Below are 56433 nucleotides of genomic sequence, written 5' to 3'. Positions count from 1 at the left end.
CCGCTCCAGCGCCGACTGCACCAGCCGTTCCGACTGTGTATCCAGCGCGCTGGTTGCCTCGTCCAGAATCAGGATCGGCGAGTTCTTGAGGATGGCGCGCGCAATCGCCAGACGCTGGCGCTGGCCACCGGACAAACGGGTACCGTTTTCACCGATCATAGTGTCGAAGCCTTGTGGCATCGCCTCGATAAATTCGAGCGCATTGGCAGCACGCGCCGCCTCACGTACTTCGTCCAGACTGACTTCACCGATCCGGCCATAGGCGATATTGGCGGCCACGCTGTCGTTGAACAGCACCACGTCCTGGCTGACCAGCGCGATATTCGCGCGCAGACTGGCCAGCGAGATCTCGGTCAGCGGAATGCCGTCGAGCAGGATGCGTCCGCCATCCGGCTCATAAAAGCGCGGGATCAGGCTGGTCAGCGTGGTCTTGCCGCTGCCGCTGGAGCCGACCAGCGCCACCGTTTCGCCGGCACGCACACTCAGCTCGACGCCATCCAGCGCCAGGCGCTCGGCGCCGGGATAGGTAAAGGACACACGCTCAAACACCAGCTCCCCCTTGGGCGCCTGCAGCCGCACACGGCCATGGTCGGCCTCGCCTTGCTCATCAAGAAAGCTGAACACGCTTTCGGCGGCGGCCAGCCCCTTCTGCACGGTCTGGCTGATGCTGGTAATGCGTTTGATCGGCGCGAACAGCATCAGCATGGCGGTCAGGAAGGACATGAAATCCCCAGCCGAGAAATGGCCGGCCTGCGCCTGCACGCCGGCGTAGTAGAGGATGACCGCCAAAGCACAGGCAATGATCAGCTGGGTCACCCCAGTGCTGGCTGCACTGGTCGAGCGCTCCTTGACCAGGTTGTGGCGTATTGCTTCTGCCGCGCGGCCAAAACGCGTCGCTTCGTAAGCTTCACCACCGTAGATCTTGACCACGCGCTGGCAGTCTATGCTCTCGCTCAGCACCTGCGTCAACTGGGCCATATCCTGCTGGTTCTTGCGCGACAAACCACGCAGACGCCGGCTGACAAAGCGTACGCAGAAAGACACGGCCGGCATGACGGCCAGACAGATCAGCGTCAGCTTCCAGTCGGTATAGAGCAGCAGGCCCAGCAGGCCGATCACGGTAATCCCGTCCTTGACGGTTACCGTGATGACGTTGAAACCGGCCTCGCTGACCTGGGTCACGTCAAAGGCAACCCGCGACAGGATGCGGCCGGAGGGATGGTGGTCGTAATAGTTGACCGGCAGGCGCAACATGCGCGCGAACATTTCCTCGCGCAGACTTTGCACCAGATGGCCGGACAACCAGCTTGACGAGTATTCGTTGATAAAGCTGGCCACGCCGCGCACCAGAAAAAGCCCGACGATCGCCAGCGGCGTCCAGATAATGGCAGCCGGGTCACGGTCAACAAAGCCACCATCAATCAGCGGTTTCATCAGCCGGGCAAATAATGGCTCTGTCGCCGCGGCAATAGTCATGGTCAGCAGCGAGACGGCAAAGACCTTCCAGTGCGGGCGCAAATACCCCATCACGCGCCGGTACAACGCCAGGCTAGCGACTTCTTGGTTTGGAATCATATTCAATGTTTGTCTACTCGGACGAACTGGGTACGCGATGCGCGATCAGTCCGGTGATGTTGTGGAGCGATTTCCAGTGTTTGGCGCAACGACTGCACGGCATCCAGAACCTCCTGCACGCTTATCTTATCCATGCAATCGCTCTGCCCACTGCCGCCACAGCCAGCGAGCCCGCAGGGACGACAAGGCAACGTCGCACCGACAATCCGGTGTGGCGTCCTCCATGGTGCCCACACCTGCTCAAGCGATGGTCCAAACAGCGCGACAACAGGCACCTGACATGCCGAAGCCAGATGCACGGGGAGCGAATCGACCCCAATCAGCATCGCGGATTGTGCCACCAAAGCAGCCAGTTCCTTAAGCGAGAGCTGTCCACTCAGATCAACAACAGGGTGAGCCAACTGAGCCTTGATCCTAACCAGCATTTCCAGTTCGGCAGCAGCAGGAGAGCCCGATAGCACAACGCGTATACCTTGCACACTCAAAGTGTCAATCAGTCTGGCCATTTTCGACTCTGGCCAGCACTTGTAAACCCCGCGGGAACCGGGATGGACCAGTACGAAGTTGCCCGGCTGCAAGGCGTGCACTGACAAATGATTTTCTACACTCGCCTCCGCCCCGGCTCCCGAAACAATGGATAGCCGGGCATGCGCAGCGGAAGAGTCGACGGGTAATCCAAGGCAGCGCAGTGCGTCCAGATGCAGCTCCACCATATGCCGGTTACGCGCCAGTTGAAAACGATGCGTCATCGTTTTCCGGTATAAACGGCCTCGCCCGGGATTATCCGGCCCAACAGACCAGCGTGGAGACAGCAGTTTCACCAGCCAAGTCGCCCGGTTGCTGTCATTCAGAATCACCACCAAGTCGTAATGCCGCGCACGCAACGCCGACAAAAGACGCCACTCCTGGCGTAACTGAAACGACACGCCTTGCTTCTTCCAGTTACGGTCAATCGTAAACACTTGGTCGAGATCAGGATGCAGGGAAAGCATATCCCGTGTTTCGTGGTAGACCAGCGCGTCGATATTGATATGTGGCGCCATCTCTTTAAGCGTGGTCACCACAGGCGTCGACAGCAGAACATCCCCGTGAAACATCAGACGAACAACCAGGGCGCGCTGCACCCGGCCAAGATCGATGGCGTCTTTCAGCATAAGTAAAAAGCCGGATCAAACGTCCGGCTGAGCATTGAGTTGTTGCAACAGGTCGGCAATCTTATCAGGATCTTCACTTCTGAGCATGCGCGACACGATGGGGGCGATGGTGTCGAGGTGGGTTTCGCGTACCACCTGCTTCACCGCCAGCACGCTGGCCGGGTGCATGGAGAAGCGGCGCAGGCCCATGCCCAGCAGCAATCGGGTGAGTCTGGCATCGCCGGCCATTTCTCCGCAAACAGAGACCGGCACATTGCCGCGGGTGGCGGTCTTGATGGTGTGGCCGATCAGTTTCAACACAGCAGGGTGGATGGGGTCATACAGATGGCTGACCGAATCGTCGTTGCGGTCTATCGCCAGCGTGTACTGGATCAGGTCATTGGTACCGATGGAGACAAAGTCGACATATTTGAGGAAGCTGCCGACCACCAGCGCCGCCGACGGGATCTCGATCATGGCACCGACTTCGATTTCTTCGGCAAACGGGAAGCCGACTTCGCGCAGTTCTTGCCGTGCATAATCCAGCTGGGCCAGCGCCTGTTTGAGCTCGGAGAGCGAGTTGATCATGGGAAACAGGATGCGGATCTTGCCGTGCGCCGAGGCGCGCAGCAGGGCGCGAAGCTGTTCGCGGAACATCAGCGGCTCGGCCAGACACAGGCGGATGCCGGTCAGGCCCAGCGCGGGGTTATCGGCGCTGCTGCGTCCCAGCCACTTGGGGTTCTTGTCGGCACCCAGATCCATGGTGCGTATGGTCACCGGCGCGCCCTTGAGCGACTCGGCCACTTCGCGGTAGGCCAGATACTGCTCTTCTTCCGATGGCAGGGTGTCGCGCCCGAGAAACAGGAATTCGCTGCGGAACAGGCCGACGCCTACGGCACCGCTGCCGTGTACATCGTTTACATCGGAGGGCAATTCGATATTGGCCAACAGTTCGATCACGGTGCCGTCCTGGGTGGTGGCATGCGCCTTGCGCACCTTGGACAGCTTGCGTTTCTTGTCGCGCCAGGCACGCTGGCGGCGGCGATACTCGGCGAGCACGACAGGCTCGGGATTGATGATCACCACGCCTTGCAGGCCATCGACGATGATGACTTCTTCTTCGCAGATCAGCTCGCGCCCGTGATGCAGCGCAATCACCGAGGGCAAGTCCAGACCGCGCCCCAGGATGGCGGTATGGCTGGTGCTGCCGCCAACATCGGTAATAAAGGCCGCAACGTTGGACTCCTTGAAGTACACCATATCGGCCGGCGACAAGTCGTGCGCGACCAGAATGGTATCGTCGGCGAGAATATCGGGCGCCAGCAATTCACCCGCGTGGCCGCGCAGATTCTTGAAGATGCGCTCGGTCACTTGCAACACGTCGTGCTTGCGCTCGCGCAAATAGTCGTCGTCCATTGCATCGAACTGCTCGACCAGGCGGTCGCACTGCAGCTTGAGCGCCCACTCTGCATTGCAGTTCTGCTCGGCTATCAATTCCCGCGGTTCGTACGAGATGGTGATATCACCCAGCAGCATAATGTGCAGCGACAAAAAGGCACCCAGCTCGGCCGGGGCATTTTGCGGAATGCTGCCCCTGAGCATTTCCAGCTCTTTGCGCGTGGCACGGATTGCCTCGTCAAAACGCAACTGCTCGGCCGGCACCTCCTCGCAAGCGAGCAGCACATGCGGCACGTCGGTCATGCTCTGCGCCAGCAGGTGTGCGCGCCCGATGGCGATACCCCCGCCTACCGCGACGCCGTGCAGGATAATGCTCATGCCCCTTCTCTCCCCGATATTGGTTTTAACGCGTGCCTTGGTACGCCGAACTTACTCCGCTTCGTCGAAGCGGTTATTGATCAAACCCAATAATGCGGCCAGTGCATCCGTTTCGTCCTGGCCATTCACTTCCAGCTCGACGGTAGATCCTTTACCCGCCGCCAGCATCATCACCCCCATAATGCTTTTGCCGTTGACGCGGCGGCCATTGCGCGCAATCCATACCTCGCTCTTGAAACGGCCGGCAGTCTGGGTGAACTTGCTGGAAGCCCGCGCATGCAGACCCAATTTATTGATGATTTCGACTTCTTGTTTAAGCATCTTGCTCCCCGTTATCCATAAGCTGTACGCCCTCTTCTCCGCCACTCATGGCCTTGGCCACGACCATTTCCAGCGGGTTGTCCGCATAACACAGGGCACGCACCAGCATGGGCAGATTGGCACCGCTGACCACCGCGACCTTGCCGTGGAGCGCCAGCCGGCCGGCAATATTGGCCGGCGTGCCACCCAACATGTCCGACAACACCAGCACGCCGTTGCCGCTATCCAGCGATGCGATCAATGCCTGTGCCGATTGCTGCACCGCAGCCGGCTCGGCATCGCAGGCGACGGCCAGCGCACGGGCATTCGCCGGCACATGCCCCAGCACATGGCTGGCACACTCCAGCAGACTGTCGCCCAAGGTGTAATGGGTAATCAGCAAAATGCCGATCATGGTGGTGCTCCCTGTTATTTTACCCGTCGCAGATGACGGTAATTGTATCAGCCGCCCGCTGGCTTGCGGCGGTACCAAGCCAGACGATCCGACAAGCGCACCACCTCGCCGACAATAATCAGCGCCGGCGAGGCAATGCCGTGTGCCTGCGCCAGCGCAGGCAGATCGGCCAGCGTGCCGGTCAGCGTGCGCTGGCGCACGGTGGTGGCCTGCTCGACAATCGCCGCCGGCGTATCGGCCGCCTTGCCATGCAGGATAAAACCGTCGCATAGCCCCTGAATATGACTCAAGCCCATATACACCACGACCGTCTGCTGTGGCCGGGTCAGTGCCGGCCAGTCGAGGTTGAAGCTGCCGTCCTTCATATGGCCAGTCACAAACACCACCGACTGAGCGTAGTCGCGGTGCGTAAGCGGGATGCCGGCATAGGCAGCCGCACCCGACGCCGAGGTAATGCCCGGCACCACTTCAAACGGAATCCCTTCGGCGGCCAGCGTATCGATCTCCTCGCCGCCACGACCAAAAGTAAACGGGTCGCCGCCCTTCAGCCGCAATACACGACGCCCGGCCTTGGCCAGGCTGACCATCAGGCTGTTGATATCGTCCTGCGGCAAGGTGTGATCAGCGCGCGCCTTGCCCACATAGATACGCTCGGCATCACGGCGCACCAACTCCAATAGCTCGGGCGCGACCAGCTTGTCGTACAGCACCACATCGGCTTGCTGCATCAGGCGCAAAGCGCGGAAAGTCAGCAGGTCGGGGTTGCCCGGTCCTGCGCCCACCAGATAGACGCAACCGGCGTGCCAGCGCGCGTTGCTGGCCAGCAAAGCATCCATTTCGACATCGCCGCCATCGCTGCCCGCCATCACCGCCTCGGCCAGCGGCCCTTGCAGCACCGCCTCCCAGAAGGCACGGCGCTCGTCTACCTGGCTAAAGCGTGCCTTGACCCGCTCGCGCCAGTCACCGGCAAAGCGTGCCAGCGCGCCATACCCAGCCGGAATCAGGCTCTCCAGCCGCGCACGCATCAGCCGCGCCAGCACCGGCACCTTGCCACCGGTCGACACGGCAATCACCATGGGCGAGCGGTCAATAATGGCCGGTGTAATGAAGCTGGAGAGCTCCGGGTCATCCACCACATTCACCGGAATGCCGGCGGCCTTGGCCGCATCCGTCACCTGCTGGTTCACCTCGCGCGCATTCGTTGCGGCAATCACCAGTTGCGGGTGTCCCAGCATCTCCGGCCTAAAAGCCGCAGCAATATGCTCCACCTCGCCTGCGGCCACCCACGCGGCCAGCTCGGGCGTAAGCTCGGGCGCAATAATGCGCAAGCGCGCGCCGGCACTACGCAGCAAGCGCGCCTTGCGCAAGGCGACTTCTCCGCCACCGACCAGCAGACAGGCCTGATCCTGCAACTTCATGAAAATCGGAAAGTAATCCACAGCCCGGCTCCAACATATCAGGCCAATAGCATACCCTGAAACCGGGTATGGATGCCTCTTCTGTACCAGTACTTAATGCGCCGCCCCCCAGCTATCGCCGGCACCGACTTCGGCCAGCAACGGTACTTTCAGCGCCGCCACCCCGGCCATCAGCTCGGGCAGTTTGACCTTGACCAGATCCAGCTCGGCCATGGGCACTTCCAGCACCAGTTCGTCGTGCACCTGCATAATCAGCTTGCTGGCCAGTTTTTCGCGCTGCAACCAGCCCTGTACCGCAATCATCGCCAGTTTGATCAGATCCGCCGCTGTGCCCTGCATCGGGGCATTAATCGCCGCGCGCTCGGCGCCGGCACGGCGCATGGGGTTAGCACCGCGGATTTCCGGCAGATACAGGCGGCGGCCGAAGGCGGTTTCCACATAGCCCAGTTCACGCGCCGACTCGCGGGTGCGCGCCATATAGTCGGCCACGCCGGGGTAACGCATGAAATAACGGTCGATATACTGCTGCGCGGCGCTGCGCTCGATATCCAGCTGGGCAGCCAGGCCGAATGCGCTCATGCCGTAGATCAGGCCGAAGTTGATGGCCTTGGCTGCACGGCGCTGCTCGCTACTGACCTCCTCCAGGCTGACGCCGAACACTTCGGCGGCGGTGGCACGGTGAATATCTTCCCCTGCGGCAAAGGCGGCCAGCATGCCCGCGTCGTCCGACAGGTGGGCCATAATCCTCAGTTCGACTTGCGAGTAGTCGGCCGACACGATGCATGAGCCCGGCGGCGCGATAAAGGCCTCGCGCACACGGCGCCCTTCTTCGGTGCGCACCGGAATGTTCTGCAGATTAGGGTCCGAGCTGGACAAACGCCCGGTGACGGCGACAGCCTGTGAATAACTTGTATGCACACGCCCGGTCTGTGGATGAATCAGCAAGGGGAGCTTGTCGGTATAAGTTGACTTGAGCTTGGCCAGGCTGCGGTACGCAAGGATCAGCTTGGGCAGCGGGTAATCCAGCGCCAGCGCTTCCAGCACCGATTCATCGGTGGAATAGCCACCACTGGCGGTTTTTTTCACGCCCTTGGTCGGAATGCCCAGCTTGCCGAACAGGATTTCCTGCATCTGCTTGGGCGAATTGATATTAAAGCTCTGCCCGGCCAGATCATGGATCTTCGTTTCCAGCGTCAGCATCTCCAGCCCCAGACTATGGCTTTGCGCATGCAGGCGGTCACGGTCGATCAACACACCATGGCGTTCCATAATGAACAACACTTCAGCCACGGGCAGCTCGATATCGCGATAGACCGAGGCCAGCTTGCCTTGCAGCATGGGCTTGAACACCGCATTCAGGCGCAGGGTAATGTCGGCATCTTCGGCGGCGTAGCGGGTGGCGGTGTCCAGATCGACTTCGGCAAAGCCGATCTGCTTGGCGCCCTTGCCGCAGATGTCTTCGTAGGCGATGGTGGTTTCACCCAGATGGCGGCGGGCCAGATCATCCATATTGTGGCGCTGATGGCTCTCGACTACGTAGCTTGCCAGCATGGTGTCGTCAACCACGCCGGCAAGGGTAATGCCGTGGTTGGCAAATACATGGCGGTCGTACTTGAGGTTCTGCCCCACTTTTTTCCGGCCGGCATCTTCCAGCCACGGCTTGAGTCTGGCCAGGGTATCTTCCAGATCCAGCTGATCGGGCACACCGGGGTAATCATGCCGTAGCGGGATATACGCCGCTTCTGCGGCCTGTACCGACAGGCTAAGCCCCACAATGCGCGCCGCCATCGGCTCCAGGCTGGTGGTTTCGGTGTCGACCGACACCAGCTCGGCATGCTTTAGCTTATCCAGCCATACATCCAGCTGGGCGGGCGTGGTGATCATCTGGTAGTCGCGCTCCAAGGGCGCGGCCAGCGGCAAGGCTTGGGCCACCACCTCGCCAAGCGGGGCAGGAGAGTCAAACAGGTCATCGGTCGTATGCAGTGCCGGCGCAGGTTTGGCCACGGCAGGCGCCACAGCAACGCTGGCGGCACCGCCCTCCTCCATCAGCTCGCGGTAAAAGGTCCGGAAGCCGAATTGCTGGAACAATTCAGCCAGACGCGCCACATCGCGCCGGCCATGAACCAGGCTGTCCATGCCGTGCGCCATATGTCCGGCCAGGTCGACATCGCATTTGATGGTAATCAGCTCGCGACCCTTGGGCAGCCAATCCAGCACCGCGCGCAGGTTTTCGCCCACCTTGCCGCCTATCTTGTCGGCGTTGGCCATCACGCCCGCCAGCGTGTCGTATTCGGCCAGCCACTTGAGCGCGGTCTTGGGGCCGCATTTGTCCACGCCAGGCACGTTGTCGACCTTGTCGCCAATCAGCGTCAGATAATCGATGATGCGTTCAGGCGGAACGCCAAACTTGGCCAGTACCCCGGCCTCATCCAGCACCTCATTCGTCATGGTATTGACCAGCGTCACGGCGGGCGTCACCAGCTGCGCAATATCCTTGTCGCCGGTCGAGACAATGACCTTCATACCTGCCTTTTCGCCGGCATGGGCCAGGGTGCCGATCACGTCATCGGCCTCGACCCCGCCCACCACCAGCTTGGGCCAGCCCAGTGCCTCGACCACCGCATGCACCGCTTCGACCTGGCTTGCCAGGTCTTCCGGCATGGACGGACGCTGTGCCTTGTACTCGGGATACAGCTCGTCGCGGAAAGTCTTGCCTTTAGCATCGAATATGCAGGCGCTATAATCGGAAGCCACCTCCTTTTCCAGCCGGCGCAACATGTTCACCATGCCGTATACCGCACCCATGGGCTTGCCATCGGGCGAGCGCATATCCGGCATGGCATGGAAGGCGCGATAAAGATAAGAAGAGCCGTCAATCAGCAGCAGTGTTTTCATAAGAGGCTTTTAAGATGAGCTTGTCCGATAAGTTGCCGCCCAGCAGCGACCGCTACGAGATGATGCAACGCTTCCGTGCCCGCGAGGCCTGGCACGTGATGAAGATATTGTCGGAATTTGTTGAGTCGGCAGAAGAACTGCAGGGTATCACGCCTGCAGTCAGTATTTTCGGCAGCGCGCGTACCGCGCGCGACCAGCGTTATTATAAGCTGACCGAGGAAGTCGCCCGCCTGTTGTCGGACGCCGGCTTCTCGGTCATCTCCGGCGGCGGCCCCGGCATTATGGAGGCGGCCAATAAGGGGGCATTTTACGGGCGCAGCCCGTCGGTTGCGCTCAATATCGTACTGCCGCACGAGCAGACGCCCAACCCGTATCAGGACCTCAGCCTCAAATTCAATCATTTCTTCAGCCGCAAGGTGATGTTCGTCAAATACGCCATCGCCTACGTGGTGATGCCCGGCGGCTTTGGTACACTGGACGAAATGTTCGAGGCACTGACACTGGTGCAGACCGGCAAAAGCCGCAAGATTCCCATTATTTTATGCGGCAGCGAATTCTGGCAGGGCCTGCTCGACTGGATACGCGCCCAATTGGTCGACGGCGGCATGATAGCCGCAGCCGACCTTGATCTGGTGCAGCTGATCGATGAGCCTCAGGCCATTGTCGACACCATTTTCAAGTATTACGAAACCCGTGGCTTCGAGGCGCTGCCCGAAGAAAACGAACAACTGCTCAATCTTTGAGCACCAAGGAAACCACTATGCGCCACCTTTTGCTTGTCCTGACGCTTGCCAGCCCGCTGGTACTGGCCGACACCCCGCCGGCCGCTCCCGTTCCCCCGCCACCGGCCATCGCCGACGGCATGATTGAGGGCGCCGGCCCCGAGCCCGAGGTGCGCATTATCCAGAAAGGCGCGGACAAAATAGAGGAATACCGCATCAACGGCCTGCTCTATATGATCAAGGTGACGCCATCGATCGGCTTTCCCTACTATCTGGTCGACGATGATGGCACCGGCAACCTCAAGCAGATCGATCCGGCACGCCGCATCGTTATCCCGCAATGGGTCTTGATGCGATTCTAAGGACGAAGCATGTCGGTTTACACCTCGGTTACAAAACAGGCGCTGACAGACTGGCTCGCCGGCTATGCGCTGGGCGAGCTGGTCGATCTGAAAGGCATCGCTGCCGGTATCACCAATACCAATTATTTCGTCACCACCACACACGGCCGTTATGTGCTGACGCTGTTTGAAGCGCTGCAACTGCACGAACTGCCCTACTATCTGCAACTGATGAGCCATCTGTCGCGCCATGGCGTCGCCTGCCCGGCACCTGTCGCCGACAATACCGACCGGCTGGCCTCCATGCTGTGCGGCAAGCCGGCCTGCCTGGTCACCTGTCTGGATGGCGCCGATGTCAGCGAGCCCTCGGCGACGCAATGCCGGGCGCTGGGCGAGATGCTGGCCACCTTGCACCGTGCCGGCGACACCTTCACCCTCAAAATGAAAAACCCGCGCGGCCCGCGCTGGTGGAGCCAGGCGGCGCAGACGCTTTACGCCAGGCTGCCGGACAGTGACGCGGCCATGCTGCGCGCAGAGATCCAGCTGCAGGACAGCCACCGCTTCGATCATCTGCCCTCAGGCGTGATCCATGCCGACCTGTTCAAGGATAATGTGCTGATGAAGGGCGAGGCCATTGCCGGCTTTATCGACTTTTACTATGCCTGCAACGATGTACTGCTGTACGACGTGGCGATCGCACTGAATGACTGGGCGCGCAAGGCCGATGGCACGATAGACGATACGCTGGCGCGTGCGCTGCTGGATGGCTACCGCAAGGTGCGGCCGCTCACGGCGGAAGAAGAGCAAAACTGGCCAGTGATGCTGCGGGCCGGTGCCTTGCGCTTTTGGGTGTCGCGCCTCTTGGATCTGCACTTCCCGCCTGCAGGCGAGCTGACCTTTACCAAGGACCCGGCGGTATTTCGCCAGCTGATTGTGGACTACAGCAGGCGCACGGATTTCTGGCTGTAAAAATCAGCCTGTACTGAGCGATGGACAGACGCTCAGTACAGGCCATGGCACACTCGCTAAACCGCAGCAACAGGCCGTTCAAGCGGCGCCCAATCATGAGTCTCGCCCAGCCAGGCGAGCATGGCCACACCATCCATCGGGCGGGCAAACAGATAACCCTGTATCTGCCGGTAGCCTATCGCACGCAACTGCCGGCACTCCTCGACGGTTTCCACACCTTCGGCAATCAATGCCAGCCCCATGCCCTGTGCCATGTCGTACACGGTGCGCGCCAGCGTGTCATCCCCGGCGCCCAGCAACTGGACAAAACTGCGATCCAGCTTGAGCGTATCAAACGGCAGCGCGCATAGCCGCGCCATGGACGAGTAGCCGGTGCCGAAATCATCCAGATGCAAGCCTATGCCTAGGCCCACCAGTTCGGCCAGCGTCTGCCCGGCCAGGGGCAGTTCATCCAGCGTCGCACTTTCGGTAATTTCGATCGAAACGGAATCCACCGGCAAACCATGCCCGGCAATCAGCGCCTGCAATCGAGCGGCAAAATTCACTTCCAGCAGCTGCAACGCAGACAGATTGACCTGCAATTTGAGCGCAGGCTGCAAGAGACGGAACGCACAGAAGTCCACCAAGGCCCGGCGCAGCATCTGCTCCCACAGGGTACCGATCAAGCCGATTTCTTCGGCCAGCTGGATAAATGTCAGCGGTGGAATCATGTGGCCATTCAAGGACCAGCGCGCCAGCATTTCCAGCGACACCACCTGCCCTGTCACCGCATCCACCACCGGCTGGAACCACGGCCGGATCTCGTCGTTTGCCACCGCACTGCGCAACGCCTGTTCCTGCGACAAACGCTCATCGGCAGCGGCACTCATCTCCTGACGGTATACGCACAAGCCATCCCGCCCCTGCTGCTTGGCGGCATACATGGCAAGATACGCATGGCGCATCAGAGCCAGCACCTCCATGCCGGCTTGCCAGCTTGCCAGCCCTATTGACGCAGTGACCTTCAATTCGTGGCGGCCCACAATAAAGGGCTGACGCAAGACAGGAAGTAGCCGCTGCGTCACATGTGCGGACAAGGTGGCGGCATCATCAGCGATCAATGCGCAAAATTCGTCTCCGCCACTACGGAACAACATACCGCGACCATCCAGCACACGATGTAGAAGCTCCGCCAGCGCCTGCAACAGCTGGTCACCGACCAGGTGACCCAGGCTGTCGTTAATCCGCTTGAAGCCATCCAGATCAAGCAGCAGCAGGCTATAGACCTGTCCGTCGCTGCGTCTTGCCACTTCCGCCAGCGCCTGCTCCAGCGCCCAGCGGTTTCCCAGCCGGGTCAGCGGATCCGTCACGGCCTGTAGCTGCAGCGTCTCCCGCACCCTGGCCAGCTCATCCATTTGCCGGTTGTAAGCCTGCGCCAGATCATCCAGTTCGCAGTGCCCCTCAACCGGCCAGTAGTGGGTCTCGCTCCCCGCGCCGGCGCGGGCCAGGCGGGCAAACTGCTCGATACGATAAATCACCAGTTCGCGCAAAAAACGGCGCATCCACCAGCTGGCGGTAGCAATCAGCAAAACAATACTGCAAGCAAAAAAACCGCTCAGCCATAACAGCATGCGGTGATCCAGCTGCTTATCGATCTGCAGCGACCAGCCCGGCGCCTCGGCAAGCGAGCGGACAAGACGATAATCCACCCGCCCATCCCAGCCATAGCCAGCGCGCACCGCCTCAGGCCCCTGCCCGACCGCCACGTCCAGCCCGGCCTGTGCACCCAGCCGCGCCATATTGGCCCCGTCAAGATAACGCCCCATCACCATCATGCCGTTGCTGGGGGCGCTTTCATCCGTCGTACTGATGCCAGCCAGCGCCAGCTGCGCCGGGCGTGAACCGATAAAAGCCAGATGCTTGACGCTCTCCCCCGCCGCCAGTTTCTGGCTCTGGATACCCGGCGCAGACAAGGCACGCAGCAATGCCGGCGACAAGGGGCTATGGCTATCACCGGCAACGACGTACAACAACTCGCCATTACGACGAAAAATGGCGGTGAAATCGACACCCAGACCATGATAGCTATCGGAAAAACTGGTTTCGATAAAGCGGCGGTCGGGACGGTTGACATAACGGTAAGCATCATCCCAACTGGCATAGTCCTTCACCAATGCCTGCAGGCGTTCGCGTTCGGAGGCCAAGAGCAGGGTCGCCTTGTCGGCCTCGGCCTGCATCAGGGTCTTGTCGTTCAGATGCGTAAACAGAATGAGCAGACACAGGCTGGCAAGCAATAGCAGGCTAGCCAGTACCGTCATCAACAAGACAAAACGTCGCGTCAGCAGCGTCTGTAGACGGATAGAAGATGGTGGATCCGGTGGGGTTAGGGTTGGCACAAGCCACACTCCCATATTTATTTATATGGAATTTACACTGGACCGATAAAAACCACTACCGATTAATGAATTAAGCTGCCATCAGGAAAACCCACTCACAATCGTTGCAGGAAAGCCTGCAAATGCCGGGCCGCAATCCGCTCACGCTGTTGCACCTGCCACAGGCTGCGTACCAATCGCGGCAGCGGTGCCGATAACTCGACCAGACGGCCATCGGCCAGCCATTCATTCACCACTTCGCGCGACAGGCAGGAAATGCCCAGGCCCGCCGCCACGCTGCGCTTGATCGCCTCAGAGTCGCCCAGTTCCATCTCCAGATTCAGCCCGGGCAAATGGGGCAACAATAGGCGCTCGACCTCCTCGCGCGTGCCGGAACCGGCCTCGCGCAAAATCCACGCCGCTCCGGCCAGCTCGGCCGGCGTCAGGCTGCGCCCGGCCAGCGCATGGGCGGGGGATGCAAAAATCACCAGTTCATCCTCGCGCCAGGGCAGCACCAGCAGTTCCGGATGATGGCACGGCCCTTCGACAAAAGCGCAATCGACCTCAAAGCCAAGCACTGCCGCGATAATATCGCGGGTATTGGCGACCTTCATTTCCAGTTGCACGGCAGGGTAATCGCGCCGGAAAGCGGCCAGATGCGCCGGCATCAGATAGTTGGCAATGGTGGTACTGGCGCCCAGCTTGAGCCAGCCGGCATCGCTCAAAAACAGCGTCTCCACATCATGTGCGCTATCCAGCAAGGCACGGGCACGCGGCAACAGCACGCGCCCGTGCTCGTTCAGCACCAGACGCCGCCCCACCCGGTCAAACAGGCGCATGCCCAGACTGGCCTCCAGCTTGTCCAGCGCCTGACTGGCCGCCGACTGGGTCAAAGCCACCCCCGCCGCCGCACGCGTCACGCTGCCTTCTGTCGCGATGGCGGCAAACACTTCCATTTCACGCAGGGTAATGCGCATCTATCTCCCCTCCACCATGACCAAGGCTGAAACAATCAGTTTTACGAATTAATACCATTAATATTATCTGTTTTTCCTATAAGCAAATGGAAGGTATTGTTCGCTATCTTTAAAATTAGTCTATCTGCTGCTACATCCGCATGCAGATCAAGAAAAACAAGATGGCTACTCTTCCCCGTTTGACCTGCCAGACCAAGACCGTGCTCTTTGCCGTCGCCGCCCTGCTATGCCTGCTGACCAGCCCGGCCATCAGTCTGTTTGCCGGCCTGGTGTTTGCCCTGACGCTGGGCAACCCTCTGCCCGGCCTGACCAAGAAACTGTCCAAGCAATTGCTGCAGTACTCGGTCATTGGACTGGGTTTCGGCATGAATCTGCATGAGTCGCTGGCCTCCGGGCGCGAAGGCATGCTGTTTACCATCGTATCGGTCAGCCTGATCATGCTGCTGGGCTGGTTTATCGGCCGCCACCTCAAACTCTCCGACGGCACCGCCTACCTGATCGCCGCCGGCACCGCCATCTGCGGCGGCAGCGCCATTGCCGCCGTGTCGCCGCTGACCAAGTCCAGCGAAAGCGAAATCTCGGTGGCACTGGCGACCATCTTCGTACTCAACGCCATCGCGCTGTTTATCTTCCCACCGCTGGGCCACTACTTCGGTTTGACTGACCAGCAGTTCGGCATCTGGGCGGCGATGGCTATCCACGACACCAGCTCGGTGGTGGGTGCCGGTGCGGCCTATAGCGAGGAAGCGCTGAAGATCGCCACCACGGTCAAGCTGACCCGTGCGCTATGGATCATTCCACTGGCCTTTGTCACCACCCTGGTGTTCCGCGACAAAAGCGCCAAGATCCAGATTCCGTGGTTTATCTTCTTCTTTATCCTGGCGATGATTGCCAACACCTATCTGAGCATTCCGGCCGCGCTGACAAGCAGCGTAGTCTGGCTGTCGAAAAAAGCCCTGGTACTCACCCTGTTCCTGATCGGTGCCGCCTTGTCGCGTGATGTGCTGCGTACCGTCGGCATACGTCCGATGGCACTGGGGCTGATCTTGTGGGCCATCATCGGCACGGCCAGTCTGGCGGCGATTACGCTGTAGACAACGACTGCGGCATGGCTTCTATCCGGGCAGAAGCCGGTGAGCATACCCTGCCACCGGCTTCTATAGTCTTAACGACAAGACTCCCGCTCCGAGACGGAAAGAAGACACCACCATGCCACCACTCAAATCCTTAATTCCCGGCCTTGCGCTCTCATTACTGCTGGCCTTCGCGTCCATCTGGGCGGCCGAGCTGGCCATCATGCGCGAGTTCGGCTTTTCGGCGCTGACCATTGCCATCGTCGGCGGCATGATCATAGGCAATACCATCTACCCGCTGTTTGCCGCCCCCTGCCACGAAGGCATCAATTTTTCCAAAGCCAAGCTGCTGCGTCTGGGAATCATCCTGTTCGGCTTTCGCCTGACCTTTCAGGACATTGCCGGCGTCGGTCTGGCTGGCATCCTGATCGATGCGCTGGTACTCACTTCGACCTTCCTGCTGGCCTGGTATCTGGGACGCAAGGTGTTCGGTCTGGATGAGGAAAGCACCATACTGATCGGGGCAGGCAGTGCCATCTGCGGCGCGGCGGCTGTGCTGGCAACCGAGCCGGTACTGCGCGCCAAGGCCGACAAGGTGGCGGTGGCAGTGGCCACCGTGGTGGTATTCGGCACGCTGGCGATGTTTGTCTATCCGGCCGCCTGGCATGCGCTGGTCAAGGCCGGTTATCTGGCCAATAACGAGTTCGCCTACGGCGTGTTCAGCGGCGCGACCATTCACGAAGTGGCACAAGTGGTCGCCGCCGGCAAGGCGGTGAGCGAAGACGCCGCCACCAGTGCGGTGATCACCAAGATGATACGGGTGATGATGCTGGCGCCTTTTCTGCTGATTCTGTCGAGCTGGCTGGCAAAACGCCATCGCGGCAGCGGGCCGGGGCGCGGCAAGGTGCAGATTCCATGGTTCGCCGTGCTGTTTCTGGTAGTGGCCGGCTTTAACTCGCTGGATCTGCTCTCCCATCCGCTGGTGACCTGGATTGTGTCGTTCGACAATCTGATGCTGGCTGCCGCCATGGCCGCACTGGGGCTGACCACCCATATCTCGGCTATCCGCCAGGCCGGCGTCAAACCGCTGGCGCTGGCGGCACTGCTGTTTGTCTGGCTTATCGCCGGCGGCGCGCTGATCAGCTCGACCTTGCTGGCATGGCTCTGACCGATAAAAAACAGCCCCGGGAATACCGGGGCTGTTGTCATTGCTGCCGTCTACCTTCAGCACGGGCACTTGTTGACGTTGCCCGCGCCGGGAAAGCGCGCATCCAGACAGTAGCGATAAAAGTCCTCGCGACTCAATGGCGGCGCATCGGGGTGGCGGCTGCGCATATGCTCGAGGTAGTACTCGTAGTCATGCACCCCCACCATCAGGCGACAGGTCTGCACCACCTTCTTCGCCGCATCCCTGACCCCGGACAGCCAGCCTGACCCCAGGCTGTAGCGCTCGAAATCGTCACGGCTCATCACCACACCATCTGGCGAGCGCAGCCGCTGCTCGTCCAGATAGCGCTGGTAAGCCAGATCCGCATCATCTGCGCTACGCGGCTCGCCCTTGGCCGCACTTGGCAGCAAAAAGCTCAGGTCAAGCATGGCCAGTATCCGTGCGTAGCTTGAGTTCGGCTTCATGTACCGTCGGCTTGTCGGCCGCCAGCGCCTTGCGGATATTCACCACCGCCGCCACCAGCATCACCATCGCCACCAGCATGAAGAATGCGCACAGCCCGGCGTTGATCTGGTTGTTGAACACGATGCGTTCCATATCGGCGATGCTCTTGGCCGGTGCCAGCAGCGTGCCTTCGGCAATCGCGTTCTGGAAGCGCTCGGACTGGGCCAGGAAACCGATCTTCGGATTATCGTGGAAAATCTTCTGCCAGCCGGCAGTCATCGACGTGATGTACAGCCAGATGGTCGGCACGATGGTGACCCACGCGTAACGCTGCTTCTTCATCTTGAACAAGACCACGGTACCCAGAATCAGCGCCATCGATGCCAGCATCTGGTTGCCGATACCGAACAGCGGCCACAGCGTGTTGATGCCGCCCAGCGGATCGGTCACCCCCTGATAGACGAAGAAGCCCCAGCCCGACACGGCCACCGCCGTGCCCAGCAAGTTGCCGGCCCAGGAGTTGCTCTTGGCTACGCTAGGAATCAGCACGCCGACAGTGTCCTGCACCATAAAGCGGCAGGCGCGGGTACCGGCATCCACCGCGGTCAGGATGAACAGCGCCTCGAACAGGATGGCAAAGTGGTACCAGAAGCCCATCATCGCGCGGCTGTTGAAGATCTCGCTGATGATGTGCGCCATGCCCACGGCGAAGGTCGGCGCACCACCGGCACGCGACAGGATGGAGTGCTCGCCCACATCCTTGGCGATCTGGGACAGGATTTCCGGCGTGACCATAAAGCCCCAGCCATTGATCACCACCGAGGCTTCCTGCACTGTCTTGCCGATCACCGCTGCCGGCGAGTTCATCGCGAAGTAGACGCCCGGGTCGAGCACGCTGGCGCAGATCAGCGCCATGATGGCGACGAAACTCTCCATCAGCATCGAGCCGTAGCCGATCATGCGGATATGGCTTTCACGCTCGATCAGTTTTGGGGTCGTGCCGGACGACACCAGTGCATGGAAGCCGGAAATGGCGCCGCAAGCGATCGTGATGAACAGGAAGGGGAATACACCACCGGAAAATACCGGACCGGAACCGTCGATAAAGCGGGTGATGGCCGGCATCTTGAGTTCGGGCGCGGCAAAGATGATGCCGACGGCCAGACCGGCGATCACGCCGATCTTGAGGAAGGTCGACAGGTAGTCACGCGGTGCCAGCAGCAGCCATACCGGCAACACCGATGCCACAAAGCCATAGCCGATCAGACCCCAGGTCAGCTGCACGCCGGTCAGGGTGAACAGTGGACCCCAGGTCGGGCTTTGCGCGATGTTTTCGCCATAGACGATGGCCAGCATCATCAGCACGAAACCGATCACCGAGATCTCGCCGATGCGGCCCGGACGGAGATAACGCATATACACGCCCATAAACAGCGCGATCGGAATGGTTGCGGCAATGGAGAACACGCCCCATGGGCTCTCGGCCAGCGCCTTGACCACCACCAAGGCCAGTGCCGACAGGATGATGACCATCACACCCAGCGCGCCCAGCATCACGATCACACCGGCACCGGTACCCAGTTCCTGCTTGGCCATCTCGCCCAGCGAACGGCCGTCACGGCGCGTCGAGATGAACAGCACCAGGAAGTCCTGCACCGCCCCTGCGATCATCACGCCGATCAGGATCCAGATCGTACCGGGCAGAAAGCCCATCTGAGCTGCCAGAATCGGCCCCACCAGCGGGCCGGCACCGGCAATCGCCGCGAAGTGGTGGCCGAACAGCACCCATTTGTTGGTTGGCACATAGTCGAGGCCGTCGTTATGGCGCTCGGCCGGCGTCATCCGTTTGTCGTCAAGCTCGAACACCTTTTCGGCAATGAACTTGCTGTAGAAGCGGTAGGCAATGCTGTAGCACGACACCGCCGCCAGCACCAGCCAGACGGCGTTGACGTGCTCGCCGCGGCTGAGCGCCAGCATGGCAAACGCGATGGCGCCCACCAGCGCCACCGCGCCCCAAGTCAGCCACTGTTTGATTTCTTGCATGAAACAATCCCTTGCGGTGAATGGGTAGGAAAAGACGTTTTCTGGTTTTTGTATTTTGTATACCGAATTGTGTCCTGCCCACAAGGAATAATCAATATGAAATTAAATGCATTTAGAGAATAACAAATCCGGCAAAAACACCATGCCAGCCCGGCAGCAGTTTTGCCATAAGCATGCAAAATGACATCTACAAGATGGCTGCCGGCAGCTGTTACAATCTGCCCATTAAATTCCCGGATACCGCTTGATGAGCCACCCCCACATTGATCAGGTCAAAACCTTCCTGCTGGACCTGCAAGACCGCATCTGCAGTGCACTGGAAGCCGCCGACGGCCGTGCACGCTTTGTCGAAGACGCGTGGCAGCGCCCAGCCGGTGGCGGCGGCCGCAGCCGGGTACTGGGCGCCGGCGCGGTGTTCGAACAGGCCGGTGTCAATTTCTCGCATGTCTCCGGTGACAGCCTGCCTGCCTCGGCTACCGCCCACCGCCCCGAACTGGCCGGACGGCGCTTCGAGGCCATGGGGGTATCGCTGGTGATCCACCCGGAAAACCCCTATGTGCCGACCAGCCACGCCAATGTGCGCTTTTTCATCGCAGAAAAGGAAGGTGAAGAGCCGGTATGGTGGTTTGGCGGCGGCTTTGACCTCACCCCCTATTACGGTTTCGACGAGGACTGCGTGCACTGGCACAGCGTGGCGCGCGACCTGTGCGCCCCCTTTGGGGCGGAAACTTATCCTAAATACAAGAAGTGGTGCGATGACTACTTCTATCTCAAGCACAGAAGCGAGCCGCGCGGCATCGGCGGTCTGTTCTTTGACGATCTGAATACGCCCGATTTTGCACAAAGCTTTGCCCTGATGCAGGCTGTCGGCAATGGCTATCTGGATGCCTATCTGCCGATTGTCGGGCGCCGCAAGAGCCTGCCATGGGGCGAGCGCGAGCGCCAGTTCCAGCTCTACCGTCGCGGCCGCTATGTGGAGTTCAATCTGGTGTGGGATAGAGGCACGCTGTTTGGCCTGCAAAGCGGCGGGCGTACCGAGTCCATCCTGATGTCGATGCCACCGCTGGTTCGCTGGGAATACGGCTACACGCCAGCCGCCGGTTCGGATGAAGAGCGGCTAAGCAGCCATTTCCTTACCGCAAGGGATTGGGTCTGACCTGCAAGCCCGCCACGGAGCTTAAGCCATGCCACTCACGCAAATCTTTATACACCCGCTCAAATCCTGTCGCGGCATAGAGAGCGGGCGCGCGTTTGCCGGCTTTAGCGGCTTTTTGCACGACCGTGAATGGTTGCTGGCCACCGAGGATGGCGGCTTTATCAGCGCACGCACAGACCCCGTGCTGCTGACGGTCAGTGCCGAGCCCTGGCCGGGCATGATGCTGTTCCGTGCGCCGGGTCGCCCGCCTATCGCCGCCTGCGAAACCCGCTACACCGAAGCGGTAGCGGCCGAGGTATGGGGGGACGCGTTCAGCGCCTGGCATGGCGACGCGGCACTGGATGCATGGTTCGGCGCGCTGCTAGGCAAACCCTGCCGCCTGCTGTGGCTGGGGGCGCAATCAAAGCGCTTGCGCAGCCAGCTTGAGCATCCGGTCTCGTTTGCCGATGGCTACCCCTATTTACTGACTAATCAAGCCTCGCTCGCCGCACTGAACAGCGAGCTTGCCAACCCGGTTGGCATGCGCCATTTCCGCCCCAATCTGGTGGTTGACGGGTTTGCGCCCTGGGCAGAAGACCAGTGGAAAACGCTGCGTATCGGCGCCGTCGTCTTCGACGTCGCCAAGCCGTGTGCACGCTGCGTGCTGACCACGCTTAACCCGGACAGCGGCCAGCGCAGCCGCGACAGCGAGCCGCTACGCTTATTGGGCAAGCGCCGCCGTATCGATGGCGAAGTACTGTTCGGCTTGAATCTGGTCGCCCGCACGCAAGGCCTCATCAACGTGAATGATGCGGTGGAAATACTGGCGTAAAGCCGCCCGTAAGCCACACGCGGCTGACGCAATTCAAACCGCAGTGTTACCATGCATGCACAAACCCCTTGAGACACTCATGTTTGCGCGCCTGCTTCGTCTTGTCCTGCTTATGCTCAGCCTGCTGATTCCACTGCAGGCCAGCTTTGCCATGCCCGCCAGCGGGCAGGATGACTGCTGCGCCAGCGAAATAAGCCAGACAGATTGCCATCAGGGCACGCAGGACACGCTGGCCGGCAATAGCAGCATGATGTGCTGCCAGTTGCATGCGGCCACACCGGCGGTAATCCTGACCACACCGCCACTACTCGCACCCCGGGAAACCTGGCATGAACTGATGGCGCTTGCGCCCGAGTCCTGCATACCCGCCCCGCCCGAACACCCGCCACGACAGGCCTGAATAACGCTACAGCCATGCGGCTGCCCTTATTCAACCCATCGTGGAGTCTTTCCGTGAAACACCAACACTTTATTGTGGCTGCGCTTGCGGCCGTCTTTTCCCTGCCTGCGCTGGCCGCTCCCGCCGGCGTCATGCTCAAGGACCCTTATTGCGGCTGCTGTGATGCCTGGGCCGGCCATATGAAGCAAAACGGCCTGGAAGTAACGAGTCGTATTGAGCAGAACATGGCCAAAATCAAGGATGAGCGTCGCGTGCCGGCCAACTTGCGCTCCTGCCATACGGCAGAAATAGGCGGCTATCTGTTTGAAGGCCATGTCCCGGCAGATCTGGTGAAAAAAGTCCTGAAAGACAAGCCCAAGATTGCCGGCCTCGCCGTGCCGGGCATGCCCATGGGCAGCCCGGGCATGGAAGGCCCGAGCAAACAGGCTTATCAGGTCGTCGCCTTCGACCGTCAGGGCAAGACCTACGTCTACGCCAACCGTTAATATTCAAGGAATACCATCATGAAAAAAATGCTGCTGATCGCCCTCGCCACCCTGAGCCCGCTGGTCTTCGCTGCCGCACCAACCCCGGCTGCCAAACCGGTATGCCCTATGGCCGCTGCCGCCGGGCATGCCATGCCAGGTCACGCGATGCCAGATCACGCCATGCCGGCAAACTGCCCGATGGCGAATGCACACGCCGGCCATATGATGGCAGTGGCACCTGCCGCAGCCACGCCGTCTACGCGCGACTATATGACTGCGCATGATGCGATGATGAAAGGCATGGCTATCCAGTACAGCGGCAATGCCGACCGCGACTTTATGGCCGGCATGATCCCCCACCATCAGGGTGCCATCGATATGGCCCGCGTCGCACTCAAGCACGGCAAAGACCCGGTGGTACGCAAGCTGGCGCAGGAAGTCATAGAAGCGCAGGAGAAGGAAATCGCCCTGATGAACCAGTGGCTGGCCACCCACCCGCTGAAGTAATCATTTTAAAGCCTTCATCATCAAACCGCCCGACGCCGGGCGGTTTTTTCACGCCTGCCACCGGCAATTCTTGCCTTTTGCCATATAGCTGTTACTTATTCTCTATGGGGTCAACGCTTGCATCTGCTTGCGGCCAACATTGGCTGACTCCAGCCTTCAGGAGATCGTGCGATGAATGTAAAAACCACCCTCAGCCTTGTCGCGCTGACACTGTCCCTCGCAGCCTGTGCCACGACCGACACCGATGCCCGCAATATGGCGGCCAAGGCACAATCGACGGCCGACCAGGCCCTATCTACTGCCAATCAGGCCAATGCCAACTCGCAAGCCGCCGCCCAAATGGCACAGCAGGCACAACAAACCGCCAACCAGACCGCCGCCCAGCTTAACGGCATGATGCAGAAGGGTATGGTCAAGTAAGGCTGCGCCACAAACCAAAAGAGCCGCTCGCTGCGGCTCTTATTTATTCTGCCCACGCAAGCGCGTCACTGCTTGCGTAAGGGCACTCTGGCTTTGTTGGCATCCTCGCCATAAGGTGGCTCGGTATAGGCTTGCACCGGCAGGCTCTCGATGATCTCGCCAGAGGTGGGGGCTCCGGGGCTGACCGCCAGAGGCAAGACGGTCGGTTTGGCCAGCACCGCATCGACCCGCTGCCAGTCCACATCGCGGCCCCCCTTGTCCGGCAAGGCATCCAGCAACGCTTGCGCCTGCTCCCTATCCGGCGCTGCCTGCTCGTACTCTCCAACCACGGGGTAAGAAACCAGCACCGGCTTGCCATCCAGCACCCCGGCCATCAGTGGCTGGTTGATGATGCGGATAGGCACGCCACGCGGCAACAGTTTCATCAGCTCGGCAGCATTCTCCGGATACAGATGCAGACAGCCGTGACTTGCGCGCGTGCCCAAGCCCCATGGCTTGTTGGTGCCGTGAATGAAAATGCTCTTGAAGCCGGTCTGAAAGGCCAGCATCCCCATCGGGTTATCCTCGCCCGGCGGCACATAGTTGGGCAGGACTTCACCATCACGCTCAAAATGTTCGGCCTTGATGCTGTCAGGTGGCGTCCAGCCCGGATCCTGAATCTTGGCCACCAGCCGCGTCTCCCCCAACGGGGTCGACCAGCCTTCACGCGCAATACCCAGCGGCACGGTATACACCTGACGCGGCTGACCCTTTTTCGGCGGTAAAAAATAGAACAGCCGCCGCTGCGGAATATTCACCACCACCCCCTGCCACGGCTTGGGCGGCAACACATACTGCGTGGGCACGACCACCCTCGCATGCGCCTCCGGCGTCCACATATCGACAGCGGGATTGGCCTCGGTCATTTCCATAAAACCGGTGCCGTAGTGGCGCGCCAGATCCAGCAAGGTATTGCCCTCGGCCTCGACCGTAACCGCTTGCGGCGCACCCACCACGGTGTCGCCGTTTTCCGGCAGATCGAACACCTGCGCCTGTGCGCCGGCACAGGCCAAAGCCAGCGCCAGCACCGTCAGGCGGCAAGAGAACAGACTGTGCATATCATCATCCTCCATCGCATTTGCGATGCCTTCAGTGAAGCACATCTGCCACACGAAACCGTATTTCTGCCAGCCACAAGATAAAACGGGGCACCCTCAGGTGCCCCGTTTCCATCAGCACGACGCTGACGCCTTACTCAACAGTGACCGACTTGGCCAGGTTACGCGGTTTATCAACGTCGGTACCACGCGCCAGGGCCACATGATAGGACAGCATCTGCACCGGGATGGTGTGCACGATGGGCGACAATACGCCGGAATGGCGCGGGGTGCGGATCACATGCACGCCCGGGCTGTCTTCGAAATGGCTGTCCAGATCGGCAAACACGAACAGCTCGCCGCCACGGGCCGAGACTTCCTGCATGTTCGACTTGACCTTCTCGAGCAGGCTGTCGTTAGGCGCAATCACCACCACCGGCATGTTTTCATCCACCAGCGCCAGCGGGCCATGCTTGAGCTCGCCAGCCGGATAGGCTTCGGCGTGGATATAGGTGATTTCTTTCAGCTTAAGCGCGCCTTCCAGTGCGATCGGGTAGTGCAGGCCGCGCCCGAGGAACAGGGCATCATTCTTGGCGGCAAAACGGTCGGCCCAGGCTTTGATCTGCGGCTCGAGATTAAGCGCATGTTGCACCGAGCCCGGCAGATGACGCAGCTCATCGATCAGGCGCGCCTCGTCCGCGTCACCCAGCTTGCCGCGCAGCTTGGCCAGGGTCGCAGCGAGGGTAAACAGCGCGACCAGCTGGGTGGTGAATGCCTTGGTCGAAGCCACACCGATTTCGGCACCGGCGCGGGTGTAGAACACCAGATCGGAGGCGCGCGGAATGGCGCTCTCGCGCACATTGCAGATGGACAGCGCCCACTTGTGGCCCAGTTCGCGCGCGTATTTCAGCGCCTCCATGGTGTCCAGCGTCTCGCCCGACTGAGAAATGGTGACTACCAGATGCTCGGGGTCGGCCCAGGCCGCCCGGTAGCGGTATTCGCTGGCGATCTCCACATCGCACTGGATGCCGGCCATGGCTTCTATCCAGTATTTGGCGGTCAGGCCGGCGTAATAGCTGGTGCCGCAGGCAAGAATCTTCACTCCGCGCACACGGCTCAATACGTCGGCGGCCTGCGCGCCAAACAGCTCGGGCACAAAGCCGCTGTCCAGCAGGTTTTCCAGCGTGTCGGCAATCGCCTTGGGCTGCTCGTGGATTTCTTTCTGCATGAAGTGGCTGTACGGACCCAGTTCCAGCGAGGCCAGCGAGACATCGGATACATGGATGGCGCGCTCGACCGGCTGATCATCCTTGTCGGTCAGCATCACGCTGTCACGGGTCAGCAGGCCGATATCGCCTTCTTCCAGGAAGATCACCCGGCGTGTGGCCGACAAAATGGCGGACACATCGGAGGCGATGAAGTTTTCACCCTCGCCCAGGCCGACCAAGAGCGGGCAGCCCATGCGCGCGCACACCAGTTCGTCCGGACGGTCCAGCGCGATCACTCCGATGGCGTAGGCGCCGGTCAGCTCGCGCACCGCATGCTTGACCGCAGCAAACAGGTTGCGCTCCTGCTGGTAGTAGTGATGTACCAGATGGGCAATCACTTCGGTATCGGTCTGCGAGCTGAAGGTATAGCCGGCGTCTCTCAACTCGGCGCGTTTGGCTTCATGGTTCTCGATAATGCCGTTATGCACGACGGCGATCAGCTCGCCGGAGACATGCGGGTGGGCATTGGGCTCGGTGACGCCGCCATGGGTCGCCCAGCGGGTGTGGCCGATGCCGACCTGGCCGGTCAGATCTTCGGCCATGGCTGCGTTTTCCATCTCGGCCACCCGGCCGACACGGCGCACACGGCGGATCTTGTCGCCGGCCAATACGGCAATGCCGGCCGAGTCATAACCACGATACTCGAGACGTTTCAGGCCCTCGACCAAAACCGGAACTACATTACGCGAGGCAATAGCGCCAACAATTCCACACATATTTATCTCCTTGAAGAATCCGCAGGCCATGGCGCGCAGATCAGCGTCACCCCTTTGGCCTGAATCATGTCCCTTGCCGCCGGCGACAACGCGTCGTCGGTCACCAGCGTCCGGATGCGTGCCCACGGCAGCTCCAGATTGGGAATACGCCGGCCTATCTTGTCCGACTCGACCATCACCACCACTTCGCGCGCGACCTCGGCCATCACCCGCGACAAGCCCACCAGTTCATTGAAGGTGGTGGTGCCGCGTTCCAGATCGATGCCGTCGGCGCCGATAAACAATTGGTCAAAATCGTAAGAGCGCAGCACCTGCTCAGCCACCTGCCCCTGGAAGGACTCCGAATGCGGGTCCCAGGTGCCGCCAGTCATCAATAGCGTCGGCTCGTTCTCCAGCTCGCATAGCGCACCGGCCACATTCAGCGAATTGGTCATCACCACTAAGCCGCGCTTGTTGCCAAGCAGGGGAATCATGGCGCTGGTGGTGGTGCCGCTATCGATGATGATGCGATTATGGTCGCGTATGCACCCGGCCGCAGCGCTGGCGATGGCCAGCTTTCGTGCCGAAACTTTTAGCGGCTCGATGCCGACCATTTCCGCCGGCAAGGATACAGCTCCACCATAGCGACGCAATAACAGCCCACCCGTCTCCAGCAAAGCCAGATCCTTGCGTATGGTGACTTCCGAGGTGGAGAAACACTGCGTCAGCTCGTCCACGCTGATTTCACCACGTTCCTGCACCAGTGCCACAATGGCGTGCCGCCGTTGCTGGGTGTTTCGTTTGGTCATGGCTAAATTTCGTTTCGAAAGTTTTGCGACTATAGCAGCAGCATGCCGGGCAGGGCAAGAAAGGCGCACAGCAAGCAGGTGAGATGCAAAAAGAAAACGCCTTGCCGCAGGGCAAGGCGTGAGCAGAAGCCGGAAAAACTATCTATCAGGATTTTTTCTGCGGCCGCTTCCAGCCGGGAATACTGGTCTGGCGGGCACGCGCCACCGTCAACTGGCCGGCCGGTGCTGTTTTACTGATCACCGAACCAGCCGCAATGGTCGCGCCCGCTTCCAGCGTCACCGGTGCCACCAGCATGGAACCGGAGCCGACAAAGACATTGTCGCCGATGACGGTGCGGAACTTGTTCACCCCGTCGTAGTTGCAGGTGACGGTGCCGGCGCCGACATTGACCTGACTGCCGATATCGGTGTCGCCGATATAGCTGAGGTGATTGACCTTGGAGCCTTCGCCCACCACGCTTTTCTTGATTTCGACAAAGTTGCCGACATGGACATGCGCCGCCAGTTCGGCGCCCGGGCGCAGGCGCGCATAAGGGCCGATACGGCAGGCTTCGCCCACGACTGCATCTTCCAGATGAGAATACGGTGCGATTTTGCTGCCGGCAGCGACCCTGACGTTTTTCAGCACGCAATAGGCGCCGATCTCGACACCCTCGCCCAGCTCGACCTGTCCCTCGAATACGCAGCCGACGTCGATCAGCACGTCCTGACCATGGCTCAGCGTGCCGCGAATATCGATACGCGCAGGGTCGGCCAAGCCGACCCCGTTCACCAGCAATTCATGCGCCTGATTCAGCTGCAGGATGCGCTCGAGCTCGGCCAGCTGCACCTTGTTATTGACGCCGGCGGCCTGCCAGCTGTCGGCAACCTTCATGCCGTGCACGCGCACGCCATCGCGCACCGCCAGTGCGATCACGTCGGTCAGGTAATACTCGCCCTGGGCATTGCCGTTTTTCAGTTCTTCCAGCCAGCGTGCCAGATGCCTGTTCGGCAGCACCAGCATGCCGGTATTGATCTCGGTAATCTCACGCTGCTCGGCGCTGCAATCCTTGTCTTCGACAATAGCGGCAATCGCGCCGTCGCTCCCGCGCACGATGCGGCCGTAGCCGGACGGGTTGGCCAGGGTATCGGTCAGCAGCGCGACTTCGTCACCGGCCAAAGCCACCAGCTCGCTCAGGGTATCGGCACGGGTCAGCGGCACATCGCCATACAGCACAAGGGTGTGACCATCGGCCGGCAGTTCGGACAGCGCCATTTTCAGCGCATGGCCGGTGCCCAGTTGCTCGGCCTGCAAAGCCCAGCCCAGATCGGCATCACGCAGCGTCTCGCGCACCTGTTCGCCACCATGGCCGTAAACAATGACCAGCTTGGCAGGCTTGAGCGTGCGGGCGGTCGCGACCACGCGCGACAGCATGGGTGCACCACCGATCTTGTGCAGCACTTTGGGAAGACGGGAATACATGCGCTTGCCCTTGCCGGCAGCGAGAATGGCGACGCTCAAAAGGTTCATATGAATTTTGTATTCGGCAGATAAAGAAAAAGGCTGCCACTTATCGTGGCAGCCTTCGAATATACACCAAAATCGGCACATCCTTAGCGGACGCGCTTCCTCAGGTAGTCGAGCGTCTTGAGTTCGGCGATGGCCACTGCCAGCGCGGCTTGCGCCTTGGCTGTGTCCATATCGTCGCCGGACTTGCGGATAGCCTCTTCGGCTACACGCTTCGCTTCGTTTGCACGCGCTTCGTCCAGGTCCTCGCCGCGGATCGCGGTGTCGGTCAGTACGGTCACCAGTGTAGGCTGCACTTCCATCATGCCACCCGACACGGCCACCAGCACTTCTTCCTTGCTACCCGGTACCGTCAGACGCAATACGCCCGGCTTGATACGGGTCAAGAGCGGAACGTGACGCGGATAGACACCGATTTCGCCTTCGGCAGCCGGAGCCACCAGAAACTCGGCTTCACCCGAATAAATCAGCTGTTCGGTGCTGACCACTTCCACCTGCATCGTAGCCATGAGCCGTCTCCTCTATTAAAGGGTCTTGGCTTTTTCTGCGGCTTCTTCGATCCCGCCTACCATATAGAACGCTTGTTCCGGCAGGTGGTCGTATTCGCCCGACAGAATGGCCTTGAAACCCTTGATCGTTTCCTTGAGCGGTACATACTTGCCCGGCGAGCCGGTAAATACTTCAGCTACATGGAACGGCTGCGACAGGAAACGCTGGATCTTACGCGCACGGTACACGACGAGCTTGTCTTCTTCCGACAGTTCGTCCATACCCAGAATCGCGATAATGTCACGCAGTTCCTTGTACTTCTGCAGCGTGGTCTGTACGCCGCGCGCTACGGTGTAGTGCTCGTCGCCCACAACCATTGGGTCCAGCTGACGCGAAGTCGAGTCCAGCGGGTCAACGGCAGGGTAGATACCCAGCGAAGCGATGTCACGCGACAACACCACGGTTGCATCCAGGTGGGCAAAGGTGGTCGCTGGCGACGGGTCGGTCAAGTCATCCGCAGGCACGTAAACGGCCTGAATCGACGTGATCGAACCGGAGCGGGTGGAGGTAATGCGCTCCTGCAGACGGCCCATCTCTTCAGCCAGTGTAGGCTGGTAGCCCACGGCGGAAGGCATACGACCCAGCAGTGCCGAAACTTCGGTACCGGCCAGGGTGTAGCGGTAGATGTTGTCCACGAAGAACAGTACGTCACGGCCCTTGCCGCTTTCGTCCTTCTCGTCACGGAAATGCTCGGCCATGGTCAGACCGGTCAGCGCAACGCGCAGACGGTTGCCCGGTGGTTCGTTCATCTGGCCGTAGACCATTGCCACTTTATCAAGAACGTTGGAGTCCTTCATTTCGTGGTAGAAGTCGTTACCTTCACGGGTACGCTCACCCACGCCTGCGAACACGGACAGACCCGAGTGCGCCTTGGCGATGTTGTTGATGAGCTCCATCATGTTCACGGTTTTGCCCACACCGGCGCCGCCGAACAGACCCACCTTACCGCCCTTGGCAAACGGGCACAGCAGGTCGATCACCTTGATGCCGGTTTCCAACAGTTCGGTAGCAGGCGACAGTTCGTCGAACTTCGGTGCGCTCTGGTGAATGGCGCGACGCGCGTCGGTGGCAACTGCACCGGCTTCGTCCACCGGGTTACCCAGCACGTCCATGATGCGACCCAGCGTAGCCTTGCCCACCGGCACCGAAATCGGCGCCCCGGTGTTGGCAACAGCCATGCCGCGCTTCAGACCGTCCGAGCTGCCCATGGCGATGGTACGGACCACGCCGTCACCCAGCTGCTGCTGGACTTCGAGCGTCAGCTCGGCATCCACCAGCTTCAGGGCATCATAAACCTTTGGCATGGCGTCGCGTGGAAACTCCACGTCGATCACCGCACCAATGATTTGTACGATTTTGCCTTGGCTCATTATCGGTTCCTAAACTCAATAAACTTTTACAGGCGCTGTGCGCTTAAACTGCGGCGGCACCGGCTACGATTTCGGACAGTTCCGTGGTAATCGCCGTCTGGCGCGACTTGTTGTACACAAGTTGCAGCTGCTTGATAGCGTTACCGGCGTTATCAGTGGCCGACTTCATGGCAACCATACGGGCTGCCTGCTCGGAAGCAGAAGATTCGGCTGCAGCCTGATACACCACCGACTCGATATAGCGACGCACCAGGAACTCCATGACGTCGTGCGCATTCGGCTCGTACAGGTAATCCCACGAGTGCGAATGCTCAACCACCATCAAGTGCGGTGTCAGCGGCAGCAACTGCTCCAACACCGGCTCCTGTTTCATCGTATTCACGAAGCCCGGATACACGATATAAATCGCATCCAGCTCACCGGCGGCGTATTTCTTGAACAACACCGTCAGCGGGCCGATCAGTTTTTCCATCTTGGGCACATCGCCCAGCTGGACCGCGCTCGACACGACATTCATGCGTGTACGCTGGCAGGCCGCGAGGCCTTTCTGACCCAGGGCGCAAACGTCGACTTCGACGTTTGCATCGGTCAGATCCTTCACCTTGGCGTAAAAGGCCTTGAGTGTGTTGACGTTCAAGCCGCCACACAGACCTTTGTCCGAGGTGATCAGGATAATGCCGGCACGCTTGACTTCGTCGCGACGGGCAAGCAGCGGGTGCTCCAGGTCAGCATTGGCCTGGGCAAGGTGCGCCATCACTGCACGCACCTTTTCGGCGTAGGGACGCGCAGCACGCATGCGTTCCTGCGATTTGCGCATCTTGGAGGTCGACACCATCTGCATTGCGCGGGTGATCTTCTGCGTGTTTTTCACGCTGCGGATCTTGGTGAGAATCTCTTTGCCGACTGCCATAACTAGACCTTTCTTTGAACAGCGTTAGCGAAAGGCTCAGTTAAAGCTGTAGCCGGCCTTGAACGATTCCATCGCCTTAGCCAGAATTTGCTCGTTATCGGCAGACAGGTCACCCTTGTCGTCGACGGTCTTCAGCAGCTCGGCGTGGTTGGCGCGAACGTAAGCGAGGAAGCTCGCTTCGAATGCCAATGCCTTCTTGACTGGAACGTCTTCGTAGTAACCCTTGTTCACCGCCCACAGCGTCAGCGCCATTTCGGCGGTCGACAGGGTGGAGAACTGTTTCTGCTTCATCAGCTCGGTCACGATCTCGCCATGCGACAACTGCTTGCGGGTCGCTTCGTCGAGGTCGGAAGCAAACTGCGCAAACGCAGCCAGTTCACGATACTGAGCCAGCGCCAGACGAATACCGCCACCCAGCTTCTTGATCACCTTGGTCTGCGCTGCACCACCCACACGCGATACCGAAATACCAGCGTTAATAGCTGGACGGATACCGGAGTTGAACAGGTCGCTTTCCAGGAAGATCTGGCCGTCGGTGATCGAAATCACGTTGGTCGGAACGAAGGCGGACACGTCGCCAGCCTGGGTTTCGATAATCGGCAAAGCAGTCAGCGAACCGGTCTTGCCAGTTACGGCGCCTGCGGTCAGCTTGGTCACTTCATCTTCGTTGATGCGCGATGCGCGCTCCAGCAGACGGGAGTGGAGGTAGAACACGTCACCAGGATAGGCTTCACGGCCTGGTGGACGACGCAGCAGCAGCGAGATCTGACGGTAAGCCACGGCCTGCTTGGACAGGTCGTCGTATACGATCAGCGCATCTTCGCCGCGATCGCGGAAGTACTCACCCATGGCGCAACCGGAGTACGGTGCGATGTACTGCAGGGCAGCGGCTTCGGAAGCGGTCGCTGCGACGATGATGGTGTGACCCATCGCGCCGTGCTCTTCCAGCTTGCGTACCACGTTGGCGATCGACGAGGCTTTCTGGCCGATAGCAACATAGATACAGATAACGCCGGTATCTTTCTGGTTGACGATCGCATCCAGCGCCACCGCGGTCTTACCGGTCTGGCGGTCACCAATGATCAGCTCACGCTGGCCACGGCCGATAGGCACCATCGAGTCAATCGACTTCAGGCCGGTCTGCATAGGCTGCGACACCGACTGACGGGCAATCACGCCCGGTGCGATTTTTTCGATAGGGGAGAACGCCTTGGCGGCGATCGGGCCCTTGCCATCGATAGGACGGCCCAGTGCATCGACAACGCGACCGATCAGTTCCGGACCTACCGGAACTTCCAGAATGCGGCCGGTGCACTTGACTTCGTCACCTTCGGAAATGTGCTCGTACTCGCCCAGAATCACGGCGCCGACAGAGTCGCGCTCCAGGTTCATGGCGAGGCCGAATGTATTGCCCGGGAACTCGAGCATTTCGCCCTGCATCACGTCCATCAGGCCATGAACACGAACGATACCGTCAGTCACGGAAATCACGGTACCCATGGTACGTGCTTCGGCGCTTTCAGCCAGGTTCTGGATCTTGGCCTTGATCAGGTCGCTGATTTCAGAGGGGTTCAACTGCATGATCTCTCCTAATTCTTGAGGCTTGCCGCCATCGCGTGCAGTTTGCCGCGAACGGAAGCGTCGATGACGTCATCACCGATCAACACCCGGATACCACCGATAAGCTCGGGGTCCACACGCACGTCAAGGCGTACGGTCTTGCCGTACTTCCTGGAAAGCGTGTCGGTGAGTTCGGACTTCTGGACGTCGGTCATGGGGAAGGCGCTGTCTGCCACTGCATCCAGCACCCCTTCTGCCTCGGCCTTCAGGAGTTCAAACTGTTCGGCGATTTCCGGCAACAACAGCAGGCGTCCGTTTTCGATAAGCGCGCCGATGAAGTTTTTCACTTCACCATTGCCACGCTCGGCGAGCACGTCCAGCAGCAGTGCCTCAACCTCTTGTGCGGTATGTTTCGGGTGGGTGATTACTTCGGCCACACCCGGGGTTTTCACCATGGCAGCCAGCCAGGAAAGAGCCTCTGACCAGACGGCCATAGACTGCTGTTCGCCGGCGAGGCTGTATACCGCTTCGGCATATGGCCTTGCTACGGTAGTAAGTTCTGCCATGAGCTGATTACAACTCCGCTTTGATGGAGGCCAACAGATCGGCGTTTTTGGCTTGATCGATCTCGCGGCGCAGGATCTTCTCTGCACCGGCTACGGCGAGGACGGCAACCTGCTCGCGCAGAACCTCCTTGGCACGCAGCACTTCCTGCTCGATTTCAGCCTTGGCATCGGATACCAGCTTGGCACCCTCGACGCGTGCAGCGTCTTTTGCCTCTTCCACGATCTGATTGGCACGTTTTTCGGCGGCCAGCATGATTTCGGTCGACTGCTGTTTGGCTTTGCGAACTTCATCCGCAACGCGCTTTTCAGCGGCCTCCAGATCCTGCTTGCCACGTTCGGCAGCAGCCAGGCCATCGGCAATGCGCCTGGCGCGCTCATCCATCATGTTGGTAAGCGGAGGCCAAACAAACTTCATGGTGAACCACACCAGGATGGCGAACGTGATCGCCTGACCCAGTAGTGTTGCGTTAAATTCCACGCTTGTTTCCCTCCAGAATGATGACTTGCAACAACCTATCCCTGTTCAGGGATTAAGCGCCCACAGCGGCCAGAGCAGCAGCCAGGAACGGGTTGTTGAAGGTGTAGAGCATAGCCACACCAACACCAATCATGGAGATCGCATCCAGCAGACCGGCGATAATGAACAGCTTGGTTTGCAGAACTGGAATCATTTCTGGCTGACGAGCGGAAGACTCGAGGAACTTGCCGCCGAGAATGGCGAAGCCCAGAGCGGTGCCGATGGCACCCAGACCGATGATCAGTGCGGCAGCCAGAACGGTCATCGACTGGATCTGGGAAATCAGTGCAAGTTTTTCCATTTAGATATCTCCTGAAACTAAAACTAAGGATGGTTGGTGAAACGTTTAAAAAACTAAGGAACTCTTTAGTGCTTCTCGACCGCGAGGCTGAGATACACGATGGTCAGCATCATGAATACGAAGGCCTGCAGGGTAATCACCAGAATATGGAAGATCGCCCATGGCGCGCCCAGAATCCACTGCGCGCCCCAAGGCAGCAGCGCAATCAGGATGAAGATCAGTTCGCCGGCGTACATATTACCGAACAGACGCAGCGACAGCGAAATCGGTTTGGCAACCAGTTCGACCATCTGGAATGCGAAGTTCACCGGAGCGAGGATGACAACCAGAATCGGGCTGTGTGCGTGAAACGGTGCGGTCAACAACTCCTTGCCCCAACCGCCCAGACCCTTGGCCTTGATCGAGAAACCGATAATGCAGAGCATCACCGAAATCGACATGGCAAAGGTGGAGTTCACGTCAGCCGACGGTACCACGCGGAAATACACATGATGTGGATCCGCACCGAAGAAGGTGTAACCGACCCATGCTGCGATTTGCGGAATCAGATCCACAGGCAGCATGTCCATCGCGTTCATCAGGAACACCCAGCAGAAAATGGTCAGAGCCAGAGGCGCAACCACTTTACTTTCGGCATGGAAAATTTCCTTGACCTGGGTATTGACCATTTCCACCAACGACTCGACAAACAGCTGCAGGCGACCCGGATTTTCCAGCTTGGCATTCTTGGCAACCAGTGCAAAGACGCCTACAAATAGGAAACCCAGAATCAGCGAGACGCTGAAGGTATCGACGTGAATGGACCAGAACCCTTCATGAGAAGACTTCCAGAACGTCAGGTGGTGCTTGATATATTCTGTTGCGTTGCCTGCCATCACTTTTTCTCAATTTTGATTAGAAGCCCGAACCAGTAGGCGGACACGACCAGCATATAGCCGGCGAAGTACGCTGCTACCGATATATCCTTGAAAAACAGAAGAACCACTGCAAATATGAGAATGGTCAGTACAAACTTGACCGCTTCCGCCTTGTAGTGAGCCTTCATCAATACTGCAGGTGACGCACGCGGCACCGAGTAAGCGATGCGGATGTACAGCAGCGCTGGCAGAATTACCGTCAACCCGCCCAGCAAAGCCGAGACAGCCCCGCTAATACTCCCCTGCCCCAGTACCGCTGCAATCAGGACAGCGACTGCTGTCAATACAAACTGCAAGCGCACGATGCGCTTAATTTCCGGCTTAGCCATGACGCACATCGTCTTAGAAAAATCGACCGATTATAGTCACGCCATTAAAATGACGTCAACAAATTACGACTAATATAGCTGCAGTGCAGCATACCCCATCCAGCCCTGCCCGCGCCGCAAGCGGCCGATCATACAGCCATATTCAGACAGCGCCTAATACTCGATAGTCATTACATAGAAAAATCTGACAGCCCTGTGCTACCCACCGCCAGATGCTACTTTGACAACACTGGCATCACGCCACAATGAGCAAAGCCGCACCCCAGGTGCGGCAGCACAAAACGACAGACAGAACAATCCGCGTTGCAAACGCATACCCACTGCGATACCACTTCACACACAGCCAAGGACAAGCGGACGGACTACCACCCCGAATGGCATGGAGAGACCTCCTCCATCCCATCCAGAATGGCAACACGGCCAGCGGCTTAGCTACCCATGGTCGCGACCATGATCGCCTTGATGGTGTGCATACGGTTTTCAGCCTGCTCGAAAGCCAGGCTGGCCGGGCTTTCAAACACTTCGTCGGTCACTTCGATACCATTGGCGAACTCCGGATACTGGGCAGCAATCTGCCTGCCTACCTTGGTATTCGCGTTGTGGAAGGCCGGCAGACAGTGCATCAGCTTGATCTGCGGGTTGCCCGAAGCGGCCATCAGCGCACTATCGACGCGGAATGGCTTGAGCAGCGCAATGCGCTCGCCCCAGCGCTCCATCGGCTCGCCCATCGACACCCAGACGTCGGTATGGATAAAGTCGGCGCCCTTGACTGCGGCTTGCGGGTCGTTGGTCACCAGCAGGCGGGCACCAGTCTTCTTGGCAATATCCTGGCACTGCTTGACCAGATCGGCATCCGGTTCCAAACCCTTGGGACCGGCAATACGAACGTCCATCCCCATCAGGCAGCCAATCACCATCAGCGAGTGGCCCATATTATTGTGGGCATCCCCTACATAGGCGTAGGCAATCTGCGACATCGGCTTGTCGCAATTCTCGGTCATGGTCATCACGTCGCACAGCATCTGCGTCGGGTGCCAGGCATCGGTCAGGCCGTTGAAGACCGGAACACTGGAATACTTGGCCAGCTCTTCCACATCATCTTGGGCAAAACCGCGGAATTCGATACCGTCGTAGAAGCGGCTGAGCACGCGAGCGGTGTCGGCGATGCTTTCCTTGTGGCCCAACTGCGAGCTGGTCGGATCGATATAGGTCACATGCGCACCCTGGTCATGGGCAGCCACTTCGAACGAGCAACGGGTGCGGGTCGAGGTCTTCTCAAAAATCAGGGCGACGTTCTTGCCGGTCAGGCGCTGTACTTCGTTGCCGGCATACTTGGCACGTTTCAGGTCGCGTGCCAGGTCGAGCAGGTACTGCAGCTCGCGTTGGGTGAAGTCCAGCTCTTTCAGAAAGTGACGGTGTTTCAGATTGAAAGCCATTTTGATACTCCTTGAGATTAAAACTGCCCTAAGCACCCCGCCAGCAACAGCAGGCGGGTGATGTGCAAACAACTTAAAGACCTGCTTTACCCGCGCCGGATAGTTTTCCTGCTTACACGCAGACCAACTCCCAGAATTTGAATTAATATTTAATGATTATCTAATATTGCTATAGCACATGGAGGCATTCATGCCACTACTTACCCCAGTTTCAGCGGCGGAGCAGACCAGCGAGTAAGTAATGGCGCAGGAACTTCCAGCTCACATAACCCACGACCAGGGCTGCGATCCACAACTCGAAATCGGCCAACGCATGTAGCTGGGCCACGTATTCATCCGCAAAGCCCCATACCCCCAGCTGTGCCGACAACTTGTACAATGCGGTAGCGCCAATCACCATCGGGAAGGTAAAGGCCGCATAGCCCGGAGAGAATGGCAGGCGCAGCAGACGCAGGAAAAAGAGGTAGATCACGCTGGTCATCAGCACGGCAATCCCGGCCAGCAGACCAACCAGCAAAGGCGAAGGCTGCTGCACGACAGTCAGATAGCCTGCCAGCGCCAGACTGGCCGGAGCGGCAAGAATAGCCAGCGTCGGCTTGGCTTGATCGGGTACTTCGCAGGCAAAGACCAGGCGATAAATCATCAGCGGCAGCATCACCAGATAGCAAGCCAACCCGAACACGACCAGTCCCTGCGCCAGCCACAGCAAGCCGCCACCAGGAAAGCTGACCGCCGCCACAATAATGCCGACCGGAGGCACGAACCAGCTAGGCACCATATGATGCAGACGGAAGTCACGCGCACGGTGCCAGATAAAGGTCGCGAGGAAGGCCAGATGTAAGCCGATGGCCAATAGCCAGACAGTCAGCGCCAGCGGCAGCGAAAACAACGACAGCGCCTTGGCGACGATCATCAGCGCCATGGCCATGGTCGGCACTACGCTACCAACCACCGGATGTGCCAAGTCCTGACACAGCAGCTGGGGCGCATGAATGAATTTGAGCAGCAGGCTCAACAGCAGAATACTGGCGATGGCGGCACCGGCCAGCTGAAACATGCCGCCTGCCGGCATAAAGTTTTCCCAACACCAGCCCAGGCTGGCAATACCCAAGGCCAGACCACCCATCGGCGTCGGGACGGCGCGCAGGCATGCGCCCAAGGTCGCATTGACGGTTGTGCCGGCCGAATTGTGCAGAATGCTTTCCATGCTGATCTCCTTGCCGCAGCTGACATTGCAAGTGCCTGACTGCTCTGGTATCGATGGACACACTGTACGTCCGACATAAAATAAATAATATCTGGATGTTTTTTACGGAACGTAAACACAAAATTGACAACACATCTGACTTTGCGCCAACTGCAGGCCTTTCTGGCCGTCGCCCGCCTGGGCTCGCTCGCACCCGCCGCCGAAGAACAGGGCTTGAGCCGGGCGGCACTGAGCCAGTCGCTACAGGAACTGGAACGGCAACTGGGCTGCACGCTGTTCGACCGCAGCGGCTACCGCCTGCGGCTGAATTCCGCAGGCGAAACCCTGCTGCCGATGGCGGACGAACTCTTGACCCGCGCCCGGCAAATCGAGCAGCAGTTTAGCGAGCCGGATCAGCTGCCAACCCGTTTGCGCCTGGGCGCCAGCGATACCATCGGCAGCTACTTGCTGCCGCAAGTCGTCGCCCAGTTGCTGGCACGCTTTCCGGACCTGCAGATCGAGGTCGGCATCCACAACAGCCAGACCCTGCTCGGGCAGCTGCAACGCTACGAGCTGGATCTGGCGTTGGTTGAAGGAGAAGTACTCGATAGCGAACTGGCGGTGACGCCATGGAGGGAGGATGAACTGTGGATTGTCGCGCCCAGCCACAGCACAACTGCCATGGACTGGCCGGCACTGCGGCAACAGCGCTGGATCGTGCGGGAGGCAGGCTCCAGCAGCCGGATCCAGTTCGAGCAACTGGTGCTGCCGCAGCTGGGAAGTACGCCAGACACCCTGACATTCAACACCAGCGAAGCGATCGTGCAGGCAGTCTGCGCAGGGCTGGGCTGCGCCCTGCTCTCATCGCTGGCCGTCAGCAAGCGGGTCGAGGATGGTGCGCTGAGGCGGGTCGAACTGCCGCAGCAGCTCAGCCGGCCAATGACCATTGTCCGGCTGAAAAACCGCTATGCCACACCGCGCACAGTACAGATCCTGCAATGGCTGGCGGACCCGGAATCCAGCCCGCCAAGATAAGAAAGCGCCGGCACGGCCGGCATGAACAAGGCCGGGCGCCGGACTCAAAGAAAAGCGGCGGCCACCTGTGCCGCCGCTATTGTGTTACCGGATCTGCAAGCGGCCGATAATGCCGTCCAGCTCGTCCAGCGTCGCGTACTCGATAGTCATCTTGCCGCGCCCGCCCTTGGCTGTCCTGATCGCCACTTTGGCGCCCAGCACTTCCGACAGCTCTTCGCACAGTCGCGCCACATCCGCATCCCGCGGCTTGGCCGCCACCGGCGCGTGCACCGCGGCGCCGGCCAGAGCCTGCACCCTGCGCTCGACCTCGCGCACCGACCAGCCATGCAACACCACCTGATTGGCCAGCTCCAGTTGCTGCAATGCAGGCAAGGCCAGCAAGGCACGTGCATGCCCCATTTCGATCTGGCCCTGATGCAGCAAAAGCTGTACCGGTTCCGGTAAAGACAACAACCTGAGCAGGTTTGAAACCGCGCTGCGCGAACGACCGACGGCTGCGGCAGCCGCATCATGCGTCAGCTCGAACTCCTTGATCAGGCGGGCGATACCCTGCGCCTCTTCAATCGGATCCAGCTCTTGCCGCTGGATATTCTCGATCAGCGCCATGGCCAGCGCAGCTTCATCCGCCACACTGCGAATCACGGCGGGGATTTCGGTCAGCCCGGCTTTCTGGCTGGCACGCCAGCGCCGTTCACCAGCAATCAGCTCATACTCGCCCAGACCGATCTCGCGTACGACCACTGGCTGGATAATGCCCTGCGCACGGATAGAGGCCGCCAGTTCTTCCAGCGCCGCTTCATTCATATGGGAGCGGGGCTGGTAACGCCCCGGACGAATACTGCTGACAGCGAGCGTTTGCAGCCTGTCGTCTGCCGGATCGGTCACAGCAAGGAGCGCGTCAAGTCCGCGCCCCAGTCCTTTGAGTTTGGCCATGTTTCTATTGGATTCCAGCTACTGGCGCAGTTTCCAGGCGGGCAAGCAGCTCGGCAGCCAACGCCTTGTAAGCGCGTGCGCCGCGCGAGGAAGGGTCATATACAACGCCGGGCAGACCATGGCTGGGCGCCTCGGCCAGACGGACATTGCGCGGGATAACGGTTTCGAACACCTTGTTGCCAAAATGGGCGGCAAGCTGGCCGGACACCTGTTGCGACAGATTGCTGCGCGCATCGAACATGGTACGCACCAGACCCAGAATCTCGATTTTGGGATTGACGGCCTGCCTCACTTTGCGCAGGGTGGTCACCAGATCGGACAAACCTTCCAGCGCATAGTATTCGCACACCATCGGGATCAATACCCCCTGCGCCGCCACCAGACCGTTGAGTGTGAGCAGTGTCAGCGAAGGCGGGCTGTCGATCAGGATGTAGTCGTACTCGTCCTCGACCTCGGCCAGCGCCTGCTTCAGGCGCGCCTCGCGTGCCAGCTCCTGCACCAGCTCGACCTCGGCACCACCCAGATCGCGCGTCGCCGGCAGCACATCGTAACCGCCCTCCGGCGAGCGCTGACGCGCTTCGGCCACGGTCGCCTCGCCAAGCAGCACCTGATAGATCGTCTGCGTCAAACCGGCTTTCTGAATGCCGCTACCCATGGTGGCATTGGCCTGCGGGTCAAGATCGACCAGCAGTACACGCCGCTCCAGCTGGACCAGACCGGTGGCCAGATTGACGCCGGTCGTGGTCTTGCCGACCCCGCCCTTCTGGTTGGCAATGGCAATAATGCGCGCGCTCATCGCGCGACAACCCGCACCAGATGGCGTTCGGCATCCAGCCCCGGCACCATCAGCGGCAAGACTTCCGCCATGATCACACTCTCCGGCAACTGGGCAATTTCTTCGTACGGGTAGACCCCCTTCATCGCCAGCCACTGCCCATCCTGCGCCAGCAAGTGCGGCGTCAGGCGGACAAACTCGGCCAGCTCGGAGAAGGCGCGGCTGGTGATCACATCAAACTTCTGCTCGGGCTGATAGGCTTCGACCCGGCTGGTGATGACTTCTACATTGGCAAGACCCAGCTCGATCACCGCCTGGCGCAAAAAGGTGGTCTTTTTGTGATTGGAATCGAGCAGCACCACCTGCAAGTCCGGGCGGGCAATCGCCGCCGGAATGCCGGGCATCCCGCCGCCCGAGCCTACATCCAGCAAGCGCTTAAAGCCCGCCAGGTGCGGCACCAGCGTCAGGCTGTCCAGCAAGTGATGGCTGACCATGCGCGCTTCTTCGCGCACGGCAGTCAGATTGTAGGTGTGGTTCCACTTGGCCAGCAGGGCCAGATAGCCTTCCAGTTGCGCAACCTGTGCGTCACTCAGGCCCAGCTTCAGTTCGGCCAGCCCCTGTTTCAATTCTTCAGTATGTGTCATGCCGTTTTCTTATCGCCCAGGCCGCGTTTAAGGTGAACCATCAGCAGGGCCACCGCGGCCGGTGTAATCCCCTGAATACGCGAGGCCTGCCCCAGTGTTTCCGGCTGCTGCTGCGTGAGCTTCTGTTGCACCTCGCGCGACAGCCCGGACACCAGCGAATAATCGATCCCCTCGGGCAGGCGTACGTCGTCCAGCTTGTCCTGACGCGCCAGCTCGTCGTTCTGGCGGTCGATATAGCCTTGGTATTTGACCTGAATTTCTACCTGTTCGGCAACATCCATCGCATCCACCCCCTGCCCTGCCCCAGGCAGGGTCATCAGCAAGGCGTAATCGACGGCAGGGCGGCGCAGCAAATCCATCAGGCTATACTCGCGCGTCAGCGCCTGACCGACCACCCGCTCGACCTCGCCGGCCGGCGCTTTGCCCGGATGGATAAAGGTGGTGGCAAGGCGTTGCTTCTCAGCTTCGACGGCGTCCCGTTTGCGACAGAAGGCATCCCACTGCGCATCCCCGACCAGCCCCAGCTTGCGGCCGGCCTCGGTCAGGCGCAGATCGGCATTGTCTTCGCGCAACTGCAAACGGAACTCGGCGCGGCTGGTGAACATGCGGTAAGGCTCGGTCACGCCCTTGGTCACCAGATCATCCGACATCACGCCCAGATAGGCCTCGTCGCGGCGCGGACACCAGCCTTCTTCATCGCGGCTGTACAGCGCGGCATTCAATCCGGCCAGCAGGCCTTGCGCGGCTGCTTCTTCGTAACCGGTGGTACCGTTCAGCTGGCCGGCAAAAAACAGGCCCTTGATTGCCTTGCTTTCGAAGGTGGACTTCAGGCCGCGCGGATCGAAGTAATCGTATTCGATGGCATAGCCCGGACGCAGGATATTGGCGTTTTCCATGCCCTTCATCGAGCGTACCGCCGCCAGCTGGATATCGAAAGGCAGCGAAGTCGAGATACCGTTAGGATAGATCTCGTGCGTAGTCAGACCTTCCGGCTCGAGGAAGATCTGGTGGCTGTCCTTGTCGGCAAAGCGGTTGATCTTGTCTTCTATCGACGGGCAGTAGCGCGGGCCCACGCCTTCTATTTTGCCGGTGAACATCGGGCTGCGGTCGAAACCGGAGCGGATGATGTCATGCGTACGCTCATTGGTATGCGTCACCCAGCACGGCAACTGGCGCGGATGCATGTCGCGCGAGCCACGGAAAGAAAATACCGGTTCCGGCGTATCCCCCGGCTGCACTTCCAGCACGGAAAAATCAATCGTGCGGCCATCCAGACGCGGTGGCGTGCCGGTTTTCAGGCGGCCAACCGGCAGATCCAGTTCGCGCAGTTTTGCACCCAGTACCGACGCGGCCGAATCGCCGGCACGCCCCCCGGTGTAGTTTTCCAGGCCGACGTGGATCTTGCCCGACAGGAAAGTGCCGGCAGTCAGCACCACGGTACGCGCGCGGAACACCAGCCCGATGGCGGTAATGGCACCCGCTACCTGATCGCCTTCCAGCAGCAGGTCATCTACCGGCTGCTGGAACAGGGTCAGATTGGGCTGGTTTTCCAACATTTCTCGAATGGCGGCCTTATACAGCACGCGGTCGGCCTGGGCGCGGGTGGCGCGCACGGCAGGGCCTTTGGATGCATTAAGCGTGCGGAACTGGATGCCACCAATATCGGTGGCCAGTGCCATCGCACCGCCCAGTGCATCGACTTCACGCACCAGATGCCCCTTGCCTATCCCGCCTATCGACGGATTGCACGACATCTGACCCAGGGTCTCGATATTGTGCGTCAAGAGCAGTGTCTGACGCCCCATGCGCGCAGCGGCAAGCGCAGCCTCGGTGCCGGCGTGCCCGCCACCGACGACTATCACGTCGAAAGTTGTTGGATAGATCATGATCAATACGGCAAATCTGGCGGAAAACCGGGCATTTTACGGCAAAACATGGCCCCATGTAAGTTATTGATTTGACTGCCGCTATCCGGCGGCAAGGCTTTACCCGAACTTCATCGACCGCGACCGTCTCTTGCCCTGCTACAATCCGCCGATGAATTTCAGTTTTACGCCCATAGGCGTCATCCATTCGCCGTACAAGGAAAAGTTCGGCATCCCGCGCCAGCCCTCGCTGGCTCCCTCGGCACGCATGACACTGGAGCTGCTCGCGCCTTACAACCATGCCGACACGGTGCGCGGTCTGGCCGATTTTTCCCACCTATGGCTGCAGTTTGTCTTCCATGAAACGGCGGCGCGCGGCTGGCGACCGCTGGTGCGCCCGCCACGGCTGGGCGGCAATGACAAGGTCGGGGTTTTTGCCAGCCGCGCCACCCACCGTCCCAATCCGCTGGGTTTGTCGCTGGTGGAATTAATCGGTATTGATACGGGTAACGGCGTGATCCTGGAGCTGGCTGGCGCCGATCTGCTGGATGGTACGCCGGTACTGGATATCAAACCCTATATCCCCTTTGTCGAGTCGCGCCCCCAGGCCCGCGCCGGTTTTATCGACGGCCCGCCGCCACGCCTGAGCGTATGCTGGAGCGAAAAAGCCCTGGCCGATCTGGCCATCCACCGTATCAGACACCCTGAACTTGCAACGCTGGTAGAGGAAATTCTGGCCCAAGACCCGCGCCCTGCTTATCAGGATGATCCCTTGCGCATCTACGGTGTGCGCCTTTATCAGCTGGATATCCGCTTTCGCATTGCCGGCGACATCGTCACTACACTTGAAATTAATGCACTCTGACCGAACTTTGTCAGACAAGCGCATGTCACACCAGCCTCACCCTACAGGAGTAAGACCTATGAGTTCCTACGCGAAGACACTGGTTCTCGCGTTGTCCATGGCATCAATGCTGGCAGCTCCGTTTGCCGAAGCGGCCAAACTGGGCAAAAGCAAAAGCTTCGGCATGAAGCGTTCGGCACCGACCCAGAGCTATCAGCAGCCGGCTCGTACCCCGGTTCAGCCTATGGCGCCCGCACAACAACCGCGCAAAGGCCCGGGTGTAGGCACGGCCATTGCCGCCGGCGCCGCCGGTGCCGCCGCAGGTTATATGCTGGGTTCGGCCATGAGCGGAGGCGAAGCCTCAGGCGGCGCCAACGAAGCCGCGGGCTCGGGCATGCCTTGGGGTACGCTGGCCATGCTGGGTCTCTTGTTTGCTGGCGGCATGATGCTGTTCCGCCGCCGCATGGCCAATCAGGCCACACCTGCCATGCGCGCTCCGCAAATGGCCGGCATGCCGATGTCGGCACCGGCCCCGCAAAATGCCCGCTTTGACAGCATTCCATCCATAGGATCTGGACTGCAAGGCGGCGCAGCCGGTGCCATGGCCGGCAGCTACGGCCAGCAACGCCTGCCGGACGGCACCGAAGTGCCGGCCTTCCTGCGTCAGGCCAAAGCCACCTTCCTGCATCTGCAAAGCCTGAACTCGCCGGACAATGTGGATGAAATCAGCAAATACATGACGCCGGATCTGTTTGCTGCCATGCGCGAAGACATTCTGTCCAATAGCGGCATGGCCGACTTCCCGCAACTGGAATGCAGCGTGCTCGATGCCGTCACCGAAGGCAGCCGCTATATTGCCAGCGTGCGCTTCTCCGGCACGGTCAGCGAAGACGTCAACGCCGCCACGGTGCCGTTTGCCGAAACCTGGCACTACGTCAAGGACAGCGGCAGCCCGCGCTGGCTGCTGGCAGGCATACAACAGGATTAAGCCTGCAACAAGGATTGCTCCAACGGACGCTTGCCAGCGTCCGTTTTTTTTACGCGCGTCACGACAAAACACCCACGTCATAATTATGCGTTAGACTGGAACACGGATTGCTACACAGAATAAAAGCCGATAAGGAGTTATCCGTTGTCCAACCTCACCCTGCATAGCCACTTCCAGCCCATTTACAGCCTGGCGCACCGCCGCACGGTTGGCGTTGAAGCGCTGTTGCGCGCCGAACAAGCAGGTGTGGCGATCCCGCCACAGCAGGCCTATCTTGATCACGATGACACGCAAAGCCGCCATGAGTTTGATCTTCGCGTCAGCACTGAGCATATCCGTCACTTTGCTGCCTCGACCCCGGGCGAAAGCTGGCTATTCCTGAATATTGATGCCAGCACGCTGAGCAGCCTCGCCCGCACCCAAGCCCTGATCAGCATGTTGCAACAAAGCGGCGTCCCCGCGGCGCGGGTAGTCGTGGAAATACTGGAACATGCGCTGGAGGCCGATGAAATCCTGATCGCCGGCAGTCGGCTATTGCGCGAAGCCGGCTTCCTGATCGCCATCGACGACTTCGGCACCGGCCACTCCAATCTGGACCGGGTCTGCTTGCTGGAGCCGGATCTGATCAAGTTTGACCGCAATTTGCTGCGCAGCGCGACCAAACAAGCCCGCACGCGCAATCTGCTAACCAAGTTGGTGCATCTGGCGCACGAAATTGGGGCGCTGGTGGTAGTGGAAGGCGTAGAAACCGAAGCCGATGTGCTGGTCGCGCTGGAGTCAGGTTGCGATCTAATCCAGGGCTATTATGTGGCCCGTCCGGCCTTGCAGCCGGATAGTGATGAAATCATTACCCGTCGTATCGATACCCGCTGGGATGAACTGATGGTGCGCGAACTGATGAAGCGCAAACTGGCACGGCGCCAGATCGAACTGGCGCGTCAGGCTTTTGTACAAAGCGCCATCGCGCTGATGCAGGGCACCAGTTTTACCGACGCCGCCCAGCCCATGCTGACCCTGCCTGATGTAATCCGCTGCTTTTTGCTCGACAGCACCGGACGCCAGATCGGGCGCAATCTGAATACGCGGGAAGCACCGTCACGCGCCAACCCCAAATTCGCTCCGCTGGCCGATACCACGGGCGCAGTCTGGTCGCGTCGTCCCTATTTCCAGCATGCAATAGACCAGCCCGGTGTGCTGTATATGAGCGAGCCTTATCTGTCGATGACCGACACCCGCCACTGCATTACCCTCTCGATGGCAATCGAGATTGATGAAGACCTGCATGTACTATGTGCAGATGTGCTGGTACCGAAGACCATGGGGCTGGCCGATTAGCACCGCTGCACAATAAAAAAGGCATAGCCTGAGAGCTATGCCTTTTTTCACCCTCCATGATACGGACCGTTATTGTCCGGCTACATCCGCAATGTATTCATACAAGGTCACGACCTGCTGCACACCGCTGGTTTCACTGGCGACCCGCGCAGCAGCCTCGCCCTCGGCCCGGGTGACCAGACCCAGCATATACACCACACCGCGCTCGCTCACGACCTTGATTGCATTGGGCGGGTAGCCTTTGCCATCCAGCAAGCGTGCACGCACCTTGCTGGTCAGCCACGTATCGTTACTGCGCTCGGTAATGCCGCTTACCGGCGCCACCACCAGATAGTTGTATACGCGCTGCACATTAGGCTGCGAACGCGCAATCATTTCAGCACCAGCACGCGCTGCATCCGATGCAGCTTCACCGCTCAGCAATACGGTCCGGTTATAGCTGGTCAGGTTCACATGCGAGGAAGGCAGCTTATCCGCAACTTGTCTCGCAGCCTTCATCTCGATGGACTGGTCATCGACATAGGCACCACTGGTGCGTCGGTCGGAGGCAACCAGCGCACCGGTTGCGGCACCGCCGGCAACCAGCGCCACGCAGCCAGACAGGGTTGCGGCACATACAGAAGCCAGTACCAGAGCGCGCAATTTCATCATTCGCCCCCCAGCAACATGCAATCGATCGCATCGCACATGGCATGGATCAGCAGCAGATGCACTTCCTGAATACGCGCGGTGCGGCTGGCCGGCACATTCAGATGCACATCATCCGCCCCCAGAATCTCGGCGATCTTGCCGCCATCCTTGCCGGTAAAGGCAATCACCGTCATGCCGCGCTCGTGGGCCGCGTAAATGGCTTCGATCACATTGGCCGAATTACCCGAGGTCGAAATCGCCAGCAAAACATCACCCTGTTGCCCCAGCGCGCGTACCTGCTTGGAGAAAATCAGGTCGAAATCGTAGTCGTTGCCAATAGCCGTCAGCGCCGAAGTGTCGGTCGCCAGCGAGATCGCGGCCAGGCCCGGACGCTCTTTTTCGAAGCGGCCAACCATTTCAGCAGCGAAATGCTGGGCATCGGCAGCCGAACCGCCATTACCGCAAGCCAGAATTTTGCCTTCATTCATCAAACTGGCCACCATGCGTTCGGCAGCCAGAGCTACGCCGGGCGAGAGCGCCTCCATAGACTGCTGTTTGGTCGCTATGCTCTCGAGAAAATGGCCGTTAACGCGGGCGATCAGATCCATACTGTCATTCCTTGTAAGCTCGCGTAAGCGCTACGCAATAATGTCTTTGATCCACAGGGGATCAGCTTCGCCCTCGAACACCACCGCATCAAAACGGCATGGGGCATCTATATGTTTCTCAGACAGATAAAGGCTGGCGGCATGTACCAGCCGCGCGCATTTTCTGCCATCTATACTCTGCAAGGCGCTACCGAAGCGGCTGGAAGTGCGTAAGCGTACCTCGACAAACACCCAGTACACCCCCTCGCGCATCACCAGATCCAGTTCGCCACCACGACAATGCCAGTTGCGTTCAACCAGGCGCAGCCCCTGCTTCTGCAAATAGCGCAGCGCCCTGTCTTCGGCCGCCACACCACTGGCGGCTACTGTAGCTCGCCCCTGACCCATGCCGGCAATGTCCGCTGGAATTGCTGGTCACGCCCCAGACGCAAGTCACCACTGACCCCATCCAGGCGCAAACCGCTAAGGTTTTTCTGTACCGCCAGACGCTGTGCCAAGCGGTAAGCATCGATACCCAGTGCGTACAAGCGCTCGGTGGCCACCGTCAGCGTATGCGCCGGGCGAGGGTAAGCACGCACGGCGGGGTGATCCGGCATCAATAGCCAAGGCATGTCGACAAAACGCACGCCGGACAAGGTAGGCAGACTCTCGCGCACATTCAGCGTCGACGTGCCATAGGCCGGTAACGCTTGTGGCAGCACGGAACGCGCCAAAGCGGCCTCCTCCCCTGACAAGGCAAGAAAGACCGAGTCGGACTGGGTCAATGCAGCATCCAGCGCCGCGCCATGCGCCTCATCCATCGCCAGTTGCAAGGGCAAAGTGCCGCGCTTTACCTGCCAGACCCCGGCAAATGTCTGACGTAAACGCTGCGACAAACCGTCTTTGCCATAGATCAGTAAAGGATGCTGATGACCATTGTCCGCCATCATAGCCGCAACCTGCTTAGCCTCGGCATCCACCGACAAGGACAAAGCATAGAGTTTAGGACGCAACGGCAAACCTTCAAGGCTGTTCAGCGCAAGGGTTGGCACGCTCACCTGAGTAGCGATGCGGCTGATACCGGTACGAGTCAAAGGGCCGACAACCACATTCGCACCTTTCGCAATCAGATCTCGGTAGGCCGGCAGCACCGCCGCCTCATCGGAAAAGACGGCTTCAACAACCGCCGTATCGCTGCGGCCATCCACCTCGCGCGCAGCATTAAAGCCCTGGCGCACTACATCGGCCGCTTCACCCAAGGCCGGAGACGATAGCGGCAACAGCAAGCCGATACGTACTTTGGCCGCGGCAAAGTCCGGCAAGGCAGCGTCGGCTATCGGGGCAACAGCGGGAGCACTGGCAGGCTCACGAGCAGGAACTTGGGTAAACGGTACAGAATTCTGCTGCAGAATGTAGTCCGCGCCCTGCGCAGAGACTACACTGGCGGCCATCCAAGTTAACCCACCCAACACCCAGGGAGCCAGAGATTGCAAACATCGCTTGATCACTTGATTCATTCTGCCCAGGAAACGTTGGTGAACGGAACATTATATGTGGTCGCCACCCCCATTGGAAACCTGGCCGACATGACCTTGCGCGCTTTTGCCGCGCTTTCCCGCTGCGATTTGGTGCTGGCGGAAGACACCCGCGTCACCGGTTCGCTGCTGGCCGCTTATGGCATCAGCAAGAAACTGGTCAGTTTGCGCGAACATAATGAACGCGAAATGGCCGAACGCGTCATCGGCTGGCTACAGGAAGGACAGTGTATCGTTCAGGTCTCGGATGCCGGCACCCCCGGCATTTCCGACCCCGGCGCACGCCTGGCGGCAGCCGTATGGGAGGCCGGCCTCAAGGTTTGCCCCCTGCCCGGCCCCTCGGCCGTGGTCACGGCCATGTCCGCCGCCGGCCTTGAAACCGGCCAGTTCCAGTTCGCTGGTTTCTTGCCACCCAAATCCGGTGCCCGCAAAAAACGGCTGGAGAGCTGGCTAAATGCCGACTATGCCGTGATTTGCTATGAAGCTCCACATCGCATTCTCGACTGCGTCACCGATGCCGTCGCCGTCTACGGCAGCGAACGGCGCCTGATTCTGGCGCGCGAACTGACCAAGACCTTCGAAACCTTTATCCGCACCAGCGCCGGCGAGCTCCTGGAGATTATCAAGACCGACAGCAACCAGCAGCGTGGCGAGTGCGTGCTTATCATCGATGCGGCACCAGCCAAAGAAGAAGAGGATGAAGTACCGGCAGCGACGCTTCAGCTCTTGTCGCAACTGATTGCCAGCATGCCAATCAAGCAGGCTTCGGGCATCGTGGCCGAATTCAGCGGCGTTGCCCGCAAAAAACTGTATGAACTGGCACTGGAAATGAAAAAAAACGCCGAGTCTGACGAAAACTGAGTGCAAGCGATTTACATTTCTTGAGCCAGCCGGTAGAATGCCGTCAATCCGAGATGCAGCCCGGATGGTGAAATTGGTAGACACAGGAGACTCAAAATCTCCCGCCGCAAGGTGTGTCGGTTCGAGTCCGACTCTGGGCACCACAAACTGGTTTTAATGCATCAAAGTAGTACAAAAACCCCGATAAACTAAAGTTTTCCGGGGTTTTTTTTCATCTGCACCTATCCAAATACAGCCAACACAACAAGTTCGCTGCGGCCAGCAACTGCCATCCCGTACAGCACGCGCTGACGGGTTTTTTGTTATATTGCGCACCACACTCCCCCAAGGGAAAAGCCATGCCGCTCCCCGCCCTGTTCGACACCCACTGCCACCTTGATGCACCCGAGTTCGATACCACCCGTCAGTTGGTCATCGATCAGGCACATGCCGCAGGTGTCAGCCGCATCATGGTACCTGCCGTTGCCCTGTCCAATTTCGCATCCACCATAGCGTTGCGGAATCAGGCCAGCTGTTATATCGCCTTGGGGCTGCACCCCGTTTATCTGGATCAACATCTGGATGCACATCTGGAAACGCTGGAGCAGCACATACGCCAGCATCGGCCTGAGGCCGTAGGAGAAATCGGCCTTGATTTCTGGCTGCCAGACCTGGATCCGGCAAGGCAGGAATGGCTGTTTTCCGAACAGTTAAAACTGGCACGGCGCTATGATTTGCCGGTACTACTGCATATCCGCCGCGCCCAGGATCGCGTCCTCAAATACCTGCGCCAGACGCCGGTATGCGGCGGCATCGCCCACGCTTTTAACGGCAGCGAACAGCAGGCACAAGCCTTTATCAAGCTGGGATTTTGTCTGGGTTTTGGCGGAGCCATGAGCTATAGCGGCTCGACCCGCATCCGCAGTCTGGCAGCAAGCTTGCCACTGGATGCGCTGGTACTCGAAACCGATGCGCCCGACATCCGTCCGGAATGGGCACAGGACAGACCGAATGTACCGGCCAATCTGCCCCGCTTCGCCAGCATCCTCGCAGGGCTACGCCATATGGACGCCACTGAAATTGCTCTGGCCACCACACACAATGCCTGCCGTGTGCTGCAGCTGTCGTAATACAAAAAGGAGGCTGCGATAACGCGGCCTCCCTCCCTGCACCTTAACAGTGGGCTGGTTCTACTTGAAGCGGATCACCACACGGCGATCCGGTGCCAGACATTGGCCCAAAGCCGGCTGCGACTTGATCTGGTTGCACTTGCTGCCGGTCACCGGATCCGCCTTACCCAAACCCTCAGTCTGCAGGCGGTTTGCCGGCACGCCCTGGCTCACCAGATAGTCGGCGACCGCGACGGCGCGAGCCTTGGACAGCTTGAGATTATAAGCATCCGTACCCAAACGGTCGGTATAGCCGGTCACGCTGATTACGCTTTCCGGCTGTCCTGCCGTCTTGAGTTGCCGGGCAATGCGGGCCAGTTCGGCCTTGCCTTGTGCGCTCAGTTGCGACTGGTTGGCCGCAAATGCGACGTCGCCTTTAAGCACAAAAGCCGCTGCCGCCGCTTTGGGCAAGGCGGCAGGGACGGCCACAGGCTTAGGCGCGATTCCGCTCTTGTCAAAGACAGCCGAGCCGACGTACTGGGTATCGCAGACTGCGACTTCTTCATCGCGCGCCGGACCAGCAAAGTCATAGCTTTCAATCGGCTTGAGCTGCAAGGTTTCCAACAGCTTACCCGAGCCGGCCAGCACGCGCGCCTGCGCCAGCAAGACATCCTGTTCGGCATTCACCACCGAACGCTTGGCGTCATACAGTTCGTTTTCGCTATCCAGCAAATCCAGCAGCGTGCGCTGGCCGATATCAAACTGGGCGCGGTAGGCATCACGGGCTTTTTCGGTCGACAAGCGGTGCTGGCGCAGATAGGCAATCTGCTCTTCCAGCTTACGGGTATCGTTAAACGCAATACGCAGCGTCTGACGCAGATCGCGGCATTCCTTGTCGCGCAAATCGTAGGCGGCATTCAGGCGCTCGGCCGAAGCACCAAGCCGGGCACGGTCTGCCCCGCCGCGGAACAGATTGATATTGAACACCAGTTCAGCCATCTGCCGGTCTTTGCGGTTGAACGAGCCATCCAGATTATCTCCGTGCGCCTTACTGGCACGCAGATCCAGCGTCGGCGAGAACGCACCCTTGCGCACATTGACGTCCGCCTTGGCAGCACGCACATTTTCCAGTGCGGCAAGATAAGCCGGGCTGGTCTTGACGGCGCCGGCAATCAGCTCTTGATCCTTGGGCAGATAGCCTTTCAAGACCATGGGTTCCGCCATGGCAAGCTGCGGCTCTTCGCCGGTCAGGCGCGCATAGCGTGCCGCGACATCATGCAGATTGGACAACTCGGTTACCAGATTGGACTCGGCCAGCGCCAGACGGCCGCCAGCCTGCTCCAGATCGACCCGCCGCCCCACGCCTGCGCTCACTTTTTCCTGCAACTGCTTATAGATACTCAGATGGGTGGCGTAATTATCCTGCGCAAATTCAAGCAATTGCCGATAGCGCAATACATCAACATAAGCGCGCGCGGCCTCCAGCGCCTGGCCTTCGCTTGCCCCCAGGAAGTCGAAATACTTGGCACGCTGGGTGTAGTCCAGCTGCTTGACCAGATTCATGGTCTGCAGCCCCTGAAACAGGTTCTGCGTCAGATTGGCCGACCAGCCCTTGCGGGTCAGATCCTGAGTCACTTCAGGGCCGCCCGATTGGGTTGCGGCCTGCGTCGTTTTTTCCTTACCCCAGCCATAACCTACATCCAGCGTAGGCAGATAGCCGGCACGCCCCAAGCCCTGCTCTTCGGCTGCGGCACGGAATTCATGCCAGCGAAAACGCACTTCCGGATTGTTGATGATGGTCTTTTCAACCGCGCTTTTCAGGTCTGCCGCACTGGCAGACAGCGCAGTACCGGAGGCCAGTGCAAATAACAAGGCCAGAGAAGTACGTTTCATGATGAACCTCGACAAGAAGAGTAGGCTATTTCTAAAACAGAATAAACATTTATTTATGCTTAAATTATATACCTTAATGATTTAAATCTGTATAGCATTAAACTTTGCCGCTAAAAATATTTCCAGATGAAGCGACTGCATTCACCAATCAGACGATATCTTCGGCTACATGCCGTGGTATGGCTGCTCCTGGCTGCAAGCACCGCTTCACTGGAGTTGCCCGCAGAACAGGCTGCACGACAGTATGGTGGCCAGTCCTTGGTACTTTACCGCGACTGGACCAGCATGCTGGCGCCACTTGGCCAAACGGATGAAATGGGCAAACTCAAGGCGGTCAACCAGTTCATCAATCGCCGCATCCGCTTTGCTGATGATTTCGCGATATGGCAACAAAGTGACTATTGGGCCAGCCCGCTGGAAATGTTTGCCAAAGGTGCAGGAGACTGCGAAGACTTTGCCATTGCCAAATACATTTCCCTGCGCAGCAGTGGTATCGAAGCCGCCAAGCTGCGCCTGACCTATGTCAAGGCACGCATCGGCGGCCCGGACAGTAATGTCAGCCAGGCACATATGGTACTGGCCTATTACCCTAGCCCCAGTGCAGAACCTCTGGTTCTCGATAATCTGGTCACCAGCATACTGCCCGCATCGCAACGCAATGACCTGACCCCGGTATTCAGCTTCAACACCGAAGCACTCTGGGCCGGCAATACCCGTAGCAGCGTTGATCGCCTCACGCGCTGGCGCCAGGTGATGGAGCGTATGCGCAAAGACGGTTTTGTTTTTTGATCTATCTAAACGAGCACATCATGACTCGACTTTCCCTTAGCCAACGCCTCTGGATCTTGTTGCTGCTACTGGTTTTTCTGGCGCTTAGCACCTCGCTGACCGCCAATCTGTTAGGCGCACGCAACTATCTTGAACAGCAGCTAACAGCACAGAATGCGGATACCGCCAACTCGCTGGCACTGATGATCACCCAGCAGCAGGCAGATCGCGCCATGGCGGAAACACTGATCAATGCCAGTTTCGATCAGGGTCACTATCGCCGGATACGCTGGACAGGAGCAGATGGCAGTATCTTGCTCGAGCGCAACAACCTCGATAGCGAGCCATCCGCCCCGGCTTGGCTGCCACAGCTACTGGCCCTGTCCCCGCCGCCGGGACAGGCGAATATTAGTAAAGGATGGTTGCAAGCCGGCACACTGGAGGTGCAAAGCGATATCGCCTATGCCTATGCCTCCCTATGGCGCAGCATGCTTTACACCGTGTTGGGCCTGCTATTGGCCGGCCTGCTGACCGGCCTCATAGGTTCACTCGATATCATCCGTATACGCCGCCAGCTAGACCAGGTCGTCGAACAGGCTAAAGCCATCAGTGAGCGCCGCTTTATCCGCATCCAGGAGCCTGCCATCCCTGAACTTTCCAGAGTGGCACAAGCGATGAACCAGATGGTCGAACGCCTGCAAGGCTATTTACATAGTTTGAGCAATGAAATCGAAACATTGCATCAGGCGCATGACACCGATGAAGTCACCGGCATCGCCAAGCGCAAGCAGTTGGAGCGTGCTCTGGACAACTTGCAAAACACAGAAGGAGAAGACTTAAACGGCCAGTTGCTATTGTTGCGCGTGGCCGGGCTCTCAGAGATGAATGGCCGCATAGGCGGTCAACATACCGATAATTTACTGAAAAGGTTTGCCGCAGAACTGGCTCAGGCCGCCACCTGCCATCAAGGCGCCCTGGCGGTCAGGCTGCGTGGCGCTGATTTCGCCCTGCTCTGCCCCGAATTAAGCTCGAGCGATGCCGACACCCTCGCCCGCACGCTATTACAACAATATGCCCGCTATCCGCAGATGGGTTTATGTGATCAGCAGGAAGTCGCGCATATCGGTATAACAAGCTTCAATGGCAAGGATAAGCTCAGCGATATCCTGTCTCAGACCAGTCAGGCGCTGGCACAAGCCGTTGCACAGGCACCCAATAGTTTCTGCCGCCTGGATCACACCGTGGTACACATCCATAGCGAACAGAACTGGCGCAAAGCCATTGAACAAGCATGCAGACAGCGTTTATTGCGCCTTGACTGGTATCCGGTCGTCGATGCAACAGGCGGCGTGTTATGGCAGGAAGGCATGCTGTATCTGCCGGCAAGCGAAAGTGCAGCCAAGGTCAGCGCTCTGCGTCTGCTATCGCATAGCCTGCGCCTGGGCATCAGCCAGCAACCGGATCTCGCTGCACTAGAGCAGGGATTACAACATGCGCCTAGCTCATGCATTGCCATCAATGTCTCTCCGGCCTCGCTTGCCCACCCTGACTTCAACACCCAAGTACACCACCTGCTAAACAAGACGCAGGGCATCAGGGTTAATTTCGAGTTTCACGAAATGGCTCTACTCGCACACTGGCCGGCTTTTCTTGCGTTCAGTCATGGCATGCAGCAAAAAGGCCATCGCTTGGGCGTGGAGATCATCGGTCATGACCTGAGTCTGGTTGCGAAGCTAGCCGAAGCCGGTATTTCATATTTGGAACTGGATGGGGTACTGACGCATGGCATTCACCAGGATCAAGGACAACAAGCCGTCGTCAAAGGGCTGCTGCAAATGACGACGCTTATGGGCATTAACCTGCTGGCCAAAGGCATAAGCGATCCGGCCGATGCCCGCAAGCTGATCGAATTAGGCATCTACGGTATGACGGGACCTGCGGTCAAACTACATAATGATGAATACAGCTTAAGTAGCCAGCGAAGCTGAAAACAAAAAGCCCGACTCATCGAGTCGGGCTTTTTGATATGGGCTTCTGGCAGTGTCCTACTTTCACATGGCGAATGCCACACTATCATCGGCGCTAAGATGTTTCACGGTCCTGTTCGGGATGGGAAGGCGTGGGACCATCTCGCTATGGCTACCAGAAATAAACGGCTGCTTGCGCTGCCTCAGGCAACGCGGCGAATTCTGGGTGTTTCACCTTAATGCAAAAACCCCAGCTCTGATGAGCTGGGGTTTTATATGGGGCATCTGGCGGTGTCCTACTTTCACATGGCGAATGCCACACTAT

54 protein-coding genes, 1 tRNA gene and 1 rRNA gene (1 of these 56 only partly in view) are annotated in these 56433 nt (G+C 59.4%); 20 read left to right on the top strand and 36 right to left on the bottom strand.

Annotated features, from left to right (window positions below; all coding sequences use genetic code 11):
• The 7 genes from msbA to polA form a co-directional block, all read right to left on the bottom strand.
• Positions 1–1575, bottom strand: the 5' portion of a protein-coding gene (gene msbA, locus GQF02_RS13235; RefSeq protein ID WP_160797768.1) for a lipid A export permease/ATP-binding protein MsbA. It extends 189 nt beyond the left edge of the window; 1575 of the gene's 1764 nt are visible here — the first part of the coding sequence; the start codon lies at positions 1573–1575; the stop codon falls past the left edge of the window.
• Between the two features lie 2 nt (positions 1576–1577).
• Complete coding sequence (rfaQ, locus tag GQF02_RS13230; protein WP_160797767.1) at positions 1578–2729, bottom strand: putative lipopolysaccharide heptosyltransferase III; 1152 nt, start codon at positions 2727–2729, stop codon at positions 1578–1580.
• A 15-nt stretch (positions 2730–2744) separates the two neighbouring features.
• Entirely contained in the window at positions 2745–4484 is a 1740-nt protein-coding gene (gene ptsP / locus GQF02_RS13225) for a phosphoenolpyruvate--protein phosphotransferase (protein ID WP_160797765.1), read from the bottom strand.
• Between the two features lie 51 nt (positions 4485–4535).
• Positions 4536–4805, bottom strand: a complete 270-nt coding sequence (locus tag GQF02_RS13220; RefSeq protein ID WP_124735941.1) for an HPr family phosphocarrier protein — start codon at positions 4803–4805, stop codon at positions 4536–4538.
• On the bottom strand, positions 4798–5199 hold the full coding sequence (locus GQF02_RS13215; protein WP_160797763.1) for a PTS sugar transporter subunit IIA: 402 nt from the start codon (positions 5197–5199) through the stop codon (positions 4798–4800). Before GQF02_RS13215 ends, GQF02_RS13220 begins: the two co-directional genes overlap by 8 nt.
• A 47-nt stretch (positions 5200–5246) precedes the next feature.
• A complete protein-coding gene (cysG, locus tag GQF02_RS13210) occupies positions 5247–6638 on the bottom strand; it encodes a siroheme synthase CysG (protein WP_160797761.1) in 1392 nt (463 codons plus the stop codon).
• A gap of 72 nt (positions 6639–6710) precedes the next feature.
• Positions 6711–9512: a DNA polymerase I gene (gene polA, locus GQF02_RS13205; protein ID WP_160797759.1), complete on the bottom strand. Its 2802-nt coding sequence runs from the start codon at positions 9510–9512 to the stop codon at positions 6711–6713.
• Between the two features lie 14 nt (positions 9513–9526).
• On the opposite strand from polA, the gene GQF02_RS13200 reads away from it, so the two are divergent.
• Genes GQF02_RS13200 through thrB form a run of 3 tightly spaced genes read left to right on the top strand, consistent with a single transcriptional unit; the run spans position 9527 to position 11544 of the window.
• Complete coding sequence (locus GQF02_RS13200) at positions 9527–10255, top strand: LOG family protein (protein ID WP_124735937.1); 729 nt, start codon at positions 9527–9529, stop codon at positions 10253–10255.
• Positions 10256–10272: 17 nt separating this feature from the next.
• A complete protein-coding gene (locus GQF02_RS13195) occupies positions 10273–10596 on the top strand; it encodes a DUF2782 domain-containing protein (RefSeq protein ID WP_124735936.1) in 324 nt (107 codons plus the stop codon).
• A gap of 9 nt (positions 10597–10605) precedes the next feature.
• A complete protein-coding gene (thrB, locus tag GQF02_RS13190) occupies positions 10606–11544 on the top strand; it encodes a homoserine kinase (protein ID WP_124735935.1) in 939 nt (312 codons plus the stop codon).
• Between the two features lie 56 nt (positions 11545–11600).
• Here thrB and GQF02_RS13185 read toward each other — a convergent pair whose 3' ends face one another.
• Positions 11601–13919, bottom strand: a complete 2319-nt coding sequence (locus tag GQF02_RS13185; protein ID WP_160797757.1) for a putative bifunctional diguanylate cyclase/phosphodiesterase — start codon at positions 13917–13919, stop codon at positions 11601–11603.
• 95 nt (positions 13920–14014) lie between these two features.
• A complete protein-coding gene (locus GQF02_RS13180; protein ID WP_160797755.1) occupies positions 14015–14875 on the bottom strand; it encodes a LysR family transcriptional regulator in 861 nt (286 codons plus the stop codon).
• Positions 14876–15036: 161 nt separating this feature from the next.
• On the opposite strand from GQF02_RS13180, the gene GQF02_RS13175 reads away from it, so the two are divergent.
• Positions 15037–15969 (top strand): YeiH family protein, encoded by a 933-nt coding sequence (locus tag GQF02_RS13175; protein ID WP_160797753.1) that lies wholly within the window; start codon positions 15037–15039, stop codon positions 15967–15969.
• A gap of 115 nt (positions 15970–16084) precedes the next feature.
• The gene (locus GQF02_RS13170) at positions 16085–17116 is read left to right on the top strand and encodes a YeiH family protein (RefSeq protein ID WP_160797751.1); all 1032 of its coding nucleotides are present in this window, start codon (positions 16085–16087) and stop codon (positions 17114–17116) included.
• 56 nt (positions 17117–17172) lie between these two features.
• On the opposite strand, the gene GQF02_RS13165 is transcribed toward GQF02_RS13170, so the two are convergent.
• Positions 17173–17544 (bottom strand): YbdD/YjiX family protein, encoded by a 372-nt coding sequence (locus GQF02_RS13165; protein WP_124735930.1) that lies wholly within the window; start codon positions 17542–17544, stop codon positions 17173–17175.
• Complete coding sequence (locus GQF02_RS13160) at positions 17537–19603, bottom strand: carbon starvation CstA family protein (protein WP_160797749.1); 2067 nt, start codon at positions 19601–19603, stop codon at positions 17537–17539. The genes GQF02_RS13165 and GQF02_RS13160 overlap by 8 nt, the downstream gene beginning before the upstream one ends.
• A gap of 247 nt (positions 19604–19850) precedes the next feature.
• Between GQF02_RS13160 and hemF the strand changes: the two genes are divergently transcribed.
• The 6 genes from hemF to GQF02_RS13130 all read left to right on the top strand — a co-directional run bounded on the left by hemF (position 19851) and on the right by GQF02_RS13130 (position 23364).
• A complete protein-coding gene (gene hemF, locus GQF02_RS13155; protein ID WP_124735928.1) occupies positions 19851–20759 on the top strand; it encodes an oxygen-dependent coproporphyrinogen oxidase in 909 nt (302 codons plus the stop codon).
• Between the two features lie 28 nt (positions 20760–20787).
• Positions 20788–21570, top strand: a complete 783-nt coding sequence (locus tag GQF02_RS13150) for an MOSC domain-containing protein (protein WP_160797747.1) — start codon at positions 20788–20790, stop codon at positions 21568–21570.
• 79 nt (positions 21571–21649) lie between these two features.
• Positions 21650–21970 (top strand): hypothetical protein, encoded by a 321-nt coding sequence (locus tag GQF02_RS13145; protein ID WP_124735926.1) that lies wholly within the window; start codon positions 21650–21652, stop codon positions 21968–21970.
• A gap of 53 nt (positions 21971–22023) precedes the next feature.
• On the top strand, positions 22024–22455 hold the full coding sequence (locus tag GQF02_RS13140) for a DUF411 domain-containing protein (RefSeq protein ID WP_328698623.1): 432 nt from the start codon (positions 22024–22026) through the stop codon (positions 22453–22455).
• 18 nt (positions 22456–22473) lie between these two features.
• Positions 22474–22944 carry a CopM family metallochaperone gene (gene copM, locus GQF02_RS13135; protein WP_235930192.1) on the top strand — a complete coding sequence of 157 codons (471 nt, stop codon included), beginning with the start codon at positions 22474–22476 and terminating at the stop codon, positions 22942–22944.
• A 171-nt stretch (positions 22945–23115) separates the two neighbouring features.
• Positions 23116–23364, top strand: a complete 249-nt coding sequence (locus GQF02_RS13130) for an alanine-zipper protein (protein WP_124735924.1) — start codon at positions 23116–23118, stop codon at positions 23362–23364.
• Positions 23365–23429: 65 nt separating this feature from the next.
• Here the strand turns inward: GQF02_RS13130 and GQF02_RS13125 are convergent, their stop codons facing one another.
• From GQF02_RS13125 to GQF02_RS13055, 15 genes are all read right to left on the bottom strand, one after another.
• Complete coding sequence (locus GQF02_RS13125) at positions 23430–24461, bottom strand: L,D-transpeptidase family protein (RefSeq protein WP_160797743.1); 1032 nt, start codon at positions 24459–24461, stop codon at positions 23430–23432.
• Positions 24462–24594: 133 nt separating this feature from the next.
• Positions 24595–26424, bottom strand: a complete 1830-nt coding sequence (glmS, locus tag GQF02_RS13120) for a glutamine--fructose-6-phosphate transaminase (isomerizing) (protein WP_160797741.1) — start codon at positions 26422–26424, stop codon at positions 24595–24597.
• A 2-nt stretch (positions 26425–26426) separates the two neighbouring features.
• The gene (locus GQF02_RS13115) at positions 26427–27212 is read right to left on the bottom strand and encodes a DeoR/GlpR family DNA-binding transcription regulator (protein ID WP_124735921.1); all 786 of its coding nucleotides are present in this window, start codon (positions 27210–27212) and stop codon (positions 26427–26429) included.
• Positions 27213–27357: 145 nt separating this feature from the next.
• The gene (gene glmU / locus GQF02_RS13110) at positions 27358–28722 is read right to left on the bottom strand and encodes a bifunctional UDP-N-acetylglucosamine diphosphorylase/glucosamine-1-phosphate N-acetyltransferase GlmU (RefSeq protein WP_160797739.1); all 1365 of its coding nucleotides are present in this window, start codon (positions 28720–28722) and stop codon (positions 27358–27360) included.
• Between the two features lie 83 nt (positions 28723–28805).
• Positions 28806–29228 carry a F0F1 ATP synthase subunit epsilon gene (locus GQF02_RS13105; RefSeq protein ID WP_124735919.1) on the bottom strand — a complete coding sequence of 141 codons (423 nt, stop codon included), beginning with the start codon at positions 29226–29228 and terminating at the stop codon, positions 28806–28808.
• 15 nt (positions 29229–29243) lie between these two features.
• Positions 29244–30638: a F0F1 ATP synthase subunit beta gene (gene atpD / locus GQF02_RS13100; protein WP_124735918.1), complete on the bottom strand. Its 1395-nt coding sequence runs from the start codon at positions 30636–30638 to the stop codon at positions 29244–29246.
• A gap of 43 nt (positions 30639–30681) precedes the next feature.
• Positions 30682–31548: a F0F1 ATP synthase subunit gamma gene (atpG, locus tag GQF02_RS13095; RefSeq protein WP_124735917.1), complete on the bottom strand. Its 867-nt coding sequence runs from the start codon at positions 31546–31548 to the stop codon at positions 30682–30684.
• Between the two features lie 36 nt (positions 31549–31584).
• Positions 31585–33129 (bottom strand): F0F1 ATP synthase subunit alpha, encoded by a 1545-nt coding sequence (gene atpA / locus GQF02_RS13090; RefSeq protein ID WP_124735916.1) that lies wholly within the window; start codon positions 33127–33129, stop codon positions 31585–31587.
• 8 nt (positions 33130–33137) lie between these two features.
• Complete coding sequence (locus tag GQF02_RS13085) at positions 33138–33674, bottom strand: F0F1 ATP synthase subunit delta (protein ID WP_124735915.1); 537 nt, start codon at positions 33672–33674, stop codon at positions 33138–33140.
• Positions 33675–33681: 7 nt separating this feature from the next.
• Complete coding sequence (locus GQF02_RS13080) at positions 33682–34152, bottom strand: F0F1 ATP synthase subunit B (protein WP_124735914.1); 471 nt, start codon at positions 34150–34152, stop codon at positions 33682–33684.
• A gap of 52 nt (positions 34153–34204) precedes the next feature.
• Positions 34205–34492, bottom strand: coding sequence for a F0F1 ATP synthase subunit C (atpE, locus tag GQF02_RS13075; RefSeq protein ID WP_124735913.1), 288 nt, complete (start codon positions 34490–34492; stop codon positions 34205–34207).
• A 65-nt stretch (positions 34493–34557) separates the two neighbouring features.
• Positions 34558–35367, bottom strand: coding sequence for a F0F1 ATP synthase subunit A (gene atpB, locus GQF02_RS13070; protein WP_124735912.1), 810 nt, complete (start codon positions 35365–35367; stop codon positions 34558–34560).
• On the bottom strand, positions 35367–35738 hold the full coding sequence (locus GQF02_RS13065) for an ATP synthase subunit I (protein ID WP_124735911.1): 372 nt from the start codon (positions 35736–35738) through the stop codon (positions 35367–35369). The genes atpB and GQF02_RS13065 overlap by 1 nt, the downstream gene beginning before the upstream one ends.
• Before the next feature lie 428 nt (positions 35739–36166).
• Positions 36167–37174 (bottom strand): ornithine carbamoyltransferase, encoded by a 1008-nt coding sequence (locus GQF02_RS13060; protein WP_124735910.1) that lies wholly within the window; start codon positions 37172–37174, stop codon positions 36167–36169.
• Between the two features lie 211 nt (positions 37175–37385).
• The gene (locus GQF02_RS13055; RefSeq protein ID WP_220789474.1) at positions 37386–38381 is read right to left on the bottom strand and encodes a TDT family transporter; all 996 of its coding nucleotides are present in this window, start codon (positions 38379–38381) and stop codon (positions 37386–37388) included.
• A 123-nt stretch (positions 38382–38504) separates the two neighbouring features.
• Here GQF02_RS13055 and GQF02_RS13050 point away from each other — a divergent pair, with 123 nt between their 5' ends.
• Positions 38505–39395, top strand: coding sequence for a LysR family transcriptional regulator (locus GQF02_RS13050; protein ID WP_160797737.1), 891 nt, complete (start codon positions 38505–38507; stop codon positions 39393–39395).
• 84 nt (positions 39396–39479) lie between these two features.
• On the opposite strand, the gene GQF02_RS13045 is transcribed toward GQF02_RS13050, so the two are convergent.
• The 4 genes from GQF02_RS13045 to mnmG are packed head-to-tail and all read right to left on the bottom strand — an operon-like array spanning position 39480 to position 43633.
• Positions 39480–40328, bottom strand: coding sequence for a ParB/RepB/Spo0J family partition protein (locus GQF02_RS13045; RefSeq protein WP_124735908.1), 849 nt, complete (start codon positions 40326–40328; stop codon positions 39480–39482).
• Between the two features lie 4 nt (positions 40329–40332).
• Positions 40333–41124: a ParA family protein gene (locus tag GQF02_RS13040; protein ID WP_124735907.1), complete on the bottom strand. Its 792-nt coding sequence runs from the start codon at positions 41122–41124 to the stop codon at positions 40333–40335.
• Complete coding sequence (gene rsmG / locus GQF02_RS13035) at positions 41121–41747, bottom strand: 16S rRNA (guanine(527)-N(7))-methyltransferase RsmG (protein ID WP_160797735.1); 627 nt, start codon at positions 41745–41747, stop codon at positions 41121–41123. The genes GQF02_RS13040 and rsmG overlap by 4 nt, the downstream gene beginning before the upstream one ends.
• On the bottom strand, positions 41744–43633 hold the full coding sequence (gene mnmG, locus GQF02_RS13030) for a tRNA uridine-5-carboxymethylaminomethyl(34) synthesis enzyme MnmG (RefSeq protein WP_124735905.1): 1890 nt from the start codon (positions 43631–43633) through the stop codon (positions 41744–41746). The genes rsmG and mnmG overlap by 4 nt, the downstream gene beginning before the upstream one ends.
• Before the next feature lie 151 nt (positions 43634–43784).
• On the opposite strand from mnmG, the gene tsaA reads away from it, so the two are divergent.
• From tsaA to GQF02_RS13015, 3 genes are all read left to right on the top strand, one after another.
• The gene (tsaA, locus tag GQF02_RS13025; RefSeq protein WP_160797733.1) at positions 43785–44477 is read left to right on the top strand and encodes a tRNA (N6-threonylcarbamoyladenosine(37)-N6)-methyltransferase TrmO; all 693 of its coding nucleotides are present in this window, start codon (positions 43785–43787) and stop codon (positions 44475–44477) included.
• A gap of 58 nt (positions 44478–44535) precedes the next feature.
• The gene (locus GQF02_RS13020; protein WP_160797731.1) at positions 44536–45444 is read left to right on the top strand and encodes a Tim44 domain-containing protein; all 909 of its coding nucleotides are present in this window, start codon (positions 44536–44538) and stop codon (positions 45442–45444) included.
• 144 nt (positions 45445–45588) lie between these two features.
• The gene (locus GQF02_RS13015; protein ID WP_220789473.1) at positions 45589–46779 is read left to right on the top strand and encodes a sensor domain-containing phosphodiesterase; all 1191 of its coding nucleotides are present in this window, start codon (positions 45589–45591) and stop codon (positions 46777–46779) included.
• A 69-nt stretch (positions 46780–46848) separates the two neighbouring features.
• On the opposite strand, the gene GQF02_RS13010 is transcribed toward GQF02_RS13015, so the two are convergent.
• Genes GQF02_RS13010 through GQF02_RS12995 form a run of 4 tightly spaced genes read right to left on the bottom strand, consistent with a single transcriptional unit; the run spans position 46849 to position 49447 of the window.
• Entirely contained in the window at positions 46849–47430 is a 582-nt protein-coding gene (locus GQF02_RS13010) for a BON domain-containing protein (RefSeq protein WP_235930191.1), read from the bottom strand.
• Entirely contained in the window at positions 47427–48017 is a 591-nt protein-coding gene (locus GQF02_RS13005) for a phosphoheptose isomerase (protein WP_124735901.1), read from the bottom strand. The genes GQF02_RS13010 and GQF02_RS13005 overlap by 4 nt, the downstream gene beginning before the upstream one ends.
• Before the next feature lie 30 nt (positions 48018–48047).
• A complete protein-coding gene (locus GQF02_RS13000; RefSeq protein ID WP_160797729.1) occupies positions 48048–48404 on the bottom strand; it encodes a YraN family protein in 357 nt (118 codons plus the stop codon).
• Positions 48380–49447, bottom strand: a complete 1068-nt coding sequence (locus tag GQF02_RS12995; protein ID WP_235930190.1) for a penicillin-binding protein activator — start codon at positions 49445–49447, stop codon at positions 48380–48382. Before GQF02_RS12995 ends, GQF02_RS13000 begins: the two co-directional genes overlap by 25 nt.
• 57 nt (positions 49448–49504) lie before the next feature.
• Here GQF02_RS12995 and rsmI point away from each other — a divergent pair, with 57 nt between their 5' ends.
• From rsmI to GQF02_RS12980, 3 genes are all read left to right on the top strand, one after another.
• A complete protein-coding gene (gene rsmI / locus GQF02_RS12990) occupies positions 49505–50392 on the top strand; it encodes a 16S rRNA (cytidine(1402)-2'-O)-methyltransferase (RefSeq protein WP_268891022.1) in 888 nt (295 codons plus the stop codon).
• A 58-nt stretch (positions 50393–50450) separates the two neighbouring features.
• Positions 50451–50535, top strand: a tRNA-Leu gene (locus GQF02_RS12985).
• Between the two features lie 195 nt (positions 50536–50730).
• Positions 50731–51501: a TatD family hydrolase gene (locus GQF02_RS12980; RefSeq protein ID WP_160797725.1), complete on the top strand. Its 771-nt coding sequence runs from the start codon at positions 50731–50733 to the stop codon at positions 51499–51501.
• Between the two features lie 60 nt (positions 51502–51561).
• Here the strand turns inward: GQF02_RS12980 and GQF02_RS12975 are convergent, their stop codons facing one another.
• Positions 51562–53373: a TolC family outer membrane protein gene (locus GQF02_RS12975; RefSeq protein WP_160797723.1), complete on the bottom strand. Its 1812-nt coding sequence runs from the start codon at positions 53371–53373 to the stop codon at positions 51562–51564.
• Positions 53374–53547: 174 nt separating this feature from the next.
• On the opposite strand from GQF02_RS12975, the gene GQF02_RS12970 reads away from it, so the two are divergent.
• Both GQF02_RS12970 and GQF02_RS12965 read left to right on the top strand, forming a co-directional pair.
• Positions 53548–54162: a transglutaminase-like cysteine peptidase gene (locus tag GQF02_RS12970; protein WP_328698622.1), complete on the top strand. Its 615-nt coding sequence runs from the start codon at positions 53548–53550 to the stop codon at positions 54160–54162.
• A 20-nt stretch (positions 54163–54182) separates the two neighbouring features.
• Complete coding sequence (locus GQF02_RS12965; protein ID WP_160797721.1) at positions 54183–56129, top strand: bifunctional diguanylate cyclase/phosphodiesterase; 1947 nt, start codon at positions 54183–54185, stop codon at positions 56127–56129.
• Positions 56130–56173: 44 nt separating this feature from the next.
• Here the strand turns inward: GQF02_RS12965 and rrf are convergent.
• Positions 56174–56288, bottom strand: a 5S ribosomal RNA gene (rrf, locus tag GQF02_RS12960).
• Positions 56289–56433: the final 145 nt, after the last annotated feature.

Origin of the sequence: Craterilacuibacter sinensis (assembly GCF_009831765.1) — a bacterium.
Taxonomy (GTDB): Bacteria; Pseudomonadota; Gammaproteobacteria; order Burkholderiales; family Chromobacteriaceae; genus Craterilacuibacter; species Craterilacuibacter sinensis.
The sequence above is the reverse complement of the archived record's forward strand: the minus strand, read 5'-3'. Positions and strand labels throughout refer to the sequence as shown.

What these genes read in the sequence shown, in the direction of transcription:
- rfaQ (WP_160797767.1), bottom strand. Translation starts at nt 2,729, where the DNA reads ATGCTGAAAGACGCCATCGATCTTGGCCGGGTGCAGCGCGCCCTGGTT.
- ptsP (WP_160797765.1), bottom strand. Translation starts at nt 4,484, where the DNA reads ATGAGCATTATCCTGCACGGCGTCGCGGTAGGCGGGGGTATCGCCATC.
- GQF02_RS13220 (WP_124735941.1), bottom strand. Translation starts at nt 4,805, where the DNA reads ATGCTTAAACAAGAAGTCGAAATCATCAATAAATTGGGTCTGCATGCG.
- GQF02_RS13215 (WP_160797763.1), bottom strand. Translation starts at nt 5,199, where the DNA reads ATGATCGGCATTTTGCTGATTACCCATTACACCTTGGGCGACAGTCTG.
- polA (WP_160797759.1), bottom strand. Translation starts at nt 9,512, where the DNA reads ATGAAAACACTGCTGCTGATTGACGGCTCTTCTTATCTTTATCGCGCC.
- GQF02_RS13200 (WP_124735937.1), top strand. Translation starts at nt 9,527, where the DNA reads ATGAGCTTGTCCGATAAGTTGCCGCCCAGCAGCGACCGCTACGAGATG.
- GQF02_RS13195 (WP_124735936.1), top strand. Translation starts at nt 10,273, where the DNA reads ATGCGCCACCTTTTGCTTGTCCTGACGCTTGCCAGCCCGCTGGTACTG.
- thrB (WP_124735935.1), top strand. Translation starts at nt 10,606, where the DNA reads ATGTCGGTTTACACCTCGGTTACAAAACAGGCGCTGACAGACTGGCTC.
- GQF02_RS13180 (WP_160797755.1), bottom strand. Translation starts at nt 14,875, where the DNA reads ATGCGCATTACCCTGCGTGAAATGGAAGTGTTTGCCGCCATCGCGACA.
- GQF02_RS13175 (WP_160797753.1), top strand. Translation starts at nt 15,037, where the DNA reads ATGGCTACTCTTCCCCGTTTGACCTGCCAGACCAAGACCGTGCTCTTT.
- GQF02_RS13170 (WP_160797751.1), top strand. Translation starts at nt 16,085, where the DNA reads ATGCCACCACTCAAATCCTTAATTCCCGGCCTTGCGCTCTCATTACTG.
- GQF02_RS13165 (WP_124735930.1), bottom strand. Translation starts at nt 17,544, where the DNA reads ATGCTTGACCTGAGCTTTTTGCTGCCAAGTGCGGCCAAGGGCGAGCCG.
- GQF02_RS13160 (WP_160797749.1), bottom strand. Translation starts at nt 19,603, where the DNA reads ATGCAAGAAATCAAACAGTGGCTGACTTGGGGCGCGGTGGCGCTGGTG.
- hemF (WP_124735928.1), top strand. Translation starts at nt 19,851, where the DNA reads ATGAGCCACCCCCACATTGATCAGGTCAAAACCTTCCTGCTGGACCTG.
- GQF02_RS13150 (WP_160797747.1), top strand. Translation starts at nt 20,788, where the DNA reads ATGCCACTCACGCAAATCTTTATACACCCGCTCAAATCCTGTCGCGGC.
- GQF02_RS13145 (WP_124735926.1), top strand. Translation starts at nt 21,650, where the DNA reads ATGTTTGCGCGCCTGCTTCGTCTTGTCCTGCTTATGCTCAGCCTGCTG.
- copM (WP_235930192.1), top strand. Translation starts at nt 22,474, where the DNA reads ATGAAAAAAATGCTGCTGATCGCCCTCGCCACCCTGAGCCCGCTGGTC.
- GQF02_RS13130 (WP_124735924.1), top strand. Translation starts at nt 23,116, where the DNA reads ATGAATGTAAAAACCACCCTCAGCCTTGTCGCGCTGACACTGTCCCTC.
- GQF02_RS13125 (WP_160797743.1), bottom strand. Translation starts at nt 24,461, where the DNA reads ATGCACAGTCTGTTCTCTTGCCGCCTGACGGTGCTGGCGCTGGCTTTG.
- glmS (WP_160797741.1), bottom strand. Translation starts at nt 26,424, where the DNA reads ATGTGTGGAATTGTTGGCGCTATTGCCTCGCGTAATGTAGTTCCGGTT.
- GQF02_RS13115 (WP_124735921.1), bottom strand. Translation starts at nt 27,212, where the DNA reads ATGACCAAACGAAACACCCAGCAACGGCGGCACGCCATTGTGGCACTG.
- glmU (WP_160797739.1), bottom strand. Translation starts at nt 28,722, where the DNA reads ATGAACCTTTTGAGCGTCGCCATTCTCGCTGCCGGCAAGGGCAAGCGC.
- GQF02_RS13105 (WP_124735919.1), bottom strand. Translation starts at nt 29,228, where the DNA reads ATGGCTACGATGCAGGTGGAAGTGGTCAGCACCGAACAGCTGATTTAT.
- atpD (WP_124735918.1), bottom strand. Translation starts at nt 30,638, where the DNA reads ATGAGCCAAGGCAAAATCGTACAAATCATTGGTGCGGTGATCGACGTG.
- atpG (WP_124735917.1), bottom strand. Translation starts at nt 31,548, where the DNA reads ATGGCAGTCGGCAAAGAGATTCTCACCAAGATCCGCAGCGTGAAAAAC.
- atpA (WP_124735916.1), bottom strand. Translation starts at nt 33,129, where the DNA reads ATGCAGTTGAACCCCTCTGAAATCAGCGACCTGATCAAGGCCAAGATC.
- GQF02_RS13085 (WP_124735915.1), bottom strand. Translation starts at nt 33,674, where the DNA reads ATGGCAGAACTTACTACCGTAGCAAGGCCATATGCCGAAGCGGTATAC.
- atpE (WP_124735913.1), bottom strand. Translation starts at nt 34,492, where the DNA reads ATGGAAAAACTTGCACTGATTTCCCAGATCCAGTCGATGACCGTTCTG.
- atpB (WP_124735912.1), bottom strand. Translation starts at nt 35,367, where the DNA reads ATGGCAGGCAACGCAACAGAATATATCAAGCACCACCTGACGTTCTGG.
- GQF02_RS13065 (WP_124735911.1), bottom strand. Translation starts at nt 35,738, where the DNA reads ATGGCTAAGCCGGAAATTAAGCGCATCGTGCGCTTGCAGTTTGTATTG.
- GQF02_RS13060 (WP_124735910.1), bottom strand. Translation starts at nt 37,174, where the DNA reads ATGGCTTTCAATCTGAAACACCGTCACTTTCTGAAAGAGCTGGACTTC.
- GQF02_RS13055 (WP_220789474.1), bottom strand. Translation starts at nt 38,381, where the DNA reads ATGGAAAGCATTCTGCACAATTCGGCCGGCACAACCGTCAATGCGACC.
- GQF02_RS13045 (WP_124735908.1), bottom strand. Translation starts at nt 40,328, where the DNA reads ATGGCCAAACTCAAAGGACTGGGGCGCGGACTTGACGCGCTCCTTGCT.
- GQF02_RS13040 (WP_124735907.1), bottom strand. Translation starts at nt 41,124, where the DNA reads ATGAGCGCGCGCATTATTGCCATTGCCAACCAGAAGGGCGGGGTCGGC.
- rsmG (WP_160797735.1), bottom strand. Translation starts at nt 41,747, where the DNA reads ATGACACATACTGAAGAATTGAAACAGGGGCTGGCCGAACTGAAGCTG.
- mnmG (WP_124735905.1), bottom strand. Translation starts at nt 43,633, where the DNA reads ATGATCTATCCAACAACTTTCGACGTGATAGTCGTCGGTGGCGGGCAC.
- tsaA (WP_160797733.1), top strand. Translation starts at nt 43,785, where the DNA reads ATGAATTTCAGTTTTACGCCCATAGGCGTCATCCATTCGCCGTACAAG.
- GQF02_RS13020 (WP_160797731.1), top strand. Translation starts at nt 44,536, where the DNA reads ATGAGTTCCTACGCGAAGACACTGGTTCTCGCGTTGTCCATGGCATCA.
- GQF02_RS13010 (WP_235930191.1), bottom strand. Translation starts at nt 47,430, where the DNA reads ATGATGAAATTGCGCGCTCTGGTACTGGCTTCTGTATGTGCCGCAACC.
- GQF02_RS13005 (WP_124735901.1), bottom strand. Translation starts at nt 48,017, where the DNA reads ATGGATCTGATCGCCCGCGTTAACGGCCATTTTCTCGAGAGCATAGCG.
- GQF02_RS13000 (WP_160797729.1), bottom strand. Translation starts at nt 48,404, where the DNA reads ATGGGTCAGGGGCGAGCTACAGTAGCCGCCAGTGGTGTGGCGGCCGAA.
- GQF02_RS12995 (WP_235930190.1), bottom strand. Translation starts at nt 49,447, where the DNA reads ATGGCCGCCAGTGTAGTCTCTGCGCAGGGCGCGGACTACATTCTGCAG.
- GQF02_RS12980 (WP_160797725.1), top strand. Translation starts at nt 50,731, where the DNA reads ATGCCGCTCCCCGCCCTGTTCGACACCCACTGCCACCTTGATGCACCC.
- GQF02_RS12975 (WP_160797723.1), bottom strand. Translation starts at nt 53,373, where the DNA reads ATGAAACGTACTTCTCTGGCCTTGTTATTTGCACTGGCCTCCGGTACT.
- GQF02_RS12965 (WP_160797721.1), top strand. Translation starts at nt 54,183, where the DNA reads ATGACTCGACTTTCCCTTAGCCAACGCCTCTGGATCTTGTTGCTGCTA.